Source organism: Marinobacterium sp. MBR-111 (genome assembly GCF_040547585.1).
In the GTDB taxonomy this organism is placed as follows: domain Bacteria; phylum Pseudomonadota; class Gammaproteobacteria; order Pseudomonadales; family Balneatricaceae; genus Marinobacterium; species Marinobacterium iners.
This window is the reverse complement of the sequence record NZ_JBEPQA010000020.1, coordinates 1-57,671: the sequence shown is the minus strand read 5'-3', so window position 1 is coordinate 57,671 and position 57,671 is coordinate 1. Positions and strand designations below refer to the sequence as shown.

At 52.1% G+C, this 57,671-nt stretch carries 43 protein-coding genes and 1 pseudogene (1 of these 44 running past the window's edge); 17 read left to right on the top strand and 27 right to left on the bottom strand.

Going from position 1 to position 57,671, the window contains the following annotated elements:
- The 10 genes from ABIE61_RS13750 to ABIE61_RS13705 form a co-directional block, all read left to right on the top strand.
- A protein-coding gene (locus ABIE61_RS13750; protein ID WP_354410426.1) for an SLC13 family permease crosses the window boundary here: on the top strand, positions 1-1,293 show its 3' portion. It extends 558 nt beyond the left edge of the window; the window shows 1,293 of its 1,851 coding nt (coding positions 559-1,851); its start codon lies off the left edge, out of view; it ends in the stop codon at positions 1,291-1,293.
- A 53-nt stretch (positions 1,294-1,346) separates the two neighbouring features.
- Positions 1,347-1,865, top strand: a complete 519-nt coding sequence (locus tag ABIE61_RS13745) for an FKBP-type peptidyl-prolyl cis-trans isomerase (protein WP_206839874.1) — start codon at positions 1,347-1,349, stop codon at positions 1,863-1,865.
- A gap of 80 nt (positions 1,866-1,945) precedes the next feature.
- Positions 1,946-2,227, top strand: a complete 282-nt coding sequence (locus tag ABIE61_RS13740; RefSeq protein ID WP_091828008.1) for a peptidylprolyl isomerase — start codon at positions 1,946-1,948, stop codon at positions 2,225-2,227.
- Positions 2,228-2,322: 95 nt separating this feature from the next.
- A complete protein-coding gene (locus ABIE61_RS13735) occupies positions 2,323-2,670 on the top strand; it encodes an FKBP-type peptidyl-prolyl cis-trans isomerase (RefSeq protein WP_354410422.1) in 348 nt (115 codons plus the stop codon).
- A 43-nt stretch (positions 2,671-2,713) separates the two neighbouring features.
- Positions 2,714-4,381: a VRR-NUC domain-containing protein gene (locus tag ABIE61_RS13730; protein ID WP_354410420.1), complete on the top strand. Its 1,668-nt coding sequence runs from the start codon at positions 2,714-2,716 to the stop codon at positions 4,379-4,381.
- A gap of 127 nt (positions 4,382-4,508) precedes the next feature.
- Positions 4,509-6,938: an EcoAI/FtnUII family type I restriction enzme subunit R gene (gene hsdR, locus ABIE61_RS13725; protein ID WP_354410418.1), complete on the top strand. Its 2,430-nt coding sequence runs from the start codon at positions 4,509-4,511 to the stop codon at positions 6,936-6,938.
- 52 nt (positions 6,939-6,990) lie between these two features.
- Positions 6,991-8,487: a type I restriction-modification system subunit M gene (locus ABIE61_RS13720; RefSeq protein ID WP_354410415.1), complete on the top strand. Its 1,497-nt coding sequence runs from the start codon at positions 6,991-6,993 to the stop codon at positions 8,485-8,487.
- Entirely contained in the window at positions 8,484-10,196 is a 1,713-nt protein-coding gene (locus ABIE61_RS13715) for a restriction endonuclease subunit S (RefSeq protein ID WP_354410412.1), read from the top strand. Before ABIE61_RS13720 ends, ABIE61_RS13715 begins: the two co-directional genes overlap by 4 nt.
- Complete coding sequence (locus tag ABIE61_RS13710) at positions 10,196-10,645, top strand: Abi family protein (RefSeq protein ID WP_354410410.1); 450 nt, start codon at positions 10,196-10,198, stop codon at positions 10,643-10,645. Before ABIE61_RS13715 ends, ABIE61_RS13710 begins: the two co-directional genes overlap by 1 nt.
- On the top strand, positions 10,642-11,175 hold the full coding sequence (locus ABIE61_RS13705) for an Abi family protein (RefSeq protein WP_354410480.1): 534 nt from the start codon (positions 10,642-10,644) through the stop codon (positions 11,173-11,175). Before ABIE61_RS13710 ends, ABIE61_RS13705 begins: the two co-directional genes overlap by 4 nt.
- A 379-nt stretch (positions 11,176-11,554) precedes the next feature.
- Here the strand turns inward: ABIE61_RS13705 and ABIE61_RS13700 are convergent, their stop codons facing one another.
- Positions 11,555-12,352 carry a class II aldolase/adducin family protein gene (locus ABIE61_RS13700; protein ID WP_354410407.1) on the bottom strand — a complete coding sequence of 266 codons (798 nt, stop codon included), beginning with the start codon at positions 12,350-12,352 and terminating at the stop codon, positions 11,555-11,557.
- Positions 12,353-12,463: 111 nt separating this feature from the next.
- Between ABIE61_RS13700 and ABIE61_RS13695 the strand changes: the two genes are divergently transcribed.
- Genes ABIE61_RS13695 through ABIE61_RS13685 form a run of 3 tightly spaced genes read left to right on the top strand, consistent with a single transcriptional unit; the run spans position 12,464 to position 13,956 of the window.
- A complete protein-coding gene (locus ABIE61_RS13695; RefSeq protein WP_354410404.1) occupies positions 12,464-13,357 on the top strand; it encodes a LysR family transcriptional regulator in 894 nt (297 codons plus the stop codon).
- A gap of 37 nt (positions 13,358-13,394) precedes the next feature.
- A complete protein-coding gene (locus ABIE61_RS13690; RefSeq protein WP_354410477.1) occupies positions 13,395-13,448 on the top strand; it encodes a hypothetical protein in 54 nt (17 codons plus the stop codon).
- Entirely contained in the window at positions 13,429-13,956 is a 528-nt protein-coding gene (locus ABIE61_RS13685; protein WP_354410401.1) for an integrase core domain-containing protein, read from the top strand. The genes ABIE61_RS13690 and ABIE61_RS13685 overlap by 20 nt, the downstream gene beginning before the upstream one ends.
- Before the next feature lie 107 nt (positions 13,957-14,063).
- Here ABIE61_RS13685 and ABIE61_RS13680 read toward each other — a convergent pair whose 3' ends face one another.
- The 4 genes from ABIE61_RS13680 to ABIE61_RS13665 form a co-directional block, all read right to left on the bottom strand.
- On the bottom strand, positions 14,064-15,560 hold the full coding sequence (locus ABIE61_RS13680) for an MFS transporter (RefSeq protein ID WP_354410398.1): 1,497 nt from the start codon (positions 15,558-15,560) through the stop codon (positions 14,064-14,066).
- A 13-nt stretch (positions 15,561-15,573) separates the two neighbouring features.
- On the bottom strand, positions 15,574-16,116 hold the full coding sequence (locus tag ABIE61_RS13675; protein ID WP_354410396.1) for a DUF934 domain-containing protein: 543 nt from the start codon (positions 16,114-16,116) through the stop codon (positions 15,574-15,576).
- The gene (gene nirA / locus ABIE61_RS13670; protein ID WP_354410394.1) at positions 16,104-17,801 is read right to left on the bottom strand and encodes a nitrite reductase NirA; all 1,698 of its coding nucleotides are present in this window, start codon (positions 17,799-17,801) and stop codon (positions 16,104-16,106) included. Before nirA ends, ABIE61_RS13675 begins: the two co-directional genes overlap by 13 nt.
- 94 nt (positions 17,802-17,895) lie before the next feature.
- Positions 17,896-19,302 (bottom strand): aminotransferase-like domain-containing protein, encoded by a 1,407-nt coding sequence (locus tag ABIE61_RS13665; RefSeq protein ID WP_354410389.1) that lies wholly within the window; start codon positions 19,300-19,302, stop codon positions 17,896-17,898.
- Between the two features lie 199 nt (positions 19,303-19,501).
- Here ABIE61_RS13665 and ABIE61_RS13660 point away from each other — a divergent pair, with 199 nt between their 5' ends.
- Together ABIE61_RS13660 and cydB are read left to right on the top strand one after the other, a co-directional pair.
- The gene (locus tag ABIE61_RS13660; RefSeq protein WP_354410386.1) at positions 19,502-20,884 is read left to right on the top strand and encodes a cytochrome ubiquinol oxidase subunit I; all 1,383 of its coding nucleotides are present in this window, start codon (positions 19,502-19,504) and stop codon (positions 20,882-20,884) included.
- A 1-nt stretch (position 20,885) separates the two neighbouring features.
- Entirely contained in the window at positions 20,886-21,890 is a 1,005-nt protein-coding gene (gene cydB, locus ABIE61_RS13655; protein ID WP_354410385.1) for a cytochrome d ubiquinol oxidase subunit II, read from the top strand.
- Between the two features lie 30 nt (positions 21,891-21,920).
- On the opposite strand, the gene ABIE61_RS13650 is transcribed toward cydB, so the two are convergent.
- A complete protein-coding gene (locus ABIE61_RS13650; RefSeq protein WP_354410383.1) occupies positions 21,921-22,100 on the bottom strand; it encodes an ANTAR domain-containing protein in 180 nt (59 codons plus the stop codon).
- Between the two features lie 289 nt (positions 22,101-22,389).
- Between ABIE61_RS13650 and ABIE61_RS13645 the strand changes: the two are divergent.
- Positions 22,390-22,578 (top strand): annotated as a pseudogene (locus ABIE61_RS13645) (transposase); the annotation flags it as partial.
- 856 nt (positions 22,579-23,434) lie between these two features.
- On the opposite strand, the gene ABIE61_RS13640 reads toward ABIE61_RS13645, so the two are convergent.
- From ABIE61_RS13640 to ABIE61_RS13555, 18 genes are all read right to left on the bottom strand, one after another.
- Positions 23,435-25,528, bottom strand: a complete 2,094-nt coding sequence (locus ABIE61_RS13640) for a hypothetical protein (RefSeq protein WP_354410380.1) — start codon at positions 25,526-25,528, stop codon at positions 23,435-23,437.
- Positions 25,515-30,083 (bottom strand): hypothetical protein, encoded by a 4,569-nt coding sequence (locus ABIE61_RS13635; RefSeq protein ID WP_354410377.1) that lies wholly within the window; start codon positions 30,081-30,083, stop codon positions 25,515-25,517. Before ABIE61_RS13635 ends, ABIE61_RS13640 begins: the two co-directional genes overlap by 14 nt.
- Before the next feature lie 172 nt (positions 30,084-30,255).
- The gene (locus ABIE61_RS13630; protein WP_354410376.1) at positions 30,256-30,618 is read right to left on the bottom strand and encodes a hypothetical protein; all 363 of its coding nucleotides are present in this window, start codon (positions 30,616-30,618) and stop codon (positions 30,256-30,258) included.
- 5 nt (positions 30,619-30,623) lie between these two features.
- Positions 30,624-31,580, bottom strand: a complete 957-nt coding sequence (locus ABIE61_RS13625) for a site-specific integrase (RefSeq protein WP_354410374.1) — start codon at positions 31,578-31,580, stop codon at positions 30,624-30,626.
- Positions 31,581-32,952: 1,372 nt separating this feature from the next.
- A complete protein-coding gene (gene brxL, locus ABIE61_RS13620; protein ID WP_354410371.1) occupies positions 32,953-35,004 on the bottom strand; it encodes a protease Lon-related BREX system protein BrxL in 2,052 nt (683 codons plus the stop codon).
- Between the two features lie 13 nt (positions 35,005-35,017).
- Positions 35,018-37,645 (bottom strand): BREX-1 system phosphatase PglZ type A, encoded by a 2,628-nt coding sequence (gene pglZ, locus ABIE61_RS13615; RefSeq protein ID WP_354410368.1) that lies wholly within the window; start codon positions 37,643-37,645, stop codon positions 35,018-35,020.
- Entirely contained in the window at positions 37,642-38,472 is an 831-nt protein-coding gene (locus ABIE61_RS13610; protein WP_354410366.1) for a hypothetical protein, read from the bottom strand. The genes pglZ and ABIE61_RS13610 overlap by 4 nt, the downstream gene beginning before the upstream one ends.
- A gap of 2 nt (positions 38,473-38,474) precedes the next feature.
- Entirely contained in the window at positions 38,475-39,545 is a 1,071-nt protein-coding gene (locus ABIE61_RS13605) for an AAA family ATPase (protein WP_354410364.1), read from the bottom strand.
- Complete coding sequence (gene pglX / locus ABIE61_RS13600) at positions 39,542-43,171, bottom strand: BREX-1 system adenine-specific DNA-methyltransferase PglX (RefSeq protein WP_354410361.1); 3,630 nt, start codon at positions 43,169-43,171, stop codon at positions 39,542-39,544. Before pglX ends, ABIE61_RS13605 begins: the two co-directional genes overlap by 4 nt.
- A complete protein-coding gene (locus tag ABIE61_RS13595) occupies positions 43,168-43,896 on the bottom strand; it encodes a hypothetical protein (RefSeq protein ID WP_354410359.1) in 729 nt (242 codons plus the stop codon). Before ABIE61_RS13595 ends, pglX begins: the two co-directional genes overlap by 4 nt.
- Before the next feature lie 5 nt (positions 43,897-43,901).
- Entirely contained in the window at positions 43,902-44,609 is a 708-nt protein-coding gene (locus ABIE61_RS13590; RefSeq protein ID WP_354410357.1) for a hypothetical protein, read from the bottom strand.
- Positions 44,606-45,256: a hypothetical protein gene (locus ABIE61_RS13585; protein ID WP_354410355.1), complete on the bottom strand. Its 651-nt coding sequence runs from the start codon at positions 45,254-45,256 to the stop codon at positions 44,606-44,608. Before ABIE61_RS13585 ends, ABIE61_RS13590 begins: the two co-directional genes overlap by 4 nt.
- Before the next feature lie 276 nt (positions 45,257-45,532).
- The gene (brxC, locus tag ABIE61_RS13580) at positions 45,533-49,204 is read right to left on the bottom strand and encodes a BREX system P-loop protein BrxC (protein WP_354410352.1); all 3,672 of its coding nucleotides are present in this window, start codon (positions 49,202-49,204) and stop codon (positions 45,533-45,535) included.
- 29 nt (positions 49,205-49,233) lie between these two features.
- On the bottom strand, positions 49,234-49,815 hold the full coding sequence (locus ABIE61_RS13575) for a DUF1788 domain-containing protein (RefSeq protein WP_354410349.1): 582 nt from the start codon (positions 49,813-49,815) through the stop codon (positions 49,234-49,236).
- A gap of 18 nt (positions 49,816-49,833) precedes the next feature.
- Positions 49,834-50,445: a DUF1819 family protein gene (locus tag ABIE61_RS13570; RefSeq protein ID WP_354410347.1), complete on the bottom strand. Its 612-nt coding sequence runs from the start codon at positions 50,443-50,445 to the stop codon at positions 49,834-49,836.
- 139 nt (positions 50,446-50,584) lie between these two features.
- Positions 50,585-51,190, bottom strand: coding sequence for a type VI secretion system-associated protein TagO (locus ABIE61_RS13565; RefSeq protein ID WP_354410344.1), 606 nt, complete (start codon positions 51,188-51,190; stop codon positions 50,585-50,587).
- Positions 51,191-51,272: 82 nt separating this feature from the next.
- Positions 51,273-52,277 (bottom strand): helix-turn-helix transcriptional regulator, encoded by a 1,005-nt coding sequence (locus ABIE61_RS13560; RefSeq protein ID WP_354410342.1) that lies wholly within the window; start codon positions 52,275-52,277, stop codon positions 51,273-51,275.
- A gap of 55 nt (positions 52,278-52,332) precedes the next feature.
- Positions 52,333-52,854, bottom strand: a complete 522-nt coding sequence (locus ABIE61_RS13555) for a hypothetical protein (RefSeq protein WP_354410341.1) — start codon at positions 52,852-52,854, stop codon at positions 52,333-52,335.
- A 195-nt stretch (positions 52,855-53,049) separates the two neighbouring features.
- Here ABIE61_RS13555 and ABIE61_RS13550 point away from each other — a divergent pair, with 195 nt between their 5' ends.
- A complete protein-coding gene (locus tag ABIE61_RS13550; protein ID WP_354410339.1) occupies positions 53,050-53,256 on the top strand; it encodes a hypothetical protein in 207 nt (68 codons plus the stop codon).
- Between the two features lie 807 nt (positions 53,257-54,063).
- Here ABIE61_RS13550 and ABIE61_RS13545 read toward each other — a convergent pair.
- From ABIE61_RS13545 to ABIE61_RS13535, 3 genes are all read right to left on the bottom strand, one after another.
- Positions 54,064-55,899, bottom strand: a complete 1,836-nt coding sequence (locus ABIE61_RS13545) for an AAA family ATPase (protein WP_354410337.1) — start codon at positions 55,897-55,899, stop codon at positions 54,064-54,066.
- Positions 55,900-56,043: 144 nt separating this feature from the next.
- Entirely contained in the window at positions 56,044-56,241 is a 198-nt protein-coding gene (locus ABIE61_RS13540; RefSeq protein ID WP_354410336.1) for a hypothetical protein, read from the bottom strand.
- A 455-nt stretch (positions 56,242-56,696) separates the two neighbouring features.
- The gene (locus tag ABIE61_RS13535) at positions 56,697-56,993 is read right to left on the bottom strand and encodes a hypothetical protein (protein WP_354410334.1); all 297 of its coding nucleotides are present in this window, start codon (positions 56,991-56,993) and stop codon (positions 56,697-56,699) included.
- Positions 56,994-57,671 lie beyond the last annotated feature (678 nt).

Here is a 57,671-nt window from a genome sequence, read left to right as displayed (position 1 = left end):
TTCTGCGTCTTGTTTATTGCCGTGCCCGGCTGGCGTCTGGTACCCGCTCGCAAGCAACCCGGTACTGAAGGCTTCGATACGGGGGCCTATATCACCGAGGCACGTGTGCCGGAAGACAGTAAACTGGCTGGCCTGCACCTGCGTGAGGCCGAAGCAGCACTGGACGAGGCGGATGCACAGATCATTGGCCTGATCCGAAATGAGGTTCGTGTCAACGCTCCGTCCTCCGGTCGTCGCATTCGTGCGAATGACATTCTGGTGATTGAAGCGGATGTGGAATCCCTTGCGGGTGTCATCAGCGCATTGGGGCTGCAGCTTGAAGAGGCCAAGGCCTCATCGGCCGATGATGACACCCCCCTCCAGACGGAAAGCGCCTCAGATCAGGAAGATAAGGAGACGGATAAAGACAAGGAAAAGGAATCCGACAGCAATGGCGATGGCATGATCCTGATGGAACTGGTGGTCAGAACGGAATCACCGCTGCAGGGACGCTCCGCCCGCGACATTCTGCTACGCACCCGGTACGGTCTGAACCTGCTGGCCGTATCCCGCGAAGGGTCCCGCTCCAAGGCTCGCCTGCGTACGCTCAAGCTGAAACCGGGCGACTTACTTTTGATGCAGGGCTCGGAAGAGGCACTGTCCGAATTCGCGGCCGATAACGGCTGTATTCCGCTGGCCGAGCGCGAGCTGCGCATACCCGACCACAGCAAGGCCCTGACTGCAACGCTGATCATGCTGATTGCTGTCGCTTGCGCCGCCTTTTCACTGCTGCCAACAGCCGTTGCCTTTGCCGCTGGCGTACTGGCATCCATGGCGCTGCGCACCCTTCCACTTCGGTCCGTGTATGACGCCATCGACTGGCCCGTCATTATTCTGCTCGGAGCGTTGATGCCGGTGGCTGCCGTAATGGAAAGTACCGGTACTGCCACGCTGATTGCCGACGTGCTGATTCAGCATGTTGCCCAAGGAAGCGGCCCTGCAGCCCTGGGGCTTATCCTGATCGTCACCATGCTCATTTCAAGTGTTGTTAACAACGCGGCCACTGCAGCGGCCATGTGTCCCATCGCACTGGGTACCGCCGCGTCGCTTGGTGTAAACGCGGATGCCCTGTTGATGGCAGTAGCCATTGGAGCGTCCTGTGCGTTTCTGACACCTATCGGCCACCAGAACAATACTCTGATCCTCGGGCCGGGTGGTTTTCGATTTGGCGACTACTGGCGCCTTGGGCTACCTGTGTCGCTGCTGGTTTGTGCAATCAGCATTCCGCTGCTTCTGCTGGTTTGGCCGTTGTAGTGTTTACCCTTGCTAAGCCTGTTTCATAACCGGATACTTCGTTTTTTTACTTTATGCCGTACGAGGTGTTTGCATTGACACAGATTGCCGACAATACAGTGGTTCAGTTTTTCTACACGCTGACCGACTCCGATGACACCCAGATCGAAACCAACCACGGGGCGGACCCCATTGCGTATCTCCACGGCCATGGCAGCATGATGCCGGCAATCGAGGCCGCACTGGAAGGCAAGTCTGCCGGTGATACTCTGCACCTGACACTGGCGCCGGACCAGGCATACGGTGAACGCCAGGAAGGTCAGGAGCAACGTGTTCCCTTGAAGCACCTGCAAGGACTGCCCAAGGGCGTGCGCAGCTGGAAGGCTGGCATGGTCGCCGTTGTGCAGACCGACCAAGGCATGCGCCAGGTAACTGTGATCAAGCCAGGACTGAAAATGGTGCTGGTCGATACCAACCACCCACTGGCCGGCAAAACACTGACCTACGATATCGAAGTGGTCGATGTTCGCGCCGCGACAGACGAAGAGATTGCCCATGGCCATGCCCATGGCGTTGGTGGTCATCATCACTGATGGTCTGCTCGAACGCGTCCGCCTGAACAGAGGCCCAAACCGTGTTTGAATTCATTACTCAATTGTTACGGAGAAAACCCATGGCACGTGCAAGCGCTCGTCATATCCTTGTCAGCTCTGAAGCTGAATGTCAGTCCCTGAAAGATCAGATCGCCAATGGCGCCGATTTTGCCGCCCTCGCCAAGGCACACTCGCAGTGCCCGTCCGGCCAGCAGGGCGGAGAGCTGGGCAGCTTCGGCCCGGGTCAGATGGTCAAGGCCTTTGACGAAGTGGTATTCAGCGCTCCGATCAATGAAGTACAGGGTCCCGTGAAAACCCAGTTTGGCTATCACCTGCTTGAAGTCACCAGTCGCGAAGACTGAAAATCGTGACCTGTAGGCTCCGGCCGGCTCCCGCTGCGCCGGAGCCTTTTCATTTATCCACAACATGAAATCCATTGCTCACGACAGGAAACGCCATGACTGAATGTGAACACCTACAGATCGAGGATATTGTCGAAGGCAGCGGAACCGAGGTGAAGAAGGGCGGCGCATTGATCACGGCTCACTATCGCGGTTTTCTGGAAGACGGGACCGAATTTGATTCCTCGTATGACAGGGGGCAACCCTTTCAAACCGTCCTGAGCCGAAAGAAGGTGATCGCCGCCTGGGTTGAAGGCCTAAAAGGCATGAAAGAAGGCGGCACACGCAGGCTGACAGTACCGGCCGAACTGGGATACGGTGAGCGCGGCTTTGGCGACAAGATTCCACCCAATGCCAATCTGGTCTTTGAAATCGAGCTGCTGGAAGTGCTGAACCGGGAGTAGCCGCACGCTCCCCGGTGACTGATTAGGCCCAAATACCGACTCAATGGATATCACATCTATCCGCTCATCCTCCCTGGAGGATCCCCTCTACTACCTGCGTAATGCCGAGCAGGTGATTCGTCTGTGCCTGAGCCGGTATGCAGACCTGATGAAGCCGGACGAGACAGGGCTTCTGGAACGGCTGCTATCGCTGGATGAGTCTCCACGGGCGCTGCTGATCCGGTTGGTGATGCGAAAAGGCACGCTGTTTCGTACCGATGCCCTGCAATACAGCGAGGTGCCCGATCTCGACGCCGCCATAGCGGCCCTGACGGACGCGGAACTGGTGGATGCAAACCCCAGTCTCTCGCTGGCCGCGCTGTGTGATTTGAGTCGGCGCGAAGAATGCCGTGTACTGGCACACAGTCGCCTGCCCGGTGCAGGTTTTGCGTCTTCTGCCCGCAAAGCCGATCTTATTCAGGCACTGCTGGACACCACTGGCGCCGAACAGTCGCAACCGGTTCAGGCATGGTGGCCAGAACCGCCCTTCAGGGTCATTGAGTTGCTGTGTAACGATCTGTTTGACCGTCTGCGACTGATGTTTTTTGGCAACCTGTACCAGCAGTGGTCCGAATTTGTACTCACCGAGCTGGGCCTGCAACGGTTCGAGCCGGTCCCGTTGACCGCCGAGTCACGTCCCTTTCAAAGCCGGGCTGAAGTGGATCTCTATCTGCAGTTGTTTCACCTGCAGGCACGCGCCGCTGAAGGTGAGCCGATCGATGCCTTGTGTGCGGTCATACCACCTTCAACCGACTGTGCATGGATCCATTACCGCCGCCAGAAGGTTCTGTTTCAGCTGGGCCGAGAAGCGGAGCGCCAGCAGCAAAGGGAGCTGGCGTTAAGCCTCTACCACCAGAGCCAACACCCTGAGGCGCAGTTGCGCACCCTGAGGATACAGGAGAAGCATGAGCCGCCAGAGCGGGTATACCAATGGGCCAGTGATGCTCTGACGCGTCTGCTCCAGCCGGAGATATGCGTAGGACTGCAGCGCATACAGCAACGCTGTGCTCGCAAGGCCGGCCTTGAACATGCCCCGCCCCAAGCCCCGGATATCCCGGTCGAGTCGATGATACTGCCAAAACCGGATCACGGGCGTGTGGAGCAGGCCGTCATCACGGCCCTGTCAGATGCAGACACCGAGCTGTTCCATGTTGAAAACCGACTCTTTACCGGGCTGTTCGCACTGCTGTTTTGGCCCGCGCTGTTCGCACCGGTACGCGGGGCCTTCTTCAATCCCTTCCAGTCCGGCCCCGCCGATCTGTACCGTCCAAACTTCAGCGAAACACGATCCGCGTGGCTGGACGAAGGCTTTGCACAACTGCACTCCGGAACCTACCGCCAGACCATATTGCAAAGACTGGAGCAGAAACAGGGCATCAGCTGCTCGCTGATTCATTGGCCAAGCCTCTCGCCCTCATTGGTCGAGCACACGCTGGCATTGATCCCGGCGGCGCACCTGGAAGCCGTGTTCCGTCATCTGCTAGTGGACCTGCGTCACCACCGCCGCGGCCTGCCGGACCTGATCCTGCTGAACCGCACGGCCGGCCGGTACCGACTGATCGAAGTGAAAGGCCCTGGAGACCGGCTGCAGGACCATCAACGCCTGTGGTTGGGCACGATGCAGCAACAGGGGATACCGGTCAGCGTACTTAATGTTCAGTGGGCCTCATAAGCGTTTCGGTTGTACCAGTCCATCATGTCGCCTTCTGACTTCAGAAACCTATCCCTTTAAGCTACCCTAAGCCTTGGTGAGAAGCCTACCGGTTTAGCCATCAGCAACAGGATGCAGGATTTTCAACATGGACAAGAAGACGCTCACAGAACGGGACATTTGCACCAAGTTCATCAATCCCGCGCTGGAGCAGGCAGGCTGGGATTTACAGACTCAAGTCAGGGAAGAAGTTTCCTTCACCGCTGGCCGCATCATCGTACGCGGTCGTCTTCATACCCGTGGCAAACGCCGCCGTGCCGATTACGTCCTCAGTTACAGGAAAAACATCCCCATCGCCATCATCGAGGCCAAGGACAACAACCACAGCCTGGGCGATGGTATGCAACAGGCGCTGGCCTACAGTGATGCATTGGATGCGCCCTTCGTGTTCAGCAGCAACGGTGACGGTTTCCTGTTTCATGACCGCACCGGCCTGTTCGGCAAAACCGAGTCCACACTGAGCCTGAATGAATTCCCCTCGCCTGACACCCTCTGGGCGCTTTACTGCCGGTACAAAGGCATTGATCAGGCAGACGCTCGAAAAACCGTTGAACAGCCCTACTACGACGACGGCAGCGGCCGTTCACCGCGTTACTACCAGACCGTTGCAATCAACCGCACAGTCGAAGCTGTTGCGCGTGGGCAGAATCGTATCCTGCTGGTGATGGCCACCGGCACCGGCAAGACCTTTACCGCCTTTCAGATCATCTGGCGGCTGTGGAAGTCGAAAAAGAAGAAGCGCATCCTGTTCCTGGCCGACCGTAACATCTTGGTCGATCAAACCAAGAACAACGACTTCAAACCCTTCGGTCAGGCGATGACCAAGGTCAGCAACCGCACGGTAGATCCCTCCTATGAGATCTACCTGTCGCTGTATCAGGCCGTGACCGGCAGCGAAGAAGAACAGAACATCTACAAGCAGTTCTCACCCGACTTCTTCGATCTGGTCGTGATCGACGAGTGCCACCGAGGCAGCGCCGCTGTAGATTCCGCCTGGCGTCAGATTCTGGATTACTTCTCCGCCGCCACCCATATCGGCCTGACCGCCACGCCAAAGGAAACCAAGGAAGTCTCCAACATCGACTACTTCGGCGAGCCGGTTTACACCTACTCGCTCAAACAGGGCATCGAAGACGGCTTCCTTGCCCCGTATAAAGTAGTGCGCGTTGATATTGACCGTGACCTTCAGGGCTGGCGCCCCAGCAAGGGCCAGACCGACAAGAACGGCGAATTGATCGAAGACCGCATCTACAACCAGAAGGACTTCGACCGCAATCTGGTGCTGGAGAAGCGCACCGAGCTGGTGGCGCGTAAAATCACCGAGTTCATGACGCAGACCGATCCCTACCAAAAAACCATCGTGTTCTGCGAAGACATCGACCATGCCGAACGGATGCGTCAGGCGCTGGTCAACCTGAACCCGCAGCGGGTGAAGGAAAACCGCAAGTACATCATGCGCATCACCGGCGACGAGCAGGAAGGCAAGGCCGAGCTGGACAACTTCATCAACCCGGAAGAACGCTACCCGGTGATCGCCACCACCAGCAAGCTGATGACCACCGGCGTGGATGCTCAGACCTGTAAGCTGATCGTGCTGGACCAGCGCATCCAGTCCATGACCGAGTTCAAGCAGATCATCGGCCGTGGCACCCGCATCAACGATGACTTCAACAAGCACTGGTTCACCATCATCGATTTCAAGAAGGCCACCGAGCTGTTCGCCGACCCGGATTTCGATGGCGATCCGGTCAAGGTGTACGCGCCCAAGGATGACGATCCGATCAACCCGGACGATGAACAAGCCCCGGAAGGTGAGCAGCCGGATGACATGCTGGGTGAAGACGATGGCAGCTATGAGGTCGACCCTGAAGAAGAGTGGGTATCGGATGATCAACCCGGCGGTGACTGGGGCGATATCCTCGAAGACCCGCCCCCCAAGCGCATTAAATACGTAGTCGGCAATGTCGAGGTCAGCGTGATTGCTGAGCGTGTGCAATACCTTGGGCCGGATGGCAAGCTCATTACCGAAAGCCTGAAGGACTTTACCCGCCAGCAGGTGAAGGCCCAGTACGCTACCCTCAGCGACTTCTTGCGCCGCTGGAACGAGGCCGAGCGTAAGCAGGCGATCATCGACGAACTGGCCGAACAGGGCGTGATCTGGGACGACCTGATCAAAGAGGTCAGCAAGAAGCTGGGGGCAGAACCCGACCCCTTCGACGTGATCTGCCATATCGTCTACGATCAGCCGCCGCTGAGCCGCAAGGAGCGCGCCGAGCAGGTGCGTAAGCACAACTACTTCAACAAGTACGAAGGCGCCAGCAAGCAGGTGCTGGACGCCCTGCTGGACAAGTACACCGATGCCGGTATCGAGCCGATCGAAGATGTGAAAGTCCTTACTCTGGCCCCTTTCAGCCAGATCGGTGCGCCGATGGAGCTGCTGCAGGCCTTCGGCGGCAAGCCCGGCTACACCCAGGCCGTGAAGCAGCTGGAAGATGAGCTCTACCAGCAGACTTCGTAAGTCGAACCAAACCCTTTATCTCTTTTTCTGAACACCCGGGAACAGACACCTTATGTCGATCAACACCACCATCAAATCCATTCAGGACATCATGCGCAAGGACGTGGGCGTAGACGGTGACGCCCAGCGTATCGGCCAGCTGGTCTGGATGCTGTTTCTGAAGATTTTTGATGACCGCGAGCTGGAATGGGAGATGTTCAACGACGACTACCGCTCGCCCATCCCGACGCATCTGCGCTGGCGCAACTGGGCCGCTGACCCAGAAGGCATGACCGGCGATGAGCTGAAAGACTTCGTCGACACCACCCTGTTCCCTGGGCTGCAAAATCTGCAACCGGCCGGTGACGACTACCGTGGCGTGGTGATCCGCAACGTGTTCGAGGATGCCTACAACTACATGAAATCCGGCCAGCTCATGCGCCAGGTGATCAACAAGTTGCAGGACGGCATCGACTTCAACAAATCTGCCGAGCGCCATGCGTTGGGTGATATGTACGAGCAGATCCTCAAAGACCTGCAAAACGCCGGTAACGCCGGAGAGTTCTATACACCCCGTGCGGTGACCGAGTTCATGGTCAATCGGGTCGACCCCAAGCTGGACGAAAAGGTGATGGACCCGGCCTGCGGCACCGGCGGCTTCCTGACCTGCGCCATCGAACACAAGCGCCAGCACTATGTCAGCACCCCGCAGGACGAGCAGACGCTACAGCGCACCATTCTCGGTGTGGAGAAGAAGCCGCTGCCGCACCTGCTAGCCACCACCAACATGATTTTGCACGGCATCGAAGTGCCGGATCAGATCAAGCATGACAACACCCTGGGCCGCCCGCTGATCAGCTGGGGGCCAAAAGAGCGCGTGGATGTCATCGTCGCCAACCCGCCCTTCGGCGGCATGGAAGAGGACGGCATCGAAACCAACTTCCCGGCCGCCTTCCGCACCCGTGAAACCGCCGACCTGTTCATGACTCTGTTCATCCACCTGCTGCGTGATGGCGGCCGTGCCGCCGTGGTGCTGCCGGATGGCTTCCTGTTTGGCGAAGGCATGAAGACCCGCCTCAAGGAGAAGCTGCTGGACGAGTGCAACCTCCATACCATCGTGCGCCTGCCCAACGGTGTGTTTAACCCCTACACAGGTATCAAGACCAACCTGCTGTTTTTCACCAAGGGCAAGCCCACGAATGCCGTGTGGTACTACGAGCACCCGTACCCGGAAGGCTACAAGAGCTACAGCAAAACCAAGCCTATGAAGTTCTCGGAGTTCCAGACCGAAATCGACTGGTGGGGCGATGAGGCGGACAGCTTCGCCAGCCGGGTCGAAAACGAACAGGCGTGGAAGGTCTCCATCGACGAGATCAAGGCGCGCAACTACAACCTGGACATCAAGAACCCACACCAGGGCGAGCAGATCAATCACGACCCGGACGAACTGCTGGCGCAGTACGAGCAGCAGCAAACCGAGATTCAGGAGATCCGTCACCAGCTGCGCGATATCCTCGCCGATGCGCTCGCGCATAACAGCGATGAGAACACCGATGGAGGTGCAGAGTGAGTGCGCAGGAGCGATTACAAGCGACCGCCAGGGATGGCGGAAGTGTCGATGTGGCAGGAGCAGTCATCGACCATCTGGACCTGTGGACCGGAGCGATCACCAAAAAGTCCACCAGCGGCCGTGGCAGCAACGGCAAGATCGAGCTGACCGGGATTAAGAAGCTGCGGGAGTTGATTCTGGAGTTGGCGGTGCGAGGGAAGCTGGTTGAGCAGGATCCAAGTGAAGAACCCGCTCATCTCATTCTCGAACGTCTTGATTCCACTGTTAAGAAAAGCAGAGGGAAGCCACGAGCATCCTGTGGAGCATCACAACCGAGCCTGCCCACAGGCTGGGGCTCTTTCCGAGTTGGCGATTACCTCGATTTCCAATACGGCAAATCCCTCCCTGCGAAACAACGTGACGACTCAGGAAGCATCGAAGTTTACGGGTCTAACGGCGTCGTGGGTTTCCACACTATGGCTTTGACGGAGGAGCCTTGCATTGTCGTCGGGAGGAAGGGCTCGGCCGGAGCTCTTAATAAGGCCCTTGGTCCTTCATGGACGACGGACGTAGCTTACTATGTTCAGCCACGACAAGGATTCGACTTCGAGTTCACATATCTACTCTTGCAAAGCCTTCACTTGGACCAACTTGGCAAGGGCATTAAGCCCGGCGTCAATCGCAACGAGGCATACGCACTGTCTGCTTCCTTGCCACCATTGGAAGAACAACACCGCATCGTCCAAAAAGTCGATGAGCTTATGGCGCTCTGCGACCGGCTGGAGCAGCAGACCAGCGACCAGCTCGACGCCCACGAAACCCTCGTGGACACCCTGCTCGGCACCCTCACCCAGTCCGAGAATGCCGCCGAGTTGGCCGAGAACTGGGCACGCCTCGCCGCCCACTTCGACACCCTGTTCACGACCGAACAGAGCATCGACAAGCTCAAGCAGACCATACTGCAACTGGCGGTGATGGGGCGGTTGGTGGAGCAGGATGCGGGGGATGAGCCTGCTATCGACTTGCTTACCCGAGTCCATACAAGAAAGATCGAGCTCGCCAACCAGAAAAGAATCAAGCTACCAAGAGAGCTGGCGCGACTGGATGTTACACAGCACAGCTACCCTGCCCCATCTCACTGGGCGTGGGCGTCATTTCAAGATATTGCTGACGAAATATCGACCGGACCATTTGGCTCGATGATTCACAAACACGACTATGTTGAGGCTGGGGTTCCTTTGATCAACCCATCTCACATGGTTGGAGGCCGCATCAAAGAAGACCCTTCAGTTAGCGTCCCCGCAATCAAAGCCGAAGAGCTTTCCAGCTATAAACTGGCCACAGGCGACATAGTGATGGCGAGACGCGGTGAAGTTGGACGCTGCGCAGTGGTAACAGACAGAGAGAATGGATGGCTATGTGGCACAGGCAGTTTCGTGCTGCGATTTCACCCTGCCATCAACAGGCAGTTTATCCTGCTGCTGTTTTCAACGGACACCGTTAGAGACTATCTGACCGGCAATTCCGTCGGCACAACCATGACAAACCTGAATCACGGTATTTTAAAGAAAATGCCGGTTGCTCTACCTCCGGTACAGGAACAACACCGCATCGTCCAAAAAGTCGACGAACTTATGGCCCTCTGCGACCAGCTCAAGGAGCGCCTGAACCAGGCCAGCGAAACCCGCTGCCAGCTGGCCGAAGCGGTCGTGGAAGGAGCACTGAACTAATGGTTTACAGCAGGCCATGGAAGTCCTTTCCCGAGCAACTGGAGCTGCTCAAGTCCAGAGGCATGGTAGTTACCGACGAGGCCGCCGCTCTGGATTACCTTCAGCGTGTGGGCTACTACCGCCTCAGCGCCTACTGGTATCCGTTTCGCACGTTCGAAGTGGTACAGGATAGCGAAACCGGAAAACTCTCGACCAAAGCAAAGGACGAGTTTCACCCGGATACTCAATTCGTGGACGCGGTGCACCTGTACCTGTTCGACAAGCAGCTTCGCTTGTACCTGGCCGATGCGCTGGAACGTATCGAAATATCCCTGCGGGTAGATCTGTCCCATTTGCTTGGCGAGCGCAGCCCGTTCGCCCATATAGAAAATACCAAAGCACACTTCCACCCCAGCTTTGCCAACAAGCCTTTCCGAAAAGGTATGACTCAATCCTGCTTTGACGCCTGACTGGACAAATACCGTGGGTTGGTAAACGCTCGAAAGAGGACTTCGTCCGGCACTATCACGCCAATCACGGTGATGAGCTGCCGATATGGGTTGCAGTAGAGGTATTGGACTTCGGTGCCATTTCTCAGCTGTTCAGCATGCTGAACGTGAAAGACCAGGCTGCCATCGCCAACCGTTACGGCGTGAGCAATTGGAAAGTGTTCAAAAGCTGGCTATTCAGCCTGAGTTACCTGCGTAATCTGGTGGCACACCATAGCCGTTTGTGGAACCGGAACATCACCTCCAAACCAATGTTGCCGAAACAGGGCGAGATTGCCTGGTGTGATGCGTTTATCAGTGACGAAGACACCCACTTCAAGCCCTTCCTGCTGTTTGCCATTACTCGCATGCTGGTGAAGTCGATATGCCCTAATACCGAGTGGCACAACCGGCTGGCCGGACATCTGGAACAGTCCCCAGAGCAGCACTCGTCCAAGAAGCTGAGTTTGAGCGGTATGGGAGTTACGGCCGACTGGAAGGATTGGTGGTAACCAGAAAATAAAAACCCCAACGTAGGTTGCAAGCAACCAAGAGGCCGGGGTCGTGTTGACATGAATACTAGGCCGACCGCAGTAGACTTGCAACCACACGAGAGCTTACAACTGGAAAAACATCCCGATCTTATCGGCGACTGAGGCGCTGCCACGACCCAAAACCTTGGGTAAAGGGTCAATAAAAAACCCCTCAGCAGTATCGCCGCATTGCGGATCCACCGATCGGGGCCGTGTTGGTGATAATGCTAGCCATCAGGCTAAGGTTTGATAAGCCCATCGGGTCGGACGGAAGCGATCACGATACAAGGATTGAGCAACAGGGGTATTCATGAAAAACGGCTGGATGATTCGTGCCGGCAATGGCGGCTGCTACTTCCTAAAGTTTCCAGCTCGGGTCTTTTCGATCGATCAGCCGAAGTAATGCTGGCCATTCTGGGTGTCGTACTTTAGCGCCGGCTTGAGCATCCCCGCCCTCAAATTGTTCGCGCGTTTTAGCCATCACAGTTTCTGGTATACGTTTTAACGTTCCTGCTGACATCGCATTCAACTGAATACGCGTATTTTGAATGAACGCCATATGGCGCACGAACGCCCAGGTGCAGTTCGGACCAGCGGTAATCAACCCATGGTTTTTAAGTACTAGAGTATGATTTTTGGCCCCGAGGGCTTGAGTGATCCTAGGACCCTCCGATCCATCCAAAACGATCCCTTCAAATTCATGATATCCGACTCGTTCATAGAACTGACATCCCTCTTGTGTCACCGGTACAACTTCTTCTTCAATGGCACAGATTGCCTGACTAATAGGTTCGTGCGTGTGAATTACTGCGTGCAGATCTGGTCGAGCCTTGTGCACTTCCGAGTGTATTAAAAATCCGGCGCGATTAACCGGCCACTCGGTTTCACTCAGAATGTTCCCTTCCATATCAATTCGAACAAGATCGCTGGCTCGAATCTCGTCATAAAGCATGCCAAAAGGATTGATTAATACTTCGTCAGTGCCGGGAATACGACGACTGATATGGTTATAAACGACCGACGTCCAACCGAAGTGGGATACTAATCTGTAGGTCGCAGCGAGTTCCAGGCGCAATTCCCACTCTTCTGTAGAGCTGCCTTTCGGTGGTTCTGGGAGATTCAGATCGAATCGATTCTGTCCAGTCGTGATTGTCATTCTTATAGAATCCTGTTTGTGATTAATGGCGCAACGTCAGGGATATCGTAATTACTGGATGCAAATAGATCAAACAGATAGTATTTATACTAAATATAGTTGGTGTCTATTATGCTAAACATTGATCTTAATCTGATTCGTACGTTTGTCGTCCTCTATGAAACGCGGAGTGTCACGATTAGCGCCGACAAGTTAGCTATTACACAACCCTCGGTCAGCTATGCACTCTCCAGATTACGAAAGCTTTTTGAAGATCCGCTCTTTATAAGGTCTAAGCTAGGTATGGAACCAACGGTTGTGGCGATCGAGCTCTACCCTGTATTTAGCCGATCACTAAGCGATATTGAACATAGCGTAGAGCGGTGCAGAAATTTTGAGGCCGCGCTGTCAGAAAGACGGTTTACCATCGCACTCACGGATTTGGGAGAGATGGTACAACTCCCTTTGATCTTTAATGCTTTAAATGTACTGGCACCGAAGGCTCGATTGAATGTAGTTCCGCTACAGATCGATAATGTGGTCGATTGGATGCAGAACGGCAAAGTAGATGCCGTCATTTGCAGCACGAAAATAATCGATAAGAGGGTACAGCGAGAGGTTATTCACAGCGATAGTTACGTTTGCGTTGCAGGGCGAAGTGCGGAAATCGATCATCTTACGCTTGAGGCGTTCGAAGCAGCAGGGCACATAGAGGTAAGCCGATCTCAAGGACATGGGTTAGTCGAGGCGGTTATCCTTGCGAGATCGATTCAACGTGACGTTCGTTTATCGGTGCCTCACTTTAGCTCACTCCCTTCTATACTGGCCATCAGCGATTTACTTGCTGTGGTACCTGAAAATATCGCACAACGTTATGTGAAGGACTATGGATTAAAAGTGTTCCCCCTCCCATTCCCTATCTCCGATATAGAGATAGCAGTGTACTGGTCAACCAATAAAGATGGCTCTCCTGCAACTAAATGGTTCATTGAGGTAGTGAAGAATGCGTTGATAGAGGGATGGTAATGACCTGCTCCACACGTTCGGCATCAGTAGGCGCACGGTGTATAAATGGCTTGCTCGCTATCGAGAGGCAGGTGCCGAAACAGTGGGGTGAGCTGATACAGAAGATGCGCCTGAAGCTCAAGTGGACCACCAAGCAAATCGCACAGGCACTGAGTCTGGCGTATTCCACCGTGACAGCGGTACTGCGTCGACTGAAGCTCAATCGCGTCTCACACCTGGAGCCGGTGCAACCTGTGCAGCGCTACGAGCACCCCAAACCGGATGACATGCTGCATATGGATATCAAGAAGCTGCCTCGCTTCGATAGGCCTGGCCACCGCGTAACAAACAACCGTCGCCAAAACACGCGAGGTGCGCGAGAAGGGATTAAGCACGAGTACACGCGCCCCTACACACCCAGCACGGATGGCAAGGCCGAACGCTTTATACAAACCATGATTCGAGAGCGGGCGTATGCGGAGCCCTACGCAAACGATATATCAAGGACTTGGGCGCTGACGGATTGGATTAATCACTACAACAAACAGCGTCCTCATGGCAGTATCGGGAATCTGCCACCAGTGTCTCGAATACCGAAGCTGCGTGAACAACGTGTTTAGTATTCACAACTAGGCAGGCCAACTTGTCAGTGATGCTGGACTTGGCCCGAAGCGACATTAGATGTGCCGGTTCAAAATAGGCCCATACACCATAAATAAATGCGACTTCAAAGCACATGTTTTCTTCCTTTTCTTCCACATAACATGACACACATACCGGCTGCCAAAACTGCTATGAGCGCTGCCCACGCAAAAAGGTCGCTGAAACCGGCGCGATAAACGGCATCAGCCAGCCTTGCAGACGCTTGATCGCCGGATAAGAAGTCGCTGTATTGTCCCGTCAATATGCTTTCAAATGATTGTCGCAATCGCTGACAATTGGCACCTTCAGCACCACACACCTGCATCTGCAGTCGCGTCATGACCCCCTGCGCCATAATCGCTGACAGGCCGGCATAACCGACCAGCATGCCAAAAAAACGCGCCGTGGTGCTGATACCGGCTCCCATACCTGTCTGCTCAGGCGGCAATGCACCGAGGATCGCTTTCTGGGTCTCGCCATTGATAAATCCCCCACCGGCTCCAAGGACAGCCATAGAGAACAGGAATTCGGGAACACCGCCACTTCGGGCGGCCATAAAAAGTCCTGTATTGCCCAGCGCAATGACCGCCAGGCCCACCGCCAGCAGGTGCAAACTGTCCCATCGGCCGGCAATACGCCGTGTCAGTGATGGCGCGAAAAACATGCCCAATGAAAACGGCAACAAGGCACAGCCAAGCCACAGAAACGAGATATCCAGGCCACGCTGCAGATAGAGCGGTAACAGTGCCGCCATGACTTGTGCTGACGCGGCGTAAGCAAACATGGCGAAAACCGCCGCCAGAAATCGCGGCAGCCTGAAGAGTCGAAGCTCCAGCATCGGCTTGCGTTGATACAGTTCAATGGTGATGAAAACGCAGAGTCCTGCCAGGCCAATCAGTACCGCCAGCACAACCCATTGGCTCATCCAGCCCACATCGGGACCATTAATCAGCCCCCAGGTCCAGGCCAGCAGGGTAAGGCTGAAAACCAGCGCCCCGCACCAGTCAAACGCGCCCACCCGATCACTTCGGTTTGCGTGGACAACCCTGGGCACAGCCAGGACCAGGATTGCGCCTGCAAACGCCAGGATCCCGAATGCCCAGCGCCAGCCCAGCAGATAGCCCACTGAACTGCTTAACAGGGGGGCAATCACCATCGTCAGGCCCATCAAACGCCCCCAGGTTGTCCAGGCCTGCACAGCCTCGTGTTGCTCCCGGAAAGCATGACCGATAATCGATAGTGCCGGTGCCAACAGAAGTGCAGCACCCACACCTTGCAACACGCGGGCACTGACCAAAAACACCATCGTCGGGGCCAGGCTACAGGCAAGTGCGGAGAAGGCAAAAACACACAGGCCGATCGTGAGCATTCGGCGCCGACCATAGCGATCGGACAATGCGCCGGACGCCATCAACAACGATGCGAAGCTGAGCAGAAAGCTGCTTTGCACCCAGGCCATCTGAGCATAGTCGCCTCCCAGTCCGGCCACCAGACTGGGCAGGATAACGCCAACCAGGTTGGTATCGAAAATGGTCAGGGCACATGCGGACGAGGTGACCAGCAGCAGGCTACGCCGATTCATTAAGCATTTATCCTCAGGCGCCAGCTCTCTGGCGCCGTCTGAACAGAGGTTCCGGATTGACCGCTGTGCGGGCATAAATCTGATCATATCCGGACAGCCCCTTGATCGCTTCGGATGCCGGCTTGTCGGCACGCACGGCGAAAGAAGTAAATCCACAGTGTCGCATCAGGGCCAGCTGGTCACGCAGCACATCTCCCAACGCGCGGATATCTCCTTCGAAGCCGTAACGGTTGCGCAGCATCATTGCCTGACTGTATGCACGTCCATCACTGAAGCTGGCGAACTGCAGGGCTATCAGCGGCAAAGCCTTGAGCCAGGGCGTCAGTATCGCGGGATCATCATCCGGCGCAATCAGGATACCCAGCTCTGCGTTGGCGATGCGGGGATCGGATGTTTGCCAGGCATGTCGCCACTGATCCAATGTAACGATCAGGTAAGGCGTACTGACAATGGGCTCGGCCTGCTCTTCAGCCGGACCCTGCATTTCGGCCAGCGCCCAGTGATCCTCGGTGCACAGGTGTGCCTCCCCTCCAGCCACGGATATCAGATTTTCCATGCTGTTTCTCCCTGTTCGGCTGTGGTGACCTGCTGTCCATAAACCCCCTCCTTGAATGGCGCCAGGCCCAGTCGGTTAACGGCATCAATGAACGGCTCTTCAGGCTCGCGAAAGCGGAGATAGGTTTGTAACAGATGATCGATTGCATCCGGCACATCCTCAGCCCTGAAGGCTCGACCGATCACGCGACCGAGTGAGCTGTTCTTGCCCTGATCACCACCGATGGTGATCTGGAAATATTCCTCGCCATTCTTGTCCAGTCCGAGAATACCGATGTTACCGATATGGTGATGGCCACAGGCGTTGACGCAACCGGAAATATTGAGGCTGAGTGGCCCCAAGTCATGCAGGTAATCCAGATTATCGAAGCGTTCCTGTATTACCTTGGCAACCGGTAGAGAACGGGTGCTGGCCAGATTACAGTAATCACCGCCCGGGCAGGCGATCAGGTCGGTAAGCAGGCCGATATTGGGCGTCGCCAAGCCTTCCACCTGCAATGACCGCCAGAGCGTATACAAATCACTTTTGCGAATGTCCGGCAACACCAGGTTTTGCTCATGGGCGACACGGATTTCGCCAAAACCATGGCGATCGGCCAGATCGGCCAGGGCCTGCATCTGTGCAGCCGTCACATCCCCCGGTGGTGACATGGCCCCTGGCTTGGTCGACACTACAACAGAGGCATACCCTGCCACTTTGTGTGGGCGGGTGTTGTTCTGCACCCAGGTGGCGAATGCCGGGTCACGGGCCAGCCAGGCACCGTATTCAGGGTCAATCGCATCCAGGGACTGGTATTCAGGCGGGTTAAATCCGGCCGCCACACGCTGGTATTCGGCCAGGGTCAGCTCCGCGGCTCCGTCGCGAATCTGTTCCCACTCCTGCTCCACCTCACGGGCAAATGCATCAACCCCCAGCGACTTCACCAGAATCTTGATGCGCGCCTTGTATTTGTTATCCCGTCGCCCATGGCGGTTGTAGACTCTCAGTACGGCTTCCACATAGGTCAGCATATGCTGCCAGGGAAGGTCTTCTCGCAGAGTCTGGTTGAGGATCGGTGTGCGTCCAAGACCACCACCGACCATCACCTTGAGCAGTTTTTCACCCTCTTTGCCCGGGTAAAGGTAAAGACCGATATCGTGCGAGCGCACGGCAGCACGATCCTGTTCCGATGCAGAAATGGCAATTTTGAATTTGCGCGGCAGGAACAGGAATTCCGGATTCACGGTCGACCACTGGCGCAGGATCTCCGCCAGCGGACGCGGATCAATCAACTCGTCGGCGGCAACGCCGGCAAAAGCCTCGGTAGTGATATTACGCACGCAGTTACCCGAAGTCTGGATGGCATGCATTTCATTGTCAGCCAGCAACTGCAGGATATCCGGCACCTGCTCCAGCTCGATCCAGTTGAACTGGATGTTTTGCCGAGTCGTGAAGTGGCCATAACCACGGTCAAACTGCTTGGCAACCCCGGCCAGCGTCCGCAACTGTTGCGATGAAAGCGTGCCATAGGGAATGGCAACCCTCAGCATATAGGCATGTTTCTGCAGATACAGCCCGTTCTGCAGCCGCAAGGGCAGGAACTCCTCTTCGCTCAAGTCACCGGACAGGCGCCGGGCAACCTGATCGCGGAACTGTGCAACTCGCGCCTGTACCAGGGCATGATCATATTCGTCGTATCTGTACACGGCTTCTGCCTCCACACTTTGTTGGAAAGAAGGAGGTTAGCCGCTGTCAATCTGTAGAGACAGGCTCAACTTTTCCAATTTCAATCAGGACAGATTAACGACTCAGCAATAGTGATGGCAGTCGATTCAGTGCCTGAATACGATTGTCATCCCAGGGATGGGCAAAACTCAGGCGCAAACAGTTGCCGAATTGACCCGAAATCGAGAACAGCGGTCCTGGGGTGATCACCACGCCCTGCTTCAAGGCCTGCGGGTAGCTGGCAAGAGTATCCACTTCCTCTGGCAGTTCGACCCAGACCGCCAGTCCACCGGCGGGTACGCTCACTCTCAGTTCGGTTGACCAGGCCTGCAGGAAGGCGATCAATCGGTCCCGTCGTCCTCTCAGGTCATTTCGCTGGCGTCGCAGGTGGGTTGTGAAACTGCCATCCTGCATAAACTCGGCCACCCCCTGCTGCAAGTAACGGCTGCTGGCTAGTTGGGTTACCAGTTTCAGGTGCTGAATCCGCGTATGCCAGCGAGCGCCGGCAATCCAGCCCAGCCGCAAGTCACGGGACAGACATTTGGAAAAGGAACTGCACAGGATGACACGATCATCCTGGTCCAGTGCTTTCAGCGGGTCAGGTATCCTACCCAAGGCAGTATCGGCATAGATATCATCCTCGATGACGGCCAGATCATACTGCTGCGCCAGTGCCAACAGTCGTTGCCGTGACGCCAGCGGCATCAATGCACCGCTTGGCGTCGCGAAGGCAGGTGAAACGACACATGCGCTGACTTTCCAATGAGTCAGCACCTCTTCCAGCGCATCCATATCCAAACCGGTTTCCGATGAGGTAGGTACCTCAACCACCTGCAGCTCCAGCTGTTCGAGCAACTGCAGCACACCGTAAAAACCCGGCGACTCCACCGCCACCACATCCCCCGGTCGGCAACAGGCTTTCAACGCTAAAAACAGGGCGTGCTGACAGCCCGAGGTCACACACAGCTGATCCGGTGAAGCGATCCAACCCCGTCGCGCCAGATGCAGGGACAGCTGCTCACGCAGACCGGCATCACCCGCCGGTTCGTCATAATAGAGGTAATCTTCACCCCGTTGCCGCCGCAAGGCACGTCCGATGGAGCGGTTCAGTGCGACGATTCCGGGCGGCAGGTCTCCGCTGCGAAACTCCGGTATCAAGTCGAAAGCCGCACTGCGACTCATAATATCCAGCAGCAGTTCACTGACATTGACCGGACGCGGCGCCTCGATGCTGACCCTAGCCTGCGGTTGCCGGACTGCCCTCGGCTGCAGGGCTACAAAATAGCCCGCCTTGGGACGCGCCTCGACCAGCCCTTGAGCCTCCAGGCGCTGCAGTGCATGCTGCACCGTTGCCTTCGACAGGTCATGCTCCTGGCACAAGGCCCTGATGGAGGGCAGGCGCTCACCCAACCTCCAGCGCTGCTCCTGAATGCCTTTCAGCAACCAGTGCTCAAGCTGTTGATACCGATATTCCGCACTCACCTGATGCCCCAATCCACCTGTACCTATTAATTATTACTTTTTTATACCTGAACCCATCGTTTGTACAGGCGTAATCTGACGCCATCGAAAATCAGGGAACACGCAATCTGGCGATAACAGCCGGCACATTCGCCTGGCTCCCGTTTGCCCTTCTCTGCATACGATGCTCTGAACAACTGACTTCACCCCGAGGTGTCCCATGTACGACACGGCTCTGATGCTGGCCCGGATACAGTTTGGATTTACTGTCTCCTTCCACATCATTTTCCCCGTCATCACCATCGGCCTGGCAAGCTACCTGGCCGTTCTGGAGGGTTGCTGGCTACGCAGCCAAAACCCGGTGTTCAAGCAGCTGTACCAGTTCTGGAGTCGCATTTTTGCACTCAACTTCGGCATGGGTGTCGTCTCCGGCGTTGTCATGGCCTATGAGTTCGGTACCAACTGGCCCGAGTTCTCACGCTTTGCAGGCAGTATCACCGGCCCCTTGCTGACCTATGAAGTCTTGACCGCTTTCTTCCTCGAAGCCGGCTTTCTCGGTGTCATGCTGTTTGGCTGGAACCGGGTGGGAGACCGGCTGCACTTTTTTGCCACGGTCATGGTGGCGCTCGGAACACTGGTTTCAGCGACCTGGATTCTGGCATCCAACAGCTGGATGCAAACACCCGCCGGCTACGAAGTCGTGGATAACCAGGTCATCCCGACCGACTGGATGGCGATTATTTTCAACCCCTCCTTTCCCTACCGGCTGGTCCATATGGTACTGGCGGCCTTTCTCAGTACCGCACTTATGGTCGCGGCCAGCGCCGCCTGGCATCTGCTCAAGGGGAACGACACACCGTCTATTCGCAAGATGCTGACCATGGCAATCGGCATGCTGGCGGTCACCGCCCCCCTGCAGATGCTGGCGGGGGACTTTCACGGCCTGAACACACTGGAACATCAACCGGCAAAGGTTGCCGCCATGGAGGGACACTGGCGCAACGATGAGCCGGGCGCAGGCGTGCCCCTGCTGCTGTTCGGCTGGCCGGACAACGATGCTGAAACCACCCACTTTGCCGTTGGCATTCCCCGTTTGGGCAGTCTGATTCTGACCCACAGCTGGGACGGCACCTTCCCCGGCCTGTCGGAATTCCCAGCCGACGAACGTCCCAATGCCGCTGCCGTTTTCTGGTCATTCAGGGTGATGGTCGGCCTGGGCCTGCTGATGTTCCTGCTGGGAGCCTGGGGCATCTGGGCCTGGTGCAGAGGTCGGCTGTTTCACAATCGTACTCTGCTCCGCTTTGCGCTGCTGATGGGCCCGTCCGGACTGATCGCACTGCTGGCCGGCTGGTTCACCACCGAGCTGGGCCGCCAGCCCTGGGTGATCTACGGCCTGATGAAAACTGCCGATGCCGGCAGTAATCACAGCACCTCGACCATGGTGTTCTCATTGGTGCTACTGGTGATCGTATACGGCCTGATCTTCGGTACCGGCATCCGCTATCTGCTGCGCCTGATCAGCAGAGGACCCGATCAGGAGATTGATACAACGCTTTCCACTATCCGTCCGACATCTCCGTCGGATATTCGTCCGGGAGACTGACATGGGTATCGATACCGCATTGATCTGGGCCGTCATCATCCTGTTTGGCGTGCTGCTGTACGTGATTGCCGATGGCTTTGATCTGGGCGTCGGGCTGCTGTTTCCGCTGGTGCCCGGCAAGGAAGACCGCGACCAGATGATGGCCAGCATTGCCCCCATATGGGATGGCAACGAAACCTGGCTGATCCTTGGCGGCGCCGGGCTGATGGCCGCCTTCCCGCTGGCCTATGCCGTCATTCTGAGCGCACTGTATATTCCGGTACTGATGATGCTGATCGGCCTGATTCTGCGTGGCGTGGCGTTCGAAGCCCGCGCCAAGGCCAGTACACGCAGCCGACACCTGTGGGACAAGGCCTTTTTCGCCGGCTCTCTGCTCGCCACCTTCTTTCAAGGTGTCATACTGGGCGCCTACATCTCCGGACTGCCCGTGGAGAACAACGCCTACAGTGGCCATGCCCTGAGCTGGGTCAGCCCCTTTGCTCTGTTCTGCGGCGTATCGCTGATTGCCGCCTATGCCCTGCTGGGGGGAACCTGGCTAATCATGAAAACCGAGGGCAAGCTCCAACAGCAGATGCGCTGCCTGAGCAAGCCTCTGGTCTGGCTGTTGATGGGGTTCATCGTGCTGGTATCCATCTGGACGCCCTTGGCCCATGAGGCCATTGCCGTACGCTGGTTCAGCCTGCCCAACCTGTACTGGCTGGCTCCTTTACCGGTTTTAACCGCGCTGGCTTGCCTGTGGCTGTTAAGAATCGTTGATCGAGGGGAAACCGGACCCTTCGTAATGAGCTTGATCGTCATGGCACTGGGGTTTCTGGGGCTCGGCATAAGCCTCTGGCCCAATGTCATTCCGCCCTCAATCAGCATTTGGGAGGCTTCGGCTCCAGCCGCCAGCCAGGGCTTCGCACTGGTCGGAGCGTTGCTGATCATTCCGGTGATCCTGACCTACTCGGCCTGGTCCTACTATGTTTTCCGAGGCAAGGTGCGCGCAGAAGACAGCTACCATTAGGGCTGGAAGACGGCAGTTGGCCTGCACCGCCTATTCCCGCAGGCGGCGACAGGCCTGCTCTTCGGTCAATCCCTGGTATTGCATCAAAACGCCCTTGGCACGCTCGATCAGCTTGCGCTCGGTCAACGCCGAGCGTGTCTCCTCCAGCTGGTCGCTCATCTGCTGCAGATGTTCGGCCTGCTCCTGCAGCAGGTTATAGAGGGCGCGCACTGAACCACTGGGCGACAGCGAGGCCGACTGTTCATCCTCTGGGCTCTAGAGTAGCAGTGACAAGGGGAAACCGGCAGAATCCGCATCAGCTTTCGACTGCAACTGGCACTGTAGTCCCAACTAATTGCTATTCAAAGAGCTTCATTCAGAAGCTTTGCCCTTGGTTCTCGCACGCAGAAACGGCACGATGGCCACTTATTAAAATTGGTCTTCCTCACAAGCTAGGAAAAATGTGATCAAGTCCGCCACATGAGACAATGCTGACCACACATGATCGAGGACGCATAGGATGGATCAGCAACTTACATTCGCCAACAGCGAGTTCAGCAACAAGCGCCTTCAGACCCGCAAGGACAAGCTTCTGGACCAGATGGACAAGCTGATCCCCTGGGCACGTCTCGAAGCTGTTATCGAACCTCATTACCCCAAGCCCGGCAATGGCCGCCGGCCGCACTCCTTGTCCACCATGCTGCGGATTAAACGCAACAGGATCACGCGGGTGAATAGATAGCTCGCACACCCCGCACCGAACAGCTATGCTGTCGGAGCAGTTAACGCTGCCAGCTTGGTGCGGTTACGCCGGAATTCGAACCCGGGTCGGTTGCTGTACCAGGCTGCCGTCATAAGTCCAATTCCCTCCGTCATAAGTCCAATTCCCTAATAGCCTTCTCAAAGGTTTCAGGATCGTTGTCATCCGGCAGATCAGCTTCACAGGACGGGCACAGGTATTTGTGGCCAGTAATGATGTTGTGTACCCATTGACGAGGCTTGTCCTCAGACACCGCGCCACAGTCCTGGTAAGGCGAACCATCGTCCAACAGCTCAAGCTCAGGCCGGGCCTTCAGGTAACAGACTGCCGGGGGCAGCTCACAACCTCCTTGTTATCGTTTGCTATGGCATAGCCAACATGGCAAACATATCAGAGTGGTCTTGAAACGGGGTAGGGTTTTGCAAGTGGCAACCAGAACGGCTATAAAGCCCAGAAACAAAAAATCGCCAAGAGGCGATTCATGTAACTGCTTGATTTTAATGGTCGGGACGGCAGGATTTGAACCTGTTTCAAGAAATTTCCACCGCCCTGCCCAAACTGACCCTACCCAACTCAACCCCAGCACTGGCGCGGCCTCGGGCGACATCCTAAAAAGCAGCATAGCCAGGTTGGATTAGGTTGAGTTGGGACAAATGGGACAATCCATGGGACAAATGACGAAACCGACATACTTTCCACATACAGATTTCTTCATGTTGATCATGACTCGACAAGGCTCCACGCTCCTCCCGAAACCTGCAATGGTGTAGAGGAGCGCACTGAGAATCTACATCAGACTCAGTAGTCAGTTCTCGAGGGGAAGCCTCGCAATTTTTTGCAGCAATGACATCTTGCTGTTCTCCCCCACACGCAGAACGTTGAAGGTCATCGAATTGAAAAAGGTGTGGGTGATCGGTTGATCAATGGCACGGAGCAATTGTCCACTGCGATCAAACACCAACACGTTGTAGATCAGATTCTGTCGATCGATCTTCGCTTTCGCTCCTTGAGCACCGGCAACAAAGTAGAGCAAGTCGGGTCCAGTTTCCTGAATGTAAGCCCGTGTAGCCTTCTTCCCTGTAGGCGACAGATAGTAAGGCAATATCACGCTGGCAGGGTCTTTATGAGAGCGCGTGACTTTACCAGCAGGATTGAGCAGCTCCTGGTCCGGGTCAATAAAGTCGATGCTGGGGTTGCCAATGATGGCCGGCATACGACTGGAATAGGTGGTCAGTAGATGCCCATTATCCCGGTCGTAGATGAAAAAGCCGCCATCGAACAGCGCACCACGACGCTGCTCCAGGAAAGGATGTAACAGAAGCAGTTCTTCATTATTACGATAACGCTGAATGCCAAGAATGCGTATGAACCCGTCCCGTATCTCAACCTCTACCACGCTGGACAGGCAATCCTTGTCGTTGCGCAATCTGCGCAGGCTCACCAGCGTCAGACGCTGATCCGCCAAGTCTACAGGGCCGACTTCCCTGGCTATATACAGGCAATGCTTGAGGTACAACTCGGTAGCCGTACGTTTCAGCTTTGTTGCAGCACCTTTGTCATCCCCAGCTGCAAACTCTGGACTGAGATTCAGCCCCTGGATGACTTTGTGCTGATCACTCCTCAGCTGGTCAACTTTCAAGGCCGTGTAGTAATCCAACTGCTGGTTGCCATCTATGCCTGCCCGCCGGGTTGCCTGATAAGCATCCCAAAAACTGCCAAGCGCGTTATCGTTCAACCGAATACTGGAGCCATCATCTGATACTTCATTGAGTACCAGGTAAGCGATATCCGGCTGCAACCTGTCAAGTGTGGGCAGATCTGCGGCTGAAACTTCGCCCATAACCTGAAAGTAGTCCTTGAATGATCGTTTCAGTCCTGACAGATTCCTGCGTGCTTTGAATTCACTGGACGTATTATCAATCAGTGTTACCGGGAGATTGGCAACAGCTTCCGGCTCAAACGAGATCAGATCAAGGGACCCGAAGTTGGCCTGGAACCGAACCGGCGTGTATTCAATCGACTGCCAATTCAACAGGGACTCCAACCGATCCAACACAAGATTTTGTGAATAACTGAGCGTATAGCGACGATTATCACCCACATCGAAGAAGTGGCGCTTGCTCGCCCAGGTACGCGCATCCAGTGCCTCACTCATGACATAGCGCGTATCGCCCTTACGCAACACCAGTAACTCATCATCCAGCTGCGCACTGGTGATAGTCTGATATTGATGGCATTTGAGAGCGCTGCGCTTCAGGTTGACGCGGACCCTAACCCGATCTGAGCTGTGCGGGACTGGAAAACAGTCCAGTTCAAGCTGATAGGCGGTCACGAAGTCAATTTGGTACTTTTTGGAGTGCTGCAGCAGTCCACCAATAAAGTAGTCCGAATTCAGGCTTTCCTGGGCAATATCGAATGTTTCTCCGGCCTCTCGCAACAATTCAAGCTTCAACCTCAGATTCATAAGCCCCGCGAACACTCTCAGGCTACCTTGCGCAGAAGACAGCGCCTCATCGATCAGTAGCGGCTGACGATCTTCAGGGCGATCCGACAGATAGAAGAAGTAAACAATCGACTGCTTGCGGTTCTCCCGGTTGATCGTTCGATCAAACACGTAACGAACCAGCTCATTCTCAGCCAACTTCAATCGATGCCGGATATGGGCCTTGATCTCCCGATGAATGCGCTTGAAATGGTCGGCTATACTTTCCTTGTACTCGCGCTCTATCAGCTTTTTCCCGATGGCGATTATCTGATCGGTCCCCGTCCCTGAAGAGCCAATTTCCAACAATGAATGGATCACATCCGTTGAAGGACTATTCAGCTCCAGAATATTGGTTCTCGCCACCGGGGTGTTATCAAGGGAGGTAAAGTGACTCATGCCGTTATCCATGGTCATACGGGGCTCCAAACAGTTTCAGCAGTGTTGAATTCACTCGAATTTCGTGCTTTTCCTTGGATATATGTTCGACTCGATTGGCCAGCTTGCGCGGCACGCCTCTGTATCCGCTCTCGCGAACAAAAAGGTTCAGGTAATGAATCCCGTTGTGAGGATGAGCATCCTGCGCATGGTACAAAGGGTTGTCTTCATAACGGGTATTGATATACAGGCTGTAGATCTCTGGAAAACGCCCTTGCGCCAAGGCTTTGATGGTATTGCGCTTGCTGACAGCAGCCTCCAGAGTCGATCGGGACTGATCATGCTTATTGTCCAGGGATGACGACCAGTTTTTAGCATCCAGGCAGAACAGCCGCCCCTCAGGATCGGTCACGTACAGATCGAACAATTCATAGCATCGCAAGCCGATGCTTGACTGGGCTTGATCGGGTGTCATCACCTGTATGTAATCAAGCATATCAACAAACGATTTGAGCAGGTATTCGCCCAGATTCCCCTTGAGATGAGGTATAAATCCGGGGTGAGGAATACGTTGCTGAAAGGCGGCCTCCTCCACCTGCTGGATCTTTTTGAACAACGCCTGCGCCATCGGACCCAGCGGAGTGTCATCACTGAAGGTACGGCCGGCACCCGCTCGACGCACCGGATCATACAAGGATCTGCCCTCTTCCAGATCAGTCAAGATATCATCCGGATTTTCAGGCTCACACAGTTTGATCGAAGCCAGCTCCTTATCCAGTGGAATATACAACTGGTCAATCAGGGCCTGGTAATAGGGATTTTCTGCAGCAAGGGCACAGGCCTTCAGGCGCTGCAGGTACGCAGCAGGGTTTATGTAGCTGTCAATCGACCTAAAGGCTTCATTGAATTCGATTGCCTCAGTTGACCCCTGGCGAGCCTCTTCCAAAATAGTTGTGAGCACGCCGCCATCACGGCCAAGAAACTGTTGTAGCCGTTTATTCTGAATTCGCATGCGCTCGCAAAAAGCACGCCGATCCACTTCCTGTTGAAAACTGCACTGCAGCTTGGCATCGAGACACAGACGGGCAAACTGGTCATTGAGCAAGGATAGGCTACCAAAAACGGTACGGTTATCCGGCTGTCTGCGAGCGATAGCCAGGCTCAGCATCGCGATATCAAACGCTTCCGATGAGATAAAGACCTCAGTATCAATCAAGGAATCCTTGCGCTCCACACGGCCAATCGCCTGCATGAACACCTTGAGCTGTTCCATCCGGTGTTCATGACTGAGAAACTCATAATCCGGCCCGGTAGTAAGATTAGCATCGAAATCACGCAGGAGTGTCAGGTCGGTTTGCGCGGCTCGGTGCTTCATCAAGCGGTTGATGTTAGCCAGCGTATTGAGCCGGTTGCCGTAGCCCTCATCCCCGCTGCCAATCACGCGGGAGTAATAGGGTTGATTGACCAGCACCAGCCGCTCGAAATCAACGTCCATTGATGCAACCCGGCCAATACTGTCCAAGAACTGTTGGCACACAAAGTAATTCAGTCCCGTCCCGGCCGACCGGTAAGACGCCACGAACATCAGCTTGGTGTTGGGATCATCAACACGAGTGTATTCTCTGGGGTCTGCCTGTTTGCTGGTATCCGATGAAAACAGAACCACGCGAAGCGTTATGCCGTTATCGAAGGGTTGGATCTCGAAAGCAAAGTTCTGCTCATCAACGAGCTTAAGATCCTTGGGTTGGAGAACAGTGCCCGAGCGGATTGATCTGATATAGCTTTTTAATGCACTCAGCAACCGATGGCTTAACGAGAGTGACAGTGTGTGTTTTCCATCGAACGCAGCACGCAGGAGCGCATCAATCCCGCGTCGAAACTCAAGCTCCGGGTACGGGGTCAGAAACGCGTTATACAGCTGCTGTTTTAAGGCCTCATAGTAGCGAGTGAAAACCCGACGGTACGCGTCGTCCGGTTGCTGACCAGTGACCGGCAATACCGGGTTTTGTACATCGAAGACCTGAAAGGAGACATTGCGCATCTGCTCACGGTCCTGTCGAAGTACCTCAACCTTCTGCAGGAGGTCGGGTGATGGATAGCGAATGGCAATCGCCAGATTGTCAGGTTCACCTTCACAGTACTCCGTCAGAAAAGCCCGGTTAAACTGCCCGGTTATGTTACCTTTGAATCCGGTTGTCGCACTAAGGCAGATCGCCGTATTGCAGGTATTGTGCAGCATTCGCAGCAACTTCACTTCTGGCTGCTCCAGCATGATTTCAACAGGGAAGCTGACAAACACCTTGTGTTCAATCGATGAATCTACGTAATCGAGGCTTTCCACCGGTATGATCGAAAAGATTGTCTTGGGCCTGAAATAGACGAAGAAAAAGTCAAGCAGCGACTGTTCACCGGAATGAATAAACAGGTTCTCTATTGCAGGCTTGTGCTGATTCGCACGCCGGATAAACTGCACCAGCGGCTGGTTGTGACTATCCCCGCTTTGCCCCAGAAGCTTAACGAGATTTCCGGACGGCTTGACGTGAATGGCTGCGTACAGGCTGGCAAGCAATACCTGGTAGACCTCATACAGGCTGATCGTAAGGTCATCAGCATCTGTGGTGTGGTACAGCTCCACCCCCGCCCCCTCCTGCTTTGAACGCAAGCGAACATTCTTGAGGTCAGCTTCATGGAAGTAACGCTTGGCATTAAAGCTGAAGACACTTCGCACCAACCCGATGATCTGCTCCGAATGCTGGCCAGAGATGTAGGCATAATCCACATTGTCGGAAAACAGGTCCAGCACCCGCTTGAGGACATCAAGACCAGCCACCTCACACCGGTTGATCAGTGCTGTTTCAATATTATTGATGAACTCAGCCTTCTCATTAAAGAGCGGAACCTCAGCGTCCTCTTGGGATTTGAACTGAACCTGCTTGTATAGCCGGCGAACAGACGATAGAACGTGTGGCAAAGTCACACTTTTGTCGACTAACCGGGTGCTGGCAGACTCCAGCAGCACCTCGTAAGCTTCGTGTTCTTCATCGATCACGACCGTAAATGGAATTTTTTGGGTATGAAAAGCGTTCTGTTCATCTCCCTTGAAGACATCTGAACGCAAGTAATGCATCTTGCCAACCAAATCCTCATCGGCATACGCATCGGCATTATTGCTCTTTAATTTTTGCTTGCCGCCAATAATGCAATCGAAGGGTCGATAAAGCAGCGTCCAGGCTTTGGCATCAGGCTCATCACCTGTGGCTTTCAAGTAGGGCAGTAACGCGGTTTGGTCGAATTTTTTGGTTGTAGCCACTAACAGGGTGGGCTTCACCATTGCCACCGCAAATGGCACCAGGCGTCTGATGATGTCCCCCCTTAACCGCAGCTCTTCTTGCTCGCCGCTTGAGAATAGATCTACCAGATCTACGGCCTTGCCTCGATGGCACAGAGCTGTCTTGGCAGCGTCTTGCAGGGCTCGCTCCAACCGATAACGACTGTCACTGATCTGATCTCTGATACCATCCAAGAAGGCAGTCAATTCGCCCTCCTTCATCGCCCTATCGAGCTTGCGCTGCAGGCGACGGATCATATCGATTTCGTCGGAGACTTGCGCAATAACGTTATAGAAGGCCGAGTCCCTGTTTTTGATTGCCTTCGCCCGCTTGAACCAGTCCTTGTAATGTTCAAAGTTAGTTTTTCTGCCACCATCCCCGTCTGCCAACCAGTCTCTGAAGTCGAGATCGGTGGTGTCGTCGCGACTCAGGAATGCAACGATCTCAACCTGTTCTTTTCGGGCCTTATCAACCAGTTCCGGATCAAAGTCGATCTGGGCCTTTTGAGGGGTAATGAAAAACAGGTTGCGGTGGTGACTGCCGGCTGACTGTGCAATTTCCTGCAGAAATTGATCGATTACGCCATAACTCTTACCCAGGCCGGTGCCATAGTTACACAAAATCAGTGAAGGCTGCGGATGCTGACGGGCATCAAAAAGCGACGAAATGCTGGCCCGAGAATGGTTTACTCGGCCTTTGAGAGCCTGATCAGGCTGTTGCGCCGCTACGAAATCCATCATAGATTCTGAAGGAACGGGATCCGATTGAGACACCCATTCATACTCTTCAAGATGGTTGAGTTGGATCAGGTTGGAGTCGAAGAGCAGTTTCAATGCGTGCCTGACCGTTGTATTCAATTCACCTGCAATTTTTTGGCCCCACTCCTCGATGGATTGCGAGCGGGTTTCCGGTACTCGAAGCAACTCTCTGATCTGACCTTGAGCACTATCGAAATAGTCCTTCTCAAAGCCATTGAGATCCGGGTACTGCACCGTGACGCGAAAGTTCTGTAGCGAGTAGTCATCAGGCTTTGCATGGAACTCACCAACTTTCCTGGCATTCCGAGTTTTGGCTACCAGAAACCCGCAACGTGCTAATTGATACAAAACCGCTTTGGTATCAATGCCTTGTTGATTCAATTCGTAGTGAACGGCCTTGATCGCAGGCGATGCTTGAGTATGGACATCAATCCGGGAAAAATCCTTTTCATATCGCTGCGCTATGTCTAGCAACTTTTCTTGCAGCTCCACTGTCCACTTGGGCATAACGATCATCCTGCATTTAATGGTTAGGTGTAGTGCTGGGATATCATAGGCTTACGCTCATGACACCCGATCGACTGGCTACAGCCATTGAATGGACAACATCTTTTCACACCTCAGCGACAGATCTTGTCGCCATAGCTGCATCCAGGTGCCCCCTTCCAATAGGACAGGGCTATTTTTTAGGATTAGGATGCAGTTGCTTGGCCTTGCGAATACCAATTTTCTGTGGCCGTCCACCCTGCTGGGGATCCTGATCCAGGCCGAGTGGTTTCAGCCAGTCACTTTTTCCCATCGCCAAGATCATCAATCGAGCAGTAGATTTATAGTCTTTCTGAGTTGACTCTGCATATTCCGCAATACGTTCAGAAACAAACCAATCAAAATGTTTTTTCTTGAGTCGCTCAGACATTACCACGTCAGAAAAGCGCTTCTCAATCATTCCAGCAACACGATTAATCTTGGTTTTTACTTTGATTTTATAGTCTTCTTTCACATCTCGAAAAACAAGATTTTTCATGATTTTCATTGTATTCATATATACTATCCTACATACGATCGTGCAACACTCATTCGATTATGCCCTGCTACACGTGCAACCTCAGTCCACCCGAGCTTTAGCAGCTCCTCATTTAAAAGCGTTGACTGATCAACAACAGGAGCTGGCAAACCCGTCACCTTTTCAAAATACTCAATCATAAAGTAGACTCGTATCTCTCTAATATTGACAATCTCATATTTTTTTAGAATCACTCTAAGCTGCTTTACTTCAGAGTATAAAAAATCTTTGATACTCTCATCATTTTTATTAGCTGACAGAAGGTTTTTTGATCCTTCAGGTCGAACCAGCCTGGCATATTCCAATGCCTTAACTCCATCTGGAGTGACTGGTATATTACGGCTGTCGCATTTTCGCCCCCCTTTGGTGCCTTCTAAAATGGTTAAAAAACCAGTTTTTTTATACTCTATCCAGCACCGATTCAAATCCATCAAAATAGCTTCTCTTAGCCGCAAGCCAAAATTACGAACCAATCGGACAATTGCAGATCCTCGTTTATAACCTGACTCATCCAGGATAGAGGTCGCTTCATTTATTGACTGATCATTCATAGATGGAACTTTTTTTCTGATATAAGTTCGAGCATCTAAATAATCTGACGCCTTAATGTATAGGTCATCATTTCGTCTGAAAATCCTCATGATTATGTTGACCGATGAAATCATGTTGTTTGCATATGACAGGCACATATTCCCGCTCTGGAAATCTAACTGTATTCTCTGAGCAAAGGCTTCTGTATGTTCGATTGTAACGTTACGAGTATCATCTACATTATAATGAGACAAGTGTTCAATAAATATTTTGAATCGGCCTTCATGCGTTTTCCTTGTACCGTAGCATCCGAACCCGTACTCACTTATCAGAGCCTGTTTTACCGCATGGCTCAGAGTTCGACCGTAGCCAAAATTTGGCTTTTGGTGCCGCTTGCGTTTTTTATACATAGTTCTACACCTCCTCAAAATCATAGTGGGGCATCAATCTGGAGCTGCCATACTCCGTTGCTATAAACAACGATGTGGTCGCAGAACTCCAGATCGATGCTTGTGGTTTGTGCGCCCAGTACCTGCCTAAACCCGGGGACGGCTCCGTACCTCACGCACAGTTTCCGTCCCCGACAATCGGCAGTAAGTGTTGGGCCCACGATGGGCCAGCGGAAACTGGTCGAACCACTCGACCAAGATTTGTGCCCTCATATAAATGTGCACCATGTTGAATCTCCCCATGCACATGCGGGGTGAGGGTCGACTCCGGTCGTATGAGTAGCCAGCAGAGTCGAGGATGAGTGGAGTTCCACTCCACATTTGGACCTAATGTCTTGCACATTCCTGTCTGGTAACAGGTCAAAACCAGGGTTTTGGTACAGGGTTTTGGTCAGGTACAGAATTGCTGAAACACGCATGGATACTGGCTTGCAGCCACATCACAGCAATCCCATCTCTATTAATAAAGCCGCGCCAAAAAAAATAAAACGCTGCGGCCTAGAAGTGGGAGGTGATGTCTGGCAGGGATAGCCTGCATTGCGAATTTTTCCCTGTCGCAACTGCAACAGGACGGTACTGCATTGGTTTTGGGGATTTGCGGGCGGTCGCCCAGAGGTTTTCGGCCCGGTGTCAGAGAGATACTGCAGTGCAGCTATCGACTGACTGGGCAAGATGGATTTGGTTCTAGTAGTGCAGGCGGATTTATGCCTGGACACACCAAAACCACATGGATTTCAGGTGAAAATTTGAATTACTGTTTTTTACGTGGCCAGCTACCCCGCCGCTACGGTGCATACCGCAGCGAATTACACGGCAAAATTATCAAAGCTGCTCAGCTGTTGCAAGCGATATATCTAACCCAAAAGCACAATAACTGGGCAGAAAAGACTCAAAGACTTTTATACACACATAACACTCATTGCGCCATTGTATCTTCAACTATATCGGTTGTTCTGGGAGTCTATGGAGTTCCAATGTGACGTGCGGGGACCAAAACAAACATCCTCCTGACAAATTTTTATGCAGGTATTTGCACTGATTCGGTGATCACTGAGCAATATTAATGAGGCTCTAGCGTTAATCATATCATTTGAATTCAACTTAAATCAGATGTACGAATTCATCATCGCAATGATACTTAACCCACTAAAAAATCCTTGACTACTTGTGAATCATCCATGATATTTAATATAAATATTTACCACCTACGCTTTAATCGCTCTATTAAATCTTCCCACCTCCATAAAGAAGGTAGCCGGGATAATGCTTAGGTATTGTTGGTAAGGAGGTTAGTACACCATCATTAGTGGGTGAGCAATTGGGATCTATCTTTTCAATCCACTCCCAAAACTTTAAAAACAGCATCCACCGGATCCGCATAAAAGCTTGTCTGGAATTTGGTAAATAGCTCTGCCGGGATCGATGGAATATCAGCTGCACTGGTCATTGGCAGTGCTACTCTCTTGCCACCGCCATCAAAAGCAACCTGCAGGCATTCAGCAATACTTTGCACCGGAGTAATACTGCCACCCAGGCTCATATCACCCAGCACAACCATTTGAGCCTGTGCAGGCTTACCCATTAAACCTGAAGCGAATGCCACCAAGCTGGATAATGCCAAAGAATTTAATGGGCCAGTATTTTGCAGCTCCACTACGTGCAAGTGGAAGTCATGCTCCATCACCTTGGCTGATCCCGAAATCCGAGATGCATTGGCCTTGAAATAATCAAAAGCAATTTTGACCTGCTCTTTCGCAGCAGTTGAATTCCAGAGACCAGAAGTGGCCAGTTTGCCGCTGCCCTTGGTTACCTGTAGCTCCAGGCGGTATAACCCCGGCACGCCTTTATTGCTCAAACCAATGGTATGAATAAATCCTGGTTTGCCCGGGCCCTCGGGAATCAGTGCCCCACCACCCTGCTCTTTCACTGTAACGAAATGCTCTTCCAGGCTTTCGTTGTCGATATAGCTGAAGTGCACGTCGTAGAACTCCATGCCACCGATCTTCTTCAACTGCTCTTTAACGCGACGGCGAACCTGAAGCGCGTATTCAAGGCAGGGGCGTACCTCTTCCTTGGTCAATTCATGGCTGGACCCAGCATGGGGGTATAACAATTTCAACATGCCAGATACGGTTTTCCTCACGGCAATGACATCACGCTGGTTCAGGTTACTGCCCAGCTTGAAGAAGCGATCAATGGCATCGGAGAAGCTGCGCTTGCGCATCTCGCGGAAGTATTCGGCCAAATAGTCGACGATGAGGCCGTAGCGATCGGTGAAGAACTCTGGTCGCATTTTGGGAATCTCCCAGCCTGGAATGTAGGCATGGAAACGGTCGAAGAACGCCGAGTCGATCATGTCCTCGGGGAACGGAGCCAGCAGGTGGCTGGTTTTAACCAAGGATTCAACGGACTGATTGATGTTGCCGACGAACACCATGGAAGCTGACGCTTCGATCTGTTCACGGCCGCGGGCAAAGGAGCCTGAGGCCATGTAGTCCTTCATGATCTGCACGCCGTCCTTGTCTTTGAACCTGATGCCAGCAACCTCATCGAAGGCAACCAAGTCCCAAAGGCCCACAAGGCCGATCCGTCGGCTGCTCATGTTGTAGAACAGGTTGGCAACCGTGGTCTGGCCACCGGATACCAGTATGCTGTTGGGCGAGCACTCCTTGTAAATATGGCTTTTGCCGGTGCCGCGAGGGCCGAGTTCACAGACGTTGTAATTGTTCTCAACAAACGGAATCATCCGAGCCAGAAGGTGCCACTGAACCTCCTGGTCCAGTGTTGCCGGTTCCATCCCGGTGGAACGTATCAGGGTTTCACGCCATTGGTCAGCCGTGAAGTGCGAACGGCCCGCGAAGAGCTCGGCCATATTCATATTGGGCATCTGGATCGGCTTCAGCACCGTAACGCCAAAGGGCGAACCTTTCTGCCCTTCTTCGTAGTAATAGCTGAGCGTGGCGATGACCCAAATACCACCGACCAGCAGCTTCTCGAACTCTTTGACAATCCCGGCACTGATCTCGGCATTCTTGATGCCCAGGTTGCTGAAGCTGGCTTCGTAGCAGTCCTTGCGCTCATTCAAGATGACCTGTACCCGGTCAATGATTTTGAAGCTGCCACGCTCTCTGATAAGGGACTTCACCTTCTCAGCTTCATCAGGCCGCACATAATTCTCAGCGAGCACTGTTTTGACGTTCTGCAGCCCTTTCTGAATCACGTCTGGATCATCAGAGGCACAGTACATGCCCAGCAGATATTCCAGCACATATACCGGAACGTTGGCGCCTTCTTTGATGAGTTTGGTCAGATCCTTTCGGACCACCCTGCCGGCAAAATGCTCGTTCAGGAGCTGGTCCAGGTCTGCGTCAGTCGTCATATCCATGTGCATGTCTCAATCAAAAGAAGTCGTCAGTAAAAGCCAGGTCGATGACCACACGGTATCGCTCAACTTCGGTGTTCAGGTCTTTGTTCTTCAGAACCAGATGGTAATCGCAGTTGCGGTCAAAGTCTGTTCCGGACAGGGAAAGCCGTACTGACTTCACGCGCTCGCTCACTGACTCCGACGTGCTATCAAATGTCACCACCTCTTCGCTGGACACCTTCTGTTCGCCCTCATAGATGGCGACAGCCAAGGTTACAGGCGTCACAAAGTCGCTCACAGCTTCCGTCTGCATGAGGTCAAAGCGCTGAATGTTGTTCACCATCTTGAGGTTGGTCTTTGCGGAAATGACCTCAACGGGCCGGCGATCACGTCGCGCGGCTTTCTCTCCACGTAACTGGTGAACGGTCAGTACAGGCACCACGATCTCTTGTGGCATAGCACCGCCATGCACAAAACGCGCACCGCCGACAAAGTGAAAACGGTTCGCGCCTTTCGGGATCCAGAACTGCGTATCACAGCTCGTACCGGCCGTGTCCCTGGTATTGCCCCTCCAGGCACCGTTTGTGTCCGGCAGGGATTGAGCAATCACGTAGCGCTTCTTGGACTTGGTCAAATTGTCGGGCTTGTCGACCAGTGAGGTACGATCTACCGCATCCAGTTTGCTGCGCTGATACAGGAAACCGTGATCCGCCGTGATCAGCACCGTACTGGTGTTGAAGTGCATCATGATCTTTCGGCTCAGCTCGGTCAGCTCCTCGATGGCATCTTCAACGGCATCGAATGTTTCAGACTCGGTAGAGGCGCTGTCACCGCGTGCATCCACCACGTTGTGGTACACATAGACCAGTTGCTGATCCTTGAGGATTTCACGGCCCTGGTCACGGGACCAGCCCTTCACATCATCAGCCGTTACTGCCATTCCATTGTGAGCCGTCAGTATTTTATTACGTGCTGCCGTGTTGGCGGTGGACTGACCATCCACCAAAACATCACCACTGGTCCCATCTCGGTATTCCAGCGTTTGATGAGGCAGCAATGAAGCCATGCCCAGTGAGGTGTAACTGGGTAGCACGCCTAACTGGCTGTGCAGTTTGGCTTCACTGTAGCGTTTGACGTTGATGCGCTCACGGAGCTCCACGGCCGCTTCGTAGCGGAAGGCATCCGAAATAATCACCACCAGGCGTTTGCTGCTGTTACGTCCCTCGAATTGGAGGTGTACCCAGCGCCGGTAAAAGTCATGCTGGTTTGAAATCCCTGGCACTCGCCAATGCGTTAATGCCTGCTCGGATTCAAGCTTCTCGCTCCAGTTGGATGCCAGACGGTCCAGATACCAATTGGCATAACAGGACTCGACCGCTTCATCCAGTTGCTTCAGAAGCTCAACATGCGCCTTCCGACTGGCCGCACAGTAGTGGCGGTAATGCATGTCGAACAGATACAACTCGGACTCATACGCCTTATACAGCTGCTCAACGCTGGTGTAATGGAACCCATCAGCATGCTGTTGGCGCAATGCAAACAGATCAATCGCGGCAGAAATGGCGGTATAGACAGTACGGTAGCGTCGGCGGATATCATCGTCTTTGTGACGAGAGGCCCAGTAACCGTCGAGTCGATCTGAAATGAGCCTGGTAAACACAGCCAGCGCTGAGGGTTGTGCCTGAGGTATGGCACTGACGAGTTCAACCAGAATGCGGTTCTCTACCTCTTGGAAAGTAACCACCTGTGCCAGTAAGTCAATCGGCAGGTCACTGATACGTGACTTGATATTGAGGGCATTGGCCACCCAACCAGAGACCTTGTCATAGGCCTCGTAGTAGCGAGAGCTATCGCGCCAGCGTGACAGCATGGCACGTGAGGTCGCCCGGGCATTGGCTGTAGAGATGGCAATGCTGCGTGCCCAGTCCGGAATATCGCCAATGCTTTCACAGAAACCGGTGGTCAGCAGACGGATAAGGAACTGGCCAAAATGAAAGTCTGCTTCACCTTTCAGCTCCTCGGTTGAAGCCGGGTACCCCACCTCAGTCTGCAGTGCAGATACGAGTGCCGGTACCAGCTGGAATTTTTCCAGCTCTTTCAGCGAGGGCGGTGGTGTTTCCAGCCCAGCGTCTTCTTCAGCCAGCTCATCGGCCAATGTGAACAAAATTGTTGGCACGTCGGCACTGAAGGCGCCGATCACCACTGCGATCATGCCCAGGTCGAGCATCTCTTCATCGGCGTCTGGCTGGATATAGCGTTTCAGCGACTCGACACGGGCCTTGTTACTGAAAAACTTCTCGCGTAGAGACAGGTGCTGCCGCAGGCTCTGCTGTTGCAGCCCTAAGTCGTTGAAGATCATGGAGATTCGATCAGCATGGAAGGTGCGGGAATACAGCTTAATGTCCAGCAACCAGTCGTTTTCAGGTTCTGGCTCGGGACCGGGGAAGTACAGCAGGTAGCGGCCTTCAGCGTCCTCCAGCTCAAGCAAGAGCTTGGTTTCCAGCGTGGATCGGCCATCCATATTCAGCACAGTGACATCGGGCAGATCCAACTCGGACACTGACTCCTTAAAGCTCTGCTCAGGGTCGTACCAGAACACCAAACGGTGGTTCTCGTCGCAAAAAGCCTGCTCTAAACCATTTTGTAATTGGTTCAGATTCATTGCCCCCCCCCGTACACGACGTCCAATTTAGCGAGGACAGGAATCAAATCGGCAGTTGGAGGTAGTGTTCTCATGATGGCAAACTGCCTATCATCAGCCCGCTTTTGCCCCAAGAGTTGGTTTAAAATTGGATTAACAACCTGCTCATAAAACAGCTTCCCATGAATATGGAGAGTTAGTTTTTGCTCGACTGATTTTGGTTCTACGGCTCGAAGTCTGGTCTGATAACGACTCCAGATTTCGTCAGGGGTTAAGTAACTGTGCCAGTCGTTTAAAATACGCAGAATTTCCTCATCATTAGTTGCAACATCCACCGCTAGCAATGCCTCTTTGAAGCCTCGTGAGCGAAGTCCTTCCCACAATGGGTTCACAACCGACCAAAGCACACCATGCCTGACCCACTTATCCAGCTCCCTGAGGATTTTTTCCCGCAATTCCTGCTGACCGCCTGGTATCTTGGCCTGTTGCTTGGGAGGTAGGGCATCCCACAGCTCAGAAGGAACGATGAGATAGTTCTCGATACAATATCTAGGCAAGATGCAGAGGTTTAGTTGTTCAACCTCCAGCTGAGCAATTTTTTCACTATCCCATTCATCTCTGTCGACAACTCCGATCCAACTCGGCTCTCGTTGAATAATTTCGAGTACCGCAGCTTTCTTTCCAGCGTGAGCTAATACCCAATTGGTATTCCAGTCCGGTGCCAGCTTGGCCAGCATCAGTTCAAATGCCTGGACGTCATCAGCTCCTTCAACAACAAGTACTCGCCTGTTACTGTTCCCAACTTTCTGCTCTTTGATCTCGCGGATCTTTTTGTCGATTCCCTTCATGCTTAACTACGCCCGGTTTTGAGTTCAACACGGGTGCCAGAAGTTTCGTATCGGCGCCATATGCTTACAGAGTGTGAGGTTATAATAAGTTGGGCCTCAAGCTCTTGTGCAGTCCGTTCCAGCACATCAAGTAATGGATCAACCAACGATGGGTGCAGATACAAATCCGGCTCATCTATCAATACCACACCACCTGGCTGCAACCAGCGTAGCATCAGAAAAATCAGAATCAGGACTTGGTGTTCGCCAGCACTAAGCTCATCAATGCTGTGGTAGACGCCTCTTTCGCCCTTTATCTTCACCCTCAACCGGCCTTCGCCAGGTTTGATATCCGAGTCGATTTCTTTACCTACCAAAAACTGATTAAGGCCTCTAATCACTTCATGGAATTTATGCAGCTGAGTAGTTTTCAGGTTGATCAGTGAAGCTTCTAACTGTCCCTTCCAATCGTCCGTTACCAGATACTTGGTTAACCAACGCTGAGTTAGCACGTCCGGCAGCGGCTCGGCAATGTTGCGTTTTGGCGTGACCCAGCGCCGTTCTTCAGCATCCAGGTACATGATGTTCGGGGCCGCAAGCTTCTCTGACGAGAGAATCAGCTTTTTACGTTTCTGAGACCAGTCATCAACCCAAGTCTCTTTCGGTAGGTATAATGCTCGCTTTGGTTGACCAGGCTTTCCGGTTCGCTCAATAGCCTCACCAATCCAAAAAACTTCGGGAGTTTTGGCTTTAATCTCTTCGCACCAAGAGATGGAGCCAAACATAAGCCCCACTTGCACACTTGGCTGGGCGGTAACATCAGTCATCTCGTCTAGAAGAATCGCCATTCCACCCCAGCGTTGTAGCCATTGTTTGGCCTCGTGCTTCTGGGGTAACGCTTTTCGTTGATCCAACCAATAAGCCAAGGCGGTCCATAGCATTGCACATCCACGAATCACAGTGGATTTACCACAGCCATTCGGACCAGTGAGTAATACCTTACTCTCGACCTCTTCAGTCCAGTCGTTATCGAATGTGATTTCACCATCCGCCAAGGGGCCAACTTGATAAGTGTATATTGTTTTGATCTTCATGCTTTCTTCCCCGGATGGGTACCGGTTACTGCCTTCACTTCAGCTAGTAGATCACCAAACTTCCCATAATTCACCTTCACGCCATCATCCAGATCCAGTGCGATTCGCTGGTCTGCAAAGTGACGGAGTTTTTCATCAAACTCGGCCAGCTCGGCCTGCTGTTTGTGCAGGGTGTTGATTTCCTTTTCCAGTCGTTTGGTTTCTGCGGCGGAAGCGCTTGCCGCCTTGTCCTGCTCCAGTTTATCTGCATAGGCGGTAAGCTTCGCGGTAAGCGGAATCACGTATTCGGTACGCATACGTGCCAGTGTGCCTTCATTGTAGCGGTGTAGGTACACGAGGCACTCGAAGGCCTTCTGTTTCCCAGAGCTGAACAACCAGTAGATCGGACGCTTTTTGTAGGTGCGCATATGATCCTTGTAGAACTGGGTGCTCAGGTAGCGGCGAATCGTGTCGAGGGCGGATTCGCCCCGCTTGGGTTTGATGGCGTGCAGGCAAAGGCTTTCGGCCACGAAATCGAGGTTTTCCTGCAGGTGCTCATCACCCCAAACCACACAGACGAAATCACGGACGCGGTTAGTAGCATCGTCAGCGAACCATTCCTGATCAGTTAATGGAATAATATTGTCTTCATCTGGTAAGATTTCATTTGAAAAGCCGTTTTCGATTAGCTCGCTGAAATTATTATTTCCCGATCCTGCGTAAAATAATCCGCTACGGATAAGCGAGTACCTTCCAAGAATACATCCTATTATATAGCTTATAAGGTCACAAAATGTAGTTGATCTTAACTTTTTCAGAAGGTCATCGTTATATTCATCTTCGCTAAATCTATGTAATGGGTTAGAATATAGTGTAATGAGTTTTTCGTGCAAACACGGTATTTTTCTATCCTTTATTAGCAAAGACTCAAAGAGGATTTTTTGATTTTCTTCTTCTAAATCCATCAGATTGTTAACCCTGCTTCTACATTCTAAAATATATTTTTCGTATGCCTCTCTTATTTTGCAAATTCTAAACATAGTAAGAGGGTTTTTTTTGAAGTCACGTTCTGTTTCGCAAATTTCAGCGTCTTTTTTTGTTATTTCTATGGCGCTTTTAATTAAATTTAGAGCTGAAGAATTCTTATATTTTGTTGAGAATGGAAGTTTTTTGAAGTCACCAGCTTGAAAATGAAGAGTAGGATTAATGATTTCCGACCAGCCTTCAAATAACGGAGTGTTAAATGCGCCAAGTGCATACATCATATCTTCTTCATTTTCAAAGTAAGCACATGGTCCTGCAGCATCAGAAATAAAACCTTCAGGCAGATATCTTCCAGATACCCTCCATGTAACATCTGTCCACGTAATACAGGACTTAAAATAGTTATCTTCTCCTCTGTAACAAGAGTTAGATCTACTCTTTATCCGAGACCCACTATGCTCCCAGTCTATTAATGACCCACCATTACCATACCATTTTTTATATGGACCTCCTTTATTGTATGGGAACCACTTGACCCCAACTTTTTCTTGACTAACTTCAAACCATTCTCTAACAAAAGTATCATTATCACCAGTTTGAACTCCATTTGAAGTAATGCAAACCGAACCATTACTTTTATTATTCTTAAATGATATAAGCTCATCATTTGAAACCCAAAAACAAATAGGAGATCCAGGAATATCTAGGAATTTTATTTGATCTTTATAGTAAGTAATACTCTCATTTCTTGAATTAAAAACTTCATTTTTGTCAGACGAAGGACTAGCTGAATTCAGATCAATATAGCAAGATTTATAACCAATAATCTTATATTTACTAACTACAAAAGAACAAGCCTGTGCAATCTTTGAATTTAAAGTTGGAAAACTATTGTACCCAATATGGCATAGGGAAATGATTGAATATTTATCCAATATATATCTTCTCAATTTCTCAAAACTAGATAAGAACATCCATGACTGCATGTTTACCTGCGCATTTAATCCATTACTTTTCAAAAGTTGAAAAGCATGTTCTAAAAAAATCGAGAAAAGATCTGCCTTACTACTCGGATAGTTTTTAGAGGCCCACTTCTTCAGCTGTGAATTCATCCCTTTACTGCCCATATAAGGCGGGTTGGCAATTACCGCATCATAGCGCTGCGACAGTACCCACGCCTGCTGCACATAGGGGAGCAGCTGCAGCGCTGCTGGCTTCTGCATGGAATCCCCTTCATTTGCCAGCTGGGTGAGCTCATCCAGTAATTCCTTGAGCGGTTCGGCATCTTCCGCAGGCACTTCGATCAGAGAACCAAAGGTTTTGGCCTCAGTGAAACGTGCCAGCGTGCGTTCTAATAGCTGATAGCGGTTATCGGCTTTGATACTGCTCAGGTCCGCCTGTTCGCTTTCAAACAAACTCTGCGAGCTGCCCTGCTGCCACTCGCCCCCAAGGTTCAGGGAGCGCCAGAGCTGGTTCAAATTCAGGTGTCCGGTTTCCTGCAGGGACAGGACATTCAAGTTCACATCACCACTGGCCACTCGGCTGAACAGACGGCGGTCATCCTGACGGGCCAGCATCATCAGTGCGAACCCGGCCAACTGCCCAGCACGGTCATCGATATCAAGGCCAAACAGGTTGTGGTTCAGAATCAACCGTGGAATATCACGGGTCCGATAGCCACGTTCTTCGTAGATGGATTTGAGCAGCTTGTAGGCCTCCACCAGAATATGGCCGGAACCGCAGGCCGGATCCAAGACTTTGATGGATTCAGGGTCGATACTCTCTGGTGTAACGGCATCCAACTGAGCCTGTACCTCTACGGGCTGCTCACCCGGAGCTATGTAGTACGGCATCTGGTCTTTCAGCGGGCTGTCCGGGTAGGTCTGCAGCCATTGGCGCCCTACCGAGTTCTGCACTAGGTACTGTACGATCCAGTTGGGCGTGAACAGCTGGGTAGCGGCCGGGATATCTTCGCTTTTGACGACTTTGCCGATTACCTGGTCTTTCTTCTCACTGATGTAGAACTGATACAGCCAACCGATGATCTCCACATCCTGCCAGTCCTCTTCGGGGATGGCGCTGACCAGAGCACGAATCAATGAGTCGGTTTTGGTCAGGTTGTCCGGTAGCAGCAACTCGGTGGAATCATCCAGCTCCTCAAACAGGAACGGCATGGCTTCATGCAAGGCATGACACTGTGCCAGCAGCAACTCACGGTAAAGCGCTTCATCCTGGGTGCCATCCAGTTTCAGGTCCGCGACCTTGGCCTTGTCCAAGCCCGACAGCTCTATATCAAGACAATCATCCAAAATCTGAGGCGTACCCGCTTCGCCTGATGCAGTGCTGAGCACCCGGCGACCATGGTCCAGATAGCCATGAATCTCCATGTAGCGGATGGCACAGAGGCGGTTAAACCAGCTGTATGCAGCCTGCTCCATGGTTTGAGCAAAGCCGACTTGTTCGATGCGTTTGACCAAAGCATCGCGTGCACGGCTAATGGAATTCGTAAAGGTGCGGCTGCCGATCAATGCCAGGTCACCGCGGATTTCCATCGACTCACAACCTTTGGCCGTCACACCATAAAGCGCCGCCTGCTTGGTCATGGCGGCAATGAAGTCTTGGCGGGCCTTGGGGGCATATTTCTTAATGTTGGCTGTGTTCATAGCGCTTCCTGATCCATGTCGGGTAAATCGTCCCGGTCAACAATAAATAGATTCGATGTGTCAGTGTGCTGGATAACGTTGAGTGGTGTTGCCCCTGCCGTGAGGCGCAAAAAGCTGGCATCATCTTGCAGGTCTGTAAGGGGAGTCCCATCACGCAGATGCTCACGCCAGTGGCCATCGGTGCTGAACAACAGGCTGGCGCCTTTGGACCAAACGAATGACCGGCGCTCCGGGGTGGTAAAGCGACGCCCTTTGAACGCGCGTGTCAGGATGTGCTCAGCGCCTTGGATTTCAGTGGGGCATTCAGTTGAAGAATGGTGGTAATGGGCTTCCACGGTATGCGGGGTATTGAGCCAAACAGGCGTACCCGCGCCGCTAATACCTAACAGGCTGTCTCCCGCAAACAGCAGTATTCCTTCACATCGATCCAGATTCAGCGACGCTATCAGGTAGCTGGCACGATCATGCAAATGCCGGGATCTGAGTCTCGTATGAGCATGCTTGAGAGCGTCGATGATTGAGTCTGAAGTATTCAATCGATCATGTGCGTGAACAGCCGCCCAGACACATACCCGTGCCCAGCGTGAGGCAAGTTCAACGCTGGTGCTGGACTCAGCCGCATCGACGATCGCAATGACGGCTTTGTTATCCCAGGCACAAAGCGCTACGGCATCGGAGTTGTGTAATCGGGCGTTTCCTTTTCGACTCTGCCACTCCATTTGCATCAGACTCATCCTTTCGCTAATGCTTCCAGACGTGCGAACAGGATGTCTTCTCGATCACTGTCGTTGCCGGATTGACTCGCAACGGCGTACTCGAAGTTGTTGTCGTCCAACAACGCCCGAATTTCGCCTGCGATATAGGCTTTAACTTCAGTCGGGCCCGCAACAATCTCGGATACAAGCTCCGGCCGGCCGTCCACTACATTCAGGATATCTTCGATGTCATGGCTGCTGAGGGCATCTCCGTTGCCACGTCCTTTCCAGGCCTCAAGCTTGGTCGCAACAAAGTAGACGGGATCCACCAGGTTAATGGTTATCCCAAGCTCCAATTCATAGGGTGTGGCGGTGCTCAGGGCCTGTTGATACCAACGGTTGGTGAAGCCAAGAATACTCTGGTCGTCCGGCATGAAATCCACGCGCAGTTCACCCAGCTGCATGGCACAGACGGGGGGTGTTTTCTCACCCGGATCCGGCATGGATACTCGGAACCCTGTTTTTCTTAGGGTTTCTTGCAGTGTGTAGAAGTCGGCGCGTCCCATCACATGCACGATGATATCGACATCATCGGTATGTCTCACTTGTTCAAGCGTGAACTCATCACTCAGGTACAGGGCCGTTGTACAGCCGCCAACAAACGCCATCCTGGCACGCAGATCAGGACCCAGCGCCACAGCTACCTGCTTGAGCATCGCACGTTGTATCCGTTGTGTACTCATGCTTTCACATCCATTTGAGCCTTTAAGAGGTCGGCAGCCAAGTTGGCTTCTCGCGGATTACCCAGGCGGATCGCATCCACCAACGCCAGTAGGGCATACAGCTCGGGGTCACGCCGTACCGCGTAAGGCACAGAGGGATGTAAGGGTGTGACGGACAGTCCCTTTCGGTTTCCCTTGGCATCGGGCCATACGGGGACCAGATCCCCCCCGGAGAGCAGTTTTCCTTCCAGCACAGGAGCCGCAAACGAAGTACCGATCCCCCGCGTTAATTCGCCGGCCTTGGCTGGAAAAACATAGCGAACCCCGTTTACCAGAAACTCGAACAGAGCCTTGGTATTGGTGCGCGGAAGATCCGTTTTACGGTCTCGCTTGGCAAGCCCTACGTCCAAGCATCGCTTCAGGCTGGCACTGACCTGCGATTTACTGATCCCTGTCTCGTGTTCAAGGTTTCGCACACTGTAGAGCTGCTCCTGCAAAACAGTCGCCTCCGGCACACCTGCAGCATAGCCCAGGGTACCTACTTCATCGCCCCAGTCCTGCCAATCATCAGGCCAGGCTGATCGTTTACCGTTTTCACCAGCATGGGCTTTTTCGTGCTTATGCAGCGAAATCAGTTTTAGCAGCAACACAATGTCTTGACTTTTCATCAGAGCCTCGTCTTATCTGTCCTGCGTCCTAGGACACGGGACAATCTTGATCAGCTTGCAGTAAAAGATCAAGCACCCATTGCAGATCAAAACACCGACACCATGCGAGTTCATCCATTTCTCTGCACTGCCATATACCCCACCCGCAGCCGTTGACGACGTGTTTACAGCGCTCTAAAGTAATCAGCAAGTGGACTGGGAGTGCCCGGTCGGCGTTATAGCCCCTGTGAGTGCATTGGGGCTTTTCGCTTTTTTGGGACACGCACGGTCAGCTCGTTACCTCAAGCGCACCCGCTTGTCCTGCTTCACTGCAGACTGCAACTCTTCGCGCAGCGCCTCCACAAACCGTTCAATATCCGAGTCGGATTCCAAATAGATTCCACTGCTGACCTTGTTGAACACACTGGTCGCGGAGACTTCGACAACCGGCTTGGGCCGCGCAACCGGTTTCTTGACCACCTTGGGCACAAAGGCCGGTGCGTCGTCACTCACGCCTGTCGCTGTGCTGGCCGCTTCCGCAGCCTTCAATGCAGCCGCTGCTTCACGTTCCTGACGTTCTGCTTCAGCCTGTATGGCGGTTTCCAGTTCATACAGGGCCTCGTCCAGCCGATCCTTGGCGGTTTCTGTCTGCAGCAAATAGATGTTGGCGATACTGGACTCAGTCTCAACATCGGCCTTGATCAACTGCAGTGGCCTCAGCAGCCGGTTACTCAGTTCCGGCGTTTCGATGCCGCTCTTCTGGATCTCGCCCTGAAGCTGGGTAATTTTTTCATCAACCCGTTCCAGGGCATGCTGGCGCTTTTCGTCCAGCAAAGCGGTGTTGACGGCCTCCACCTGCTCAATCCACTCAGTGACTTTGTGCAGCTGGTTGTAAGGAGAGTCTGCCTTGTACAGGTCATGCAGCGATTTCAGCCCGGATTTGGCCTTTTCATCCCGTTCCAGTGCCGGCCGATTTTTCTCGAAATGCGTGATCGCTGTCGTGAGCTGCTTCCAGCTGTGGAGTTGCTTGGTGAAAAACTCGTGCAGGTCGCGATAGTCTTCCTCCAAGTCCAGGTAGTCATCCTGGTTATCCGTAAGCGCTTTGAAGAACTCCACGCTATCAGTATTCGACAGCAGCTCTTTCAGTGTACGAATAGATGTCTCGACCCTGCCCTTGCCGGGGAAGTGGCCCGTTTTCATCTGGTTCTCATAGCCGGTCAGATTGTCGAGCCATGTGTCCAGATGCTGCCGATAGAACTCGTACAGATCTTTTTCGTTCTCAGGGCCTAGAGCATTAAACAGATCCTGTGACAGATTACGGGCCTTTTTCAGCACCGCATCCTCGGTCAGGCGCTTTTTCTGCACCTTAACTTCGCTGCGTTTGCGGGTATTAGTGAGGCGGTCAAACATCTCATCCAGTGGCAGTGCCGGACCATCGGTATGGAAGGTCAGGCGCCCTGCTGCGGCCAACCGGGCCAGTACCAGAAGGATCTCATTATCCGGCCAGCCATAGGGGCGCTTGCTGAAGCGCTCGACAATATCGCTGACCAGAAGACGGTCATTACCGGAAGCACGCAGGCCAATGTACTGCTCGACATCCTTGGTGGCTTTTGGGTTACCGGCTTCGCCATCCAGTGTCAGGCCCATTTGACCAATGTCATCCATGGTCAGCACGGCGTTCAGCTCGCGCAGCGGATCCTGCTGGAGTACCTGCAGATAAGACAGCTTGGTGTAGGTGTTCTCCAGCAGGTACTGACAGGCATCATCCAACCGTGACAACAGGCTGCTCTGGCTCAGCTTGAGATGCTGGCCCAAGGCATAGCATTCGGCGTTCAGCAGCATATCTTCCAGCGTGGCCCGCAGGCGCTTGCGGCGTTCCTGGTTCTCACGACCACGGTCAGCCAGAATCCGGGTCAGATCCGTACTAGTGCCATCGTCATTCAAACGAATGAACTTGTTAGTCTTCAGCCAGGTTCGCAGCTCATCAAAGAAGGTTTTGTTGTCAGGCAGTTTGATCAAGACCTGCCCTGCACCCTCGGTAGATTTGTTGATGCAGCCTGCTTCACCATACTGCTCATAATCCAGATCAAGCGGGGATATGACTTCAACACGCAGATCAGCTTCGTAACGTCCATCCAGTGAGTGACCATCCAGATAACGGCCAATACTGTAGTCTGTCTTGTTCGGACGATGGCGGTACTTGTTCTGATCCTTGAACAGATCCTTGAAGATCAGGTTGCCCAGCTCCTTGTTCTCGTCATTACTGGCGATATCAGTGGCTTTAATCTTGCGCGTGATGTCACGCTCTTCATTGGTCAGGAACAGGAATTCATCACCGTTACGGGTGATCAGGCTCTCTTTTTCCAGACGCAACAGGGATTCTTCAATACGCTTGCGCAGTGCCAGCTTGTCGGTATCGATGGTATCAATCGACAACGTGACAAGATTGTCGGCGGTGCCCTTGATCAGATCCACATAGCGGATCATGAACAGGGTACGAAGAATGTCGATATCCGCCGGCTCAAGCCCCGAGTTTTCAGCGGCCTGGTCGATGGTGCGCTTTACGGCCGTGTCCAGAAAGCCCTCGACCGACCGGTAGAACGCATGCATGGGCACCAGCGCACCGATCTCCTGGTTAGCCAAACTCATGGCCGCCATCTGGAACGCATCCAGCATTGAGCGCTCACCGTAGGCCAGGTGAGCACCGGTGGCCCCCACTTTACGGATCTCTTCAAACACCTTCTGCACCAGCTGGAAGTGATAGGGTGCGAAGGGGTAGTTGGCTACAAAGCTCTCGGGGCCATCGAAATTACGCAACGTCGGGCCAGAACGGTCAAACGTAATCTGGTTGCGCAGGATATCGCCGTATTGAGCCCAGGTTGAACGCAGCCGCTCTTCCGCTTCCGGCGTTTTGCGCAGCAGACGCTTCTGAATCACCTCATCCGTGTTGGAGCTGGACAGGGACAGGCGTGTCTTGAATCGGCCGGCGATTTTGGAGAAGTCGTTGACCTTGGACGACGTCAATTCACCCAGCACCGCATCCATGTCCGCCTGGGATGTCACCACAATCCACGCCCGGCCCTGACAAATGGTGCCGAGGTTTTCCGTGATCGTCTGCAGCGTCAGCATCAGCTTGGTATCTGAGCCGATGAACTGGCCCACCTCATCCACCATGAACACCATTCGATGATCAGGGCCTTGGCTGTCGAGATACTCTTTCACCCAACGACAGAAGTTCTCCACGGATACCGAGAAAGTTTCCTCGGACTCCTCAAACCATTTGTGGGCCGCATCCGGTGACAGATTCAGTGCCTTGCCGATCGCCTGCTCAATGTCGTCCTGATAAAACTGGTAGCCATCACGCTCCGCCTGCCACTCCATGCCGGAGGCTTCAGCAAACGCATCACAAAACGCCTGATAAACACCCTTCTGGGTCAGGTGGCGCTCCATATGCGCAATATGCGGATGATCGCCACTGAACCCCTGGTATTCGTTGAACACGCGCAGGAACACATTGAGAATCGGATTGCCCTGATCGTTTGAACTGGCCTTGCTGTCAATGTTAAACAGGATGACATCAGCAGGATTGGAGACCGACTTGTCGATGTCGGCACGGATCATGGCATCGCGCAGTTTGTGCTCATCGAAAAACTGCACAGCTTGCTTTTCGCTGCCATCGGCATCGTGTGCGGTAATGTTGGCCAACAGGTAGGACAAGGTCTTTAGGAAGTGAGACTTACCGGAGCCAAAGAACCCGCTGATCCAGATACCCACTCGGCTGGCAATTGAAGGGTCGTGCCGATCCGTACTGTATGACTCGAAAAAGTGCCGGAAATGCTTTTCCAGCTCATTGGTGACAACGTACTCGTCCAGCTCCTGCCACACCGTTGCATCGTCATTTTGGTCGGCTTTCACCACCCCATTGATGGAGCGATCCAGGGGCTTAAAGAAAAGATTCTTGATGGTCATACAGCATCATCCTTGCCAGTCACATTGGGTTATGCACGCGGTACCAGCGTGAAGGCCCTGTAGTAGTTTTTGCTGGGTATTTGATTGAACAACGTCAGGCTTTGCCCGTTGTAATGCCCCGGGTAGAACAGCACCACGGGTTTGTGCCCCAGAAGCGCATGCAGCTTGTTGAGCAGATTGTGGGCGCGCAGAACGGGCCATACTGAGCCAATGCCGTGTAAGAAGATCACGTCCTGGTCAGCTGCTTGGGTGTGCTCCATCAGGAAGGGAGCAAATTTGTCCATGTGCATCGGGCCAGCAAGCGCTTTCAACAAGGCGGTATCGCCCTTCGCAACCTGCATAGCACAGGCCTTATTTAAAAAGTTGCGACTGACCAGGTAATCCCTCATCACCTCAAGCAGGTTAATGCTGGCAACCTTCATATTCGGATTTTTCTTACCCAGCTGGGACACCAGAAAGCGCAGATGCTCACGTACCTGAAGCTCGTGCTTAGGGTGATAATCAAAAATCCAGAAGGCAATCTCATTGCCCAGCCCCTGCCCCTGCAGAAATTCTTCACTCTGGATCTTGTCATAGATCTGGTTAAGCCGGTCTTGTAATGGCTGGTTCATGCTAGCTCCTTGCTCATTTCACCCTGCGGTGGCACCTGATACTTCCAAACAACTTCGAATACGATGGCGATAGGTGTCATCCAGCAGCACCCTGACTTCAGGACGCACAAGCAGATGCTGGAGCGTCAACGAGCGCGTATCGGTTAACAACCCCACTTCTGCCAGTATCCGGAATGCCACCTGCCCTGTCTTGCGCTTGGTCGTCATCGACCAGTCGGCCAAGGCGGAATCCTTATGGGCACGCTCATCCAGAAAATCGTTCCACTGCCAAACATGCAGCTTACCGGCCTGGGTCACAAAGGCATCCCGCAGTACCGACTCGATAAATTCGACCAACAACAAGTTGCGCTCAAGCACTGCACAAAACGATGCCTGCGTTGCGAGCTCATCATCGCCATCTCTAATCACTTGCCAGAACGAGGGTTCCATACGCTCAAGTCGCTTGCGAATCGATTGCGCTATACGCCTTGCGGTTGCGGCTGTGGGCTTCTGCAGCCGATTATCTGTCTGGATGGCATCAAGCCACTCTTCCGGAGTTGCTTCTTTGAGCAGCAAGTCTGCAATGACCCGAGACTCTCTCACCATGAGAGAGCCGCCGGTCAAATCACTGTCATAACTGAAGTGGCGCATCCCGATGTTCGTAACCCATTCGTTCAAACGGGTAAGGATACAACACAACGCAGATGCTGTCTGATGCCTGCGTCATTTACGGCCCCACCCAGCGAACAGAGGAATGCTTTGCTCCACATCCAGCAATACAGATTTGCTGTTACCAGTTACAGGTTTCACGCAGAGGCTTGATAGCGTCTGCTAGCCCAGAAGTATCGAAAATCGCAGTCACTGGACTTTCGTTATAGGGCGTTACCTGTGCCACTAATGTATTGGCTTCCATCATGGACTTCAGGAACGCGATAGGTTGAGGATGAAAGGTCGCTTTGCTGTCAGTAGACATAGACCATCGGCGCGTTTGGGCTTTTGTATCACCCACTCGACTGAGGACATCGGCTTCCCTACCTAAATAGTCATTCCAGGCTATGTATAAATCTGTGGTGTTGCTTTTGCAACGGGCAATCATGACGACAGGACGCCCCCAGCGACTATTGCCTTCATCCGCTTTCAAAATAAGGGTAACGGTTTTACTGTCATCAATCGGGTTGGTCTCGATTTCAACGGACCATTTGCCACTACCTGAAGCATCAACCGGTTGTGCTTGGGGACCTTTCAATCCATACCTTTGAGCAAGGGTGTCATAGCACTCAAGTCGAGAAAGGTCGCCTTCCACAATGGCACAGGCAGCAATTTCTTTATCAGTGGGTGCTGCATGAGCAGTAGCGGTTAGTCCAGTGGCCAGGGCGAGGGCTATTACTCTTTTCATGGTTATCCATCTCCGTTGTCAGTTTCGTGTATCTTATAAAGTGCAAACGACAGATCATGTCGTAGTCGGTTGCCCAAATGCTCTATTCATCCAAACCGAGAATTTTCCGAGCCTGTTTGTGAATGGCTTCACGCCAACTCTTCGGCTCCAGAACATCAACCGCTGAACCAAACCCTTGCAGCCACCACTGCGTCTGCTGGTCATTGGGTACCTCAGCCTCAAGCAAAACCCAACCATTCTCATCGGGCTCACTTAGGACTTGTGAATGGCTAACCGGCGTTTCTGACAACATCCACGCTACGTCAGAGCGCACTTTGGCCTTCAAGTTGACCGCTCCATCATCAACCGGGTATCCAAAAGCACCCTGTGCGATGTAATCGTCGAGGTTGAATCCGCGCTGGGTGCGCAGATCCGCCTGGCTCTGCTTTACAGTTTGGATCCGGTGCAATGCAAACTGTCGAACATCGTCGTATTCGTTCACGGTTGCCAGCAAGTAGGTCACGCTGTGCCGGGCAACAAGACCCAGCGGGTGCAGAACATAGGTTTTGACCTGATTTTTGGCGCGGCTCAGATATTGAACATCAAGGGCGTACCCATTGAGCAATGCATCTGTCACCCACTGCCATACATCATGTGAAATTGGTGCCGGAATCAGCGCCTTCCCGTTCGGGATCGCTTTTACGAACTGTGTCCAATGGGCAAAGCTATTTCGCTCAAGGCTATCCAGGTACTTTCGAGCGTTGTGGAATTGCCCACCCAGTTGGTCAATCGCTACCTGAGGGAGCAAGCCAGTCAAGTACTCTTCTGCCAGTACCAGCGTAAGTGCTGTCGCTGTGTCCATGGCCGGAAGGTTACTTTTGAACCCGGGGTCGAATGACCACCTAAACGGGCGACTGGACTTGTCACATAGTAGTGGGAAGTGCCCGGACATTTTTTCCAAGTCACGTTGAATAGAACGTATATCAACCTTGAAGCCTCGCTCTTCCAGCAGTGCCTGTAGCGTTGAAGTAGCACGGTAGTGAGGGGCTCGTGGAATAAGCTGCAGCATGTTCAGGTAGCGGAACAGGGTATCTTGTCGTGCGCTCATAGTGGCATCCTTGTCATGGGATAAATGACTTTGTAGCAATCGAAAAAGGGGAGAATCACAGCATATCTTCTATATACCACCGTTTGTGAAACTCAGTGAAATCTTCCATCTGCTTCTTGGTCACACCCAACAACCCGCCACTCCATGATGAAAATGCTCTATTTCCATTGGGGAGATAAAGATTTTCAGGAAATGTGCGCATGGTATAAACAGGATTCTGATACTCATATTCCACACCTAATTTCTTAAAATAGTCACCTTTGAGCATGAATTTTTTAACTCCATTTGAACTAAGCCAAACATGATCAAAATCCATCTCTTGAATCCTATTTGAATACTGGAGTAGAACTCGAAAGACATCAGCGGGACTTTTATCATCATCGATTGATTTAATATTAATCACCAAGACAGAAGGAATAACGTATTTCTCATAGCGACTATCAATCTCTATACCAATATTTCTGGCATCACTCTCCAAAACAGCATTTAGAGGCTTTGAAAGCATATAATTATTAGTGGCATAAACAGAGCCACTAACAGCAATAACAAGAAACAGCATGTAAATTATTTTCTTCATATCGTATCACCTGAATATTTTTTCTTTAAATAAGGTTTTATTAGTGCGGACATCACTATAACAGACACCTACGACAGATCTTGTCGCAGTACGAAAGAGGATGTATTATAAGACTAGAATTATATGCCTCTATACTATATTTTTAAAAGTGCTTTAATAATAACGATCATAATTGGGCAGTCATCGGAAAAAATCATGAGTGACGCTATTGCTGAGTTTCTACAAGACTTGAGCCTGGAGCAGCTGAACACATTACATAGTTGGGTGCAGCAACGTGCAAAAGAAAAAAGAAGTACACATAAAATTTGTCCTGCACTTCCACCCACCAACAATCTTGAGGCATTAGCAGAAAGTGCAGGCTTGGATATTTCGGCACTTATGAGGGCCAGAAAGCACTATTGATCGGCGTGACTGAGTTTGATGCTATCCACATCCCGTAGCCAAGCCTCAAGTCAAACAGCTTTCGTCTCTAGCATAAGAAAGTAGCGAGACGTAACCCAAGCACCTCAGCTTCGACCGTATGGAGTCAAACACGGATTTGCGCCTGGGCAATATCGGTAGTTCTGGTTTTGGCCCTAAGCAGACATTAACGCTTTGCACACCGGACGGAATAAGCGTAGCTTATTGGGGTCCGAGCCGCATAGCGACTGAAGTGCTGCAACTTGTTACATTTACTCACAGATCCCGCTGACAGCAAGTTCTCGACTTGTTTTTTTTGCGCATTCCCACAGCCCTAATGAGACTCCTAGTTTTTTCTCTTTGTATAAGCCAAAGAATCTCTATAATAAAAACTGGCGACGAAACCAACATCTGCACAGATAATGGTAGGCTTGAAAACTCTTCAACATGAAAACCAATTACGATAATAATAAAAAACATAAATAAAAGAAAAAATAGAATTAGAAAAGCATATGTTCTTATAATAGCAGCGGTCACTCTGTGTGGATTTCTAATTTTTAGAATAATATTCTTCCGATACCTCCAGTCAAACCGGCATAAAAAAGATTTAACTTTCATTGGGAATATAGAAATATGATCAATTATAAAATCCCCAAATACATTCAGCCTACTGGATAGCATGGCAATTATTAAACTACCAAAAAGACTTATAAGCACTGCTGGTTCCATAAAAACATGCATTTCTTATTTCCTTACTTGTAACGCTTGGCTCAGGTGCGCCGTAGGTGTCACTTGGACCCATTTATTATATTAATCAACTGCACACATATCTATTATTTCATCTATGATGGTAATGAGATCTTCACTGATTTCATTACTATTAATAGAATTTATGTATTCTTCTTTATCAAACTTAACTCTAAAGTGTGAATTTATCCCATCAAGAACAGGTTTTACATCCTTGACAAATAGAGCCTCAGTATTACTCGCTCTTTCAGAGAGCTTATATGTTTCAGGGACTACCAGCCCATGTTCATTTGCAAGATAATTCCTAACCGCATCAACATCCTTAATGATATCTGGATTTCGGCAATTATTAGAAATATAACGACTTATTGCCTCAGGAACTATCAAGTAATTCTCTATTTCTCGTCGCCTCAATGTTCTGTACATCATTATTACATGTTGGCCTGAATCATCTCTCTGAACATCTTTACCATTGTCATGTAATCTTGAATTTGTTGTATTGTAGCTATCATCATCTAAATCTCTAAGGCTATACGCAGTTATGTGGCTGCCAGTTTCTTGAATTATTTTTTTATTGAGCTCAACAATTAAAGTCTTACGTTCTTTATGCTTCTTGTTCGTAACCCACTCAACAATATTTTCTGGCCAAATTTTTCCTAGCTTTATACAGAGTGACTTTAGAATACGGGCATCACTTGAATTTTCAATAAGCAATACCTTTTTGTGTTCTATCATGGAATCAAGAAGGGGGAAATATTTGCTGCCGAGCCCTTCCAGAACCAAAACTTTTTCTTCATTGTTTTTTAAGTATTCTGCTTTTGAAGCTTCAACATGCAAGACTTTCTGGTAGTCAATTAGCTTTATTAAATCAGAACTATGGCTAACCATTAGAATCTGCTTGTTGTTTTCTTCGCATATCTTTTCCAACTTCTCCATCAGGAGAGACTGTAAAGATGAATGCAAATGGGCGTCAGGTTCATCAAGTAGAAGCACATCGTTGTTTTTATCTAAGGCTAAAGCAAAGACACTTAACCATTGTAGAAAACCACTTCCCTCAACCATCAGGTCTCTTTTACTTGAATTATTTCTCTCTTTCTCTTGGGTTTCAGGATTTTTAATCAAATCTATGACATCGACACTTACGAAATTATGAAACTGGCTATCAAAATCATGTACATAAAGATTCACATGAAATACTTCAGAAAGTATTTCTTTTAGCTGCCTCCATTCAGTGTTTATACCTTTAAGTACTTGTTGGTCTGCTTGTGTTAGTCTTTTCTTATTTGGAAAAAGCTCATTCTTTTTCTCTTCAATGGTCGACTCATGAGCGTCATGTAAATCTAACAGTAAGTTTCTAATTACAGAGCCAGCCTGCCCTTTCCCTATTAGTTTTCTTCGATCTGCTACAGACAACCAACTTTCATTTTCATTCATTCCACCAAAAGGTGGAAGGTAAGCAATAGTAGGTATTTGATCTGACTCAGAAAGATTAGAATCAGACTTTTTTATTGCGAAATTATTTCCGTTAAGAGTATACGCAAGCTCTAGAAAGAGATTTCTATTTTCTGATCCCTTCCACCCTACTTTTATTTTGAGCTGATAGGAACCAATTGTCCTTTGGTCTTTCCAAAGATATCTCAAGGAAGGAATGCTAATTGGTGAAAATGATTCAGGAGCAATACCAAGCCCTTTCTTCTCTACATCATATTCTTCAAGTAACGACTGCTGCCCCCGATAATTAATCAAAAGGATTTTTGCATACTCCCATACAGCAAGAGCATGTAAGAGGCTGGTTTTTCCCGAGTTGTTAACCCCAGAGATCAGGGATAGTCCATTTTCGTTAATATCAACATTGATCTCATCAAATTTTTTAAAGTTACTTAATTCTATCAGATTCACTCTGCACTACCTTAGTTCAATATAACGTCCTTATTCAGTGGATGCCTGCGGCGAAGCCGCGTATAGGCTGTCCGGCGAAGGCACCACAGGTGCCATAGCGAACTAGAATTAGTTGCTAAGCATAGCGCTGCACATGATCGGTAGTCACGGAGCCATATCAGGCTCAATGTGACCTTTACGAATCAAATTATTGAGGAGCATACGAGCCACACCCTCTTCGGACATGCCGCCTAGCTGAGTAGACTCCTGCCCGCCATCACCGAATACTGTGACAACATTTTCATTCAGCACATATTCCGCAGAGTACGTAACACCACCCTTTTCTACCTTGATAGTTCCCATATACCCGATTTCTCCATGATGCTTTCATTGCTTAACAGTATAATACTTCGCATGAGCATTTTTGTTCTCAGTCGAAAACAGGGATAGCTTTTATAAAAACTTGAAAATAAAGAATAAATTGAGATATCACAGTCATTCTCTTCCGGTGATAACGAGCATGCGCGTTTTGAAGCTTTGCCGTGCGCGTTATCCTGCAACGGCCAGTCCATAGTCTCCTGATACTGAACGATTTTCCCGCCTGTTACCAGTTACAAATGAGCACAATCACGTGACAAAATAAGCACCCTAGGCTCGTGGCTTTCAATACACTGTAGTAACCACAGAAACTTAAAGCAGCTTGTCCACAGGTGCCAGGGGATCGGAGCGACAACCTGATTCCCACGAAGGTCTGTTTTGTGTCGAAAGCGCATGGCAGCACACAGGTGAGAACCTGAGCGGGGTTCCTAGCCCCCTCCTCACTCGCCTTCGCCTTTAACCACCAGACCAAACTCTGCAGCCTGATCATCCGCGTTTTCGTCAAACAAACGGCAGGCTTGGCGCTCCTGCTTCAGTGTTGCCAACGCAGAGAAAAAACAGCCTTCGCACAGGTGCAACTCGTATCGTTCTCCATCATGGCGGGATCCATACCCCCAATCAGCGTTGAGCACACCAAATTGAGGGGCATGCTGACCTTCGCCCGAGGTGCTGTCACCACAGACATCGCAGCGTACATCCTCAACGACATCGACAACCTTCTGCGTCAAGATTTTCATGGATACTTCCTCTCTGTATCGCTCGTATAGAGCGTTCTACCAGACTACCCGGCAGATCAAATCGTGTTTGATCACACTGGGACCGGAGGTGATCTCATACACGAACCTCCAGCATGGTGCCGTTCATTCCTGCGCCAGTGCCAAGCGGGTGTCGAAGAATCGACACTTCAATCCAAACTGGATCAGCAGATGATCTCAGGCACGCATTTCCAGCATGGTGCCGTTCATTCCTGTGCCAGTGCCAAGCGGGTGTCGAAGAATCGACACTTCAATCCAAACTGGATCCGCAGATGATCTCAGGCACGCATTTCCAGCATGGTGCCGTTCATTCCTGTGCCAGTGCCAAGCGGGTGTCGAAGACTCGACACTTCAGCCCAAACAGGATCCGCAGGTGATCTCAGGCACGAATCTCCAGCATGGTGCCGTTCCTTCCTGCACCAGTGCCAAGCTCGTGTCGAAGAATCGACACTGCAGTCCAAACTCGATCCGGGGGCAGTTTCAGGCACTGTCATTGAGTACGGTGCCGTTCATTCCTGCGCCAGTGCCACGCGGGTGTCGAAGACTCGACACTTCAGTCCAAACTGGATCCGCAGGTGATCTCAGGCACGAATCTCCAGCATGGTGCCGTTCCTTCCTGCACCAGTGCCAAGCTCGTGTCGAAGAATCGACACTGCAGTC

Bases quoted from the DNA above. Each gene is read 5' to 3' on its own strand.
- ABIE61_RS13745 (WP_206839874.1), top strand. From the start codon at position 1,347: ATGCCGTACGAGGTGTTTGCATTGACACAGATTGCCGACAATACAGTG.
- ABIE61_RS13740 (WP_091828008.1), top strand. From the start codon at position 1,946: ATGGCACGTGCAAGCGCTCGTCATATCCTTGTCAGCTCTGAAGCTGAA.
- ABIE61_RS13735 (WP_354410422.1), top strand. From the start codon at position 2,323: ATGACTGAATGTGAACACCTACAGATCGAGGATATTGTCGAAGGCAGC.
- ABIE61_RS13730 (WP_354410420.1), top strand. From the start codon at position 2,714: ATGGATATCACATCTATCCGCTCATCCTCCCTGGAGGATCCCCTCTAC.
- hsdR (WP_354410418.1), top strand. From the start codon at position 4,509: ATGGACAAGAAGACGCTCACAGAACGGGACATTTGCACCAAGTTCATC.
- ABIE61_RS13720 (WP_354410415.1), top strand. From the start codon at position 6,991: ATGTCGATCAACACCACCATCAAATCCATTCAGGACATCATGCGCAAG.
- ABIE61_RS13710 (WP_354410410.1), top strand. From the start codon at position 10,196: ATGGTTTACAGCAGGCCATGGAAGTCCTTTCCCGAGCAACTGGAGCTG.
- ABIE61_RS13700 (WP_354410407.1), bottom strand. From the start codon at position 12,352: ATGACAATCACGACTGGACAGAATCGATTCGATCTGAATCTCCCAGAA.
- ABIE61_RS13695 (WP_354410404.1), top strand. From the start codon at position 12,464: ATGCTAAACATTGATCTTAATCTGATTCGTACGTTTGTCGTCCTCTAT.
- ABIE61_RS13680 (WP_354410398.1), bottom strand. From the start codon at position 15,560: ATGAATCGGCGTAGCCTGCTGCTGGTCACCTCGTCCGCATGTGCCCTG.
- ABIE61_RS13675 (WP_354410396.1), bottom strand. From the start codon at position 16,116: ATGGAAAATCTGATATCCGTGGCTGGAGGGGAGGCACACCTGTGCACC.
- ABIE61_RS13660 (WP_354410386.1), top strand. From the start codon at position 19,502: ATGTACGACACGGCTCTGATGCTGGCCCGGATACAGTTTGGATTTACT.
- cydB (WP_354410385.1), top strand. From the start codon at position 20,886: ATGGGTATCGATACCGCATTGATCTGGGCCGTCATCATCCTGTTTGGC.
- ABIE61_RS13640 (WP_354410380.1), bottom strand. From the start codon at position 25,528: ATGACCATGGATAACGGCATGAGTCACTTTACCTCCCTTGATAACACC.
- ABIE61_RS13635 (WP_354410377.1), bottom strand. From the start codon at position 30,083: ATGCCCAAGTGGACAGTGGAGCTGCAAGAAAAGTTGCTAGACATAGCG.
- ABIE61_RS13630 (WP_354410376.1), bottom strand. From the start codon at position 30,618: ATGAATACAATGAAAATCATGAAAAATCTTGTTTTTCGAGATGTGAAA.
- ABIE61_RS13625 (WP_354410374.1), bottom strand. From the start codon at position 31,580: ATGTATAAAAAACGCAAGCGGCACCAAAAGCCAAATTTTGGCTACGGT.
- brxL (WP_354410371.1), bottom strand. From the start codon at position 35,004: ATGGATATGACGACTGACGCAGACCTGGACCAGCTCCTGAACGAGCAT.
- pglZ (WP_354410368.1), bottom strand. From the start codon at position 37,645: ATGAATCTGAACCAATTACAAAATGGTTTAGAGCAGGCTTTTTGCGAC.
- ABIE61_RS13610 (WP_354410366.1), bottom strand. From the start codon at position 38,472: ATGAAGGGAATCGACAAAAAGATCCGCGAGATCAAAGAGCAGAAAGTT.
- ABIE61_RS13605 (WP_354410364.1), bottom strand. From the start codon at position 39,545: ATGAAGATCAAAACAATATACACTTATCAAGTTGGCCCCTTGGCGGAT.
- pglX (WP_354410361.1), bottom strand. From the start codon at position 43,171: ATGAACACAGCCAACATTAAGAAATATGCCCCCAAGGCCCGCCAAGAC.
- ABIE61_RS13595 (WP_354410359.1), bottom strand. From the start codon at position 43,896: ATGCAAATGGAGTGGCAGAGTCGAAAAGGAAACGCCCGATTACACAAC.
- ABIE61_RS13590 (WP_354410357.1), bottom strand. From the start codon at position 44,609: ATGAGTACACAACGGATACAACGTGCGATGCTCAAGCAGGTAGCTGTG.
- ABIE61_RS13585 (WP_354410355.1), bottom strand. From the start codon at position 45,256: ATGAAAAGTCAAGACATTGTGTTGCTGCTAAAACTGATTTCGCTGCAT.
- brxC (WP_354410352.1), bottom strand. From the start codon at position 49,204: ATGACCATCAAGAATCTTTTCTTTAAGCCCCTGGATCGCTCCATCAAT.
- ABIE61_RS13575 (WP_354410349.1), bottom strand. From the start codon at position 49,815: ATGAACCAGCCATTACAAGACCGGCTTAACCAGATCTATGACAAGATC.
- ABIE61_RS13570 (WP_354410347.1), bottom strand. From the start codon at position 50,445: ATGCGCCACTTCAGTTATGACAGTGATTTGACCGGCGGCTCTCTCATG.
- ABIE61_RS13565 (WP_354410344.1), bottom strand. From the start codon at position 51,190: ATGAAAAGAGTAATAGCCCTCGCCCTGGCCACTGGACTAACCGCTACT.
- ABIE61_RS13560 (WP_354410342.1), bottom strand. From the start codon at position 52,277: ATGAGCGCACGACAAGATACCCTGTTCCGCTACCTGAACATGCTGCAG.
- ABIE61_RS13555 (WP_354410341.1), bottom strand. From the start codon at position 52,854: ATGAAGAAAATAATTTACATGCTGTTTCTTGTTATTGCTGTTAGTGGC.
- ABIE61_RS13550 (WP_354410339.1), top strand. From the start codon at position 53,050: ATGAGTGACGCTATTGCTGAGTTTCTACAAGACTTGAGCCTGGAGCAG.
- ABIE61_RS13540 (WP_354410336.1), bottom strand. From the start codon at position 56,241: ATGGGAACTATCAAGGTAGAAAAGGGTGGTGTTACGTACTCTGCGGAA.
- ABIE61_RS13535 (WP_354410334.1), bottom strand. From the start codon at position 56,993: ATGAAAATCTTGACGCAGAAGGTTGTCGATGTCGTTGAGGATGTACGC.